Origin of the sequence: uncultured Victivallis sp. (assembly GCF_944391105.1) — a bacterium.
In the GTDB taxonomy this organism is placed as follows: domain Bacteria; phylum Verrucomicrobiota; class Lentisphaeria; order Victivallales; family Victivallaceae; genus Victivallis.
This window is the reverse complement of sequence record NZ_CALXSK010000038.1, coordinates 1-40,433: the sequence shown is the minus strand read 5'-3', so window position 1 is coordinate 40,433 and position 40,433 is coordinate 1. Positions and strand designations below refer to the sequence as shown.

At 58.3% G+C, this 40,433-nt stretch carries 33 protein-coding genes and 1 pseudogene; 22 read left to right on the top strand and 12 right to left on the bottom strand.

Going from position 1 to position 40,433, the window contains the following annotated elements; genetic code table 11:
- Window positions 1-129: 129 nt before the first annotated feature.
- Window positions 130-636 (bottom strand): hypothetical protein, encoded by a 507-nt coding sequence (locus Q0K10_RS11585; protein WP_294507179.1) that lies wholly within the window; start codon window positions 634-636, stop codon window positions 130-132.
- Between the two features lie 175 nt (window positions 637-811).
- Here Q0K10_RS11585 and Q0K10_RS11580 point away from each other — a divergent pair, with 175 nt between their 5' ends.
- The 4 genes from Q0K10_RS11580 (at window position 812) to Q0K10_RS11565 (ending at window position 4,213) form a co-directional block, all read left to right on the top strand.
- The gene (locus tag Q0K10_RS11580; protein WP_294507177.1) at window positions 812-1,516 is read left to right on the top strand and encodes a TIGR00730 family Rossman fold protein; all 705 of its coding nucleotides are present in this window, start codon (window positions 812-814) and stop codon (window positions 1,514-1,516) included.
- Between the two features lie 225 nt (window positions 1,517-1,741).
- The gene (locus tag Q0K10_RS11575) at window positions 1,742-1,987 is read left to right on the top strand and encodes a TM1266 family iron-only hydrogenase system putative regulator (RefSeq protein ID WP_294507174.1); all 246 of its coding nucleotides are present in this window, start codon (window positions 1,742-1,744) and stop codon (window positions 1,985-1,987) included.
- Between the two features lie 16 nt (window positions 1,988-2,003).
- Window positions 2,004-3,422 (top strand): [FeFe] hydrogenase H-cluster radical SAM maturase HydG, encoded by a 1,419-nt coding sequence (gene hydG, locus Q0K10_RS11570; protein WP_294507172.1) that lies wholly within the window; start codon window positions 2,004-2,006, stop codon window positions 3,420-3,422.
- A 587-nt stretch (window positions 3,423-4,009) separates the two neighbouring features.
- Complete coding sequence (locus Q0K10_RS11565) at window positions 4,010-4,213, top strand: hypothetical protein (RefSeq protein ID WP_294507170.1); 204 nt, start codon at window positions 4,010-4,012, stop codon at window positions 4,211-4,213.
- A gap of 132 nt (window positions 4,214-4,345) precedes the next feature.
- Here Q0K10_RS11565 and Q0K10_RS11560 read toward each other — a convergent pair whose 3' ends face one another.
- Complete coding sequence (locus Q0K10_RS11560; RefSeq protein ID WP_294507168.1) at window positions 4,346-5,731, bottom strand: hypothetical protein; 1,386 nt, start codon at window positions 5,729-5,731, stop codon at window positions 4,346-4,348.
- 107 nt (window positions 5,732-5,838) lie between these two features.
- Here Q0K10_RS11560 and Q0K10_RS11555 point away from each other — a divergent pair, with 107 nt between their 5' ends.
- From Q0K10_RS11555 to Q0K10_RS11540, 4 genes and pseudogenes are all read left to right on the top strand, one after another.
- Window positions 5,839-8,055, top strand: a complete 2,217-nt coding sequence (locus tag Q0K10_RS11555) for a ComEC/Rec2 family competence protein (RefSeq protein WP_294507165.1) — start codon at window positions 5,839-5,841, stop codon at window positions 8,053-8,055.
- The gene (locus Q0K10_RS11550) at window positions 8,042-9,226 is read left to right on the top strand and encodes a glycosyltransferase family 4 protein (protein WP_294507163.1); all 1,185 of its coding nucleotides are present in this window, start codon (window positions 8,042-8,044) and stop codon (window positions 9,224-9,226) included. Before Q0K10_RS11555 ends, Q0K10_RS11550 begins: the two co-directional genes overlap by 14 nt.
- Window positions 9,195-9,989 (top strand): ATP-dependent sacrificial sulfur transferase LarE, encoded by a 795-nt coding sequence (gene larE / locus Q0K10_RS11545; RefSeq protein WP_294507161.1) that lies wholly within the window; start codon window positions 9,195-9,197, stop codon window positions 9,987-9,989. Before Q0K10_RS11550 ends, larE begins: the two co-directional genes overlap by 32 nt.
- 42 nt (window positions 9,990-10,031) lie before the next feature.
- A pseudogene (locus Q0K10_RS11540) lies at window positions 10,032-11,315 on the top strand (FAD-dependent oxidoreductase); the annotation flags it as partial.
- Between the two features lie 88 nt (window positions 11,316-11,403).
- Here Q0K10_RS11540 and Q0K10_RS11535 read toward each other — a convergent pair.
- From Q0K10_RS11535 to Q0K10_RS11525, 3 genes are all read right to left on the bottom strand, one after another.
- Window positions 11,404-12,942: a hypothetical protein gene (locus tag Q0K10_RS11535; protein ID WP_294507158.1), complete on the bottom strand. Its 1,539-nt coding sequence runs from the start codon at window positions 12,940-12,942 to the stop codon at window positions 11,404-11,406.
- An 18-nt stretch (window positions 12,943-12,960) separates the two neighbouring features.
- Complete coding sequence (locus Q0K10_RS11530) at window positions 12,961-14,187, bottom strand: trehalase family glycosidase (RefSeq protein WP_294507156.1); 1,227 nt, start codon at window positions 14,185-14,187, stop codon at window positions 12,961-12,963.
- An 82-nt stretch (window positions 14,188-14,269) separates the two neighbouring features.
- A complete protein-coding gene (locus Q0K10_RS11525) occupies window positions 14,270-15,007 on the bottom strand; it encodes a helix-turn-helix domain-containing protein (protein ID WP_294507154.1) in 738 nt (245 codons plus the stop codon).
- Between the two features lie 260 nt (window positions 15,008-15,267).
- On the opposite strand from Q0K10_RS11525, the gene Q0K10_RS11520 reads away from it, so the two are divergent.
- Together Q0K10_RS11520 and Q0K10_RS11515 are read left to right on the top strand one after the other, a co-directional pair.
- Entirely contained in the window at window positions 15,268-15,987 is a 720-nt protein-coding gene (locus Q0K10_RS11520) for a type II secretion system protein (protein WP_294507152.1), read from the top strand.
- Window positions 15,988-16,019: 32 nt separating this feature from the next.
- A complete protein-coding gene (locus tag Q0K10_RS11515) occupies window positions 16,020-17,723 on the top strand; it encodes an FAD-dependent oxidoreductase (protein ID WP_294507150.1) in 1,704 nt (567 codons plus the stop codon).
- 548 nt (window positions 17,724-18,271) lie between these two features.
- On the opposite strand, the gene Q0K10_RS11510 is transcribed toward Q0K10_RS11515, so the two are convergent.
- On the bottom strand, window positions 18,272-19,189 hold the full coding sequence (locus Q0K10_RS11510) for a nucleoside hydrolase (protein ID WP_294507147.1): 918 nt from the start codon (window positions 19,187-19,189) through the stop codon (window positions 18,272-18,274).
- A gap of 122 nt (window positions 19,190-19,311) precedes the next feature.
- On the opposite strand from Q0K10_RS11510, the gene Q0K10_RS11505 reads away from it, so the two are divergent.
- On the top strand, window positions 19,312-20,082 hold the full coding sequence (locus tag Q0K10_RS11505) for an AraC family transcriptional regulator (RefSeq protein ID WP_294507145.1): 771 nt from the start codon (window positions 19,312-19,314) through the stop codon (window positions 20,080-20,082).
- Here the strand turns inward: Q0K10_RS11505 and Q0K10_RS11500 are convergent.
- From Q0K10_RS11500 to Q0K10_RS11490, 3 genes are all read right to left on the bottom strand, one after another.
- The gene (locus Q0K10_RS11500) at window positions 20,069-21,121 is read right to left on the bottom strand and encodes a hypothetical protein (RefSeq protein WP_294507143.1); all 1,053 of its coding nucleotides are present in this window, start codon (window positions 21,119-21,121) and stop codon (window positions 20,069-20,071) included. The two genes, Q0K10_RS11505 and Q0K10_RS11500, sit on opposite strands and share 14 nt — an antisense overlap.
- On the bottom strand, window positions 21,118-21,666 hold the full coding sequence (locus Q0K10_RS11495; RefSeq protein WP_294507141.1) for a GNAT family N-acetyltransferase: 549 nt from the start codon (window positions 21,664-21,666) through the stop codon (window positions 21,118-21,120). The genes Q0K10_RS11500 and Q0K10_RS11495 overlap by 4 nt, the downstream gene beginning before the upstream one ends.
- A 229-nt stretch (window positions 21,667-21,895) precedes the next feature.
- The gene (locus Q0K10_RS11490) at window positions 21,896-23,254 is read right to left on the bottom strand and encodes a dicarboxylate/amino acid:cation symporter (protein WP_294507139.1); all 1,359 of its coding nucleotides are present in this window, start codon (window positions 23,252-23,254) and stop codon (window positions 21,896-21,898) included.
- Window positions 23,255-23,444: 190 nt separating this feature from the next.
- Between Q0K10_RS11490 and Q0K10_RS11485 the strand changes: the two genes are divergently transcribed.
- The 11 genes from Q0K10_RS11485 (at window position 23,445) to Q0K10_RS11435 (ending at window position 35,442) form a co-directional block, all read left to right on the top strand.
- Window positions 23,445-24,731 carry a nucleotide sugar dehydrogenase gene (locus Q0K10_RS11485; protein ID WP_294507136.1) on the top strand — a complete coding sequence of 429 codons (1,287 nt, stop codon included), beginning with the start codon at window positions 23,445-23,447 and terminating at the stop codon, window positions 24,729-24,731.
- Between the two features lie 88 nt (window positions 24,732-24,819).
- Window positions 24,820-25,869, top strand: coding sequence for a GDP-mannose 4,6-dehydratase (gene gmd / locus Q0K10_RS11480; RefSeq protein ID WP_294507134.1), 1,050 nt, complete (start codon window positions 24,820-24,822; stop codon window positions 25,867-25,869).
- A 15-nt stretch (window positions 25,870-25,884) separates the two neighbouring features.
- Window positions 25,885-26,823 (top strand): GDP-L-fucose synthase, encoded by a 939-nt coding sequence (locus Q0K10_RS11475; RefSeq protein WP_366943003.1) that lies wholly within the window; start codon window positions 25,885-25,887, stop codon window positions 26,821-26,823.
- Window positions 26,820-27,836, top strand: a complete 1,017-nt coding sequence (locus Q0K10_RS11470) for a glycosyltransferase (RefSeq protein WP_294507129.1) — start codon at window positions 26,820-26,822, stop codon at window positions 27,834-27,836. The genes Q0K10_RS11475 and Q0K10_RS11470 overlap by 4 nt, the downstream gene beginning before the upstream one ends.
- Before the next feature lie 61 nt (window positions 27,837-27,897).
- A complete protein-coding gene (locus Q0K10_RS11465; RefSeq protein WP_294507127.1) occupies window positions 27,898-28,860 on the top strand; it encodes a UDP-glucuronic acid decarboxylase family protein in 963 nt (320 codons plus the stop codon).
- Between the two features lie 124 nt (window positions 28,861-28,984).
- Window positions 28,985-30,352, top strand: a complete 1,368-nt coding sequence (locus tag Q0K10_RS11460) for a UDP-glucose 6-dehydrogenase (protein ID WP_366943002.1) — start codon at window positions 28,985-28,987, stop codon at window positions 30,350-30,352.
- A 25-nt stretch (window positions 30,353-30,377) separates the two neighbouring features.
- On the top strand, window positions 30,378-31,739 hold the full coding sequence (locus tag Q0K10_RS11455) for an FAD-dependent oxidoreductase (protein ID WP_294507122.1): 1,362 nt from the start codon (window positions 30,378-30,380) through the stop codon (window positions 31,737-31,739).
- A gap of 121 nt (window positions 31,740-31,860) precedes the next feature.
- On the top strand, window positions 31,861-33,645 hold the full coding sequence (locus Q0K10_RS11450; RefSeq protein WP_294507120.1) for an alanine--tRNA ligase: 1,785 nt from the start codon (window positions 31,861-31,863) through the stop codon (window positions 33,643-33,645).
- A 22-nt stretch (window positions 33,646-33,667) separates the two neighbouring features.
- Window positions 33,668-34,174, top strand: a complete 507-nt coding sequence (locus tag Q0K10_RS11445; protein WP_294507119.1) for an STAS domain-containing protein — start codon at window positions 33,668-33,670, stop codon at window positions 34,172-34,174.
- Entirely contained in the window at window positions 34,174-34,770 is a 597-nt protein-coding gene (locus Q0K10_RS11440) for a hypothetical protein (RefSeq protein WP_294507116.1), read from the top strand. The genes Q0K10_RS11445 and Q0K10_RS11440 overlap by 1 nt, the downstream gene beginning before the upstream one ends.
- A 147-nt stretch (window positions 34,771-34,917) precedes the next feature.
- Window positions 34,918-35,442 carry a DUF4240 domain-containing protein gene (locus Q0K10_RS11435; protein WP_294507113.1) on the top strand — a complete coding sequence of 175 codons (525 nt, stop codon included), beginning with the start codon at window positions 34,918-34,920 and terminating at the stop codon, window positions 35,440-35,442.
- A 209-nt stretch (window positions 35,443-35,651) separates the two neighbouring features.
- Here Q0K10_RS11435 and Q0K10_RS11430 read toward each other — a convergent pair whose 3' ends face one another.
- Genes Q0K10_RS11430 through Q0K10_RS11420 form a run of 3 tightly spaced genes read right to left on the bottom strand, consistent with a single transcriptional unit; the run spans window position 35,652 to window position 40,271 of the window.
- Window positions 35,652-36,626, bottom strand: a complete 975-nt coding sequence (locus Q0K10_RS11430) for a DUF4838 domain-containing protein (RefSeq protein ID WP_294507111.1) — start codon at window positions 36,624-36,626, stop codon at window positions 35,652-35,654.
- Between the two features lie 12 nt (window positions 36,627-36,638).
- Window positions 36,639-37,478 carry a type II secretion system protein gene (locus Q0K10_RS11425; RefSeq protein ID WP_294507109.1) on the bottom strand — a complete coding sequence of 280 codons (840 nt, stop codon included), beginning with the start codon at window positions 37,476-37,478 and terminating at the stop codon, window positions 36,639-36,641.
- A 6-nt stretch (window positions 37,479-37,484) separates the two neighbouring features.
- Window positions 37,485-40,271 carry a hypothetical protein gene (locus Q0K10_RS11420; protein WP_294507107.1) on the bottom strand — a complete coding sequence of 929 codons (2,787 nt, stop codon included), beginning with the start codon at window positions 40,269-40,271 and terminating at the stop codon, window positions 37,485-37,487.
- Window positions 40,272-40,433: the final 162 nt, after the last annotated feature.

Below are 40,433 nucleotides of genomic sequence, written 5' to 3'. Positions count from 1 at the left end.
GTGCGCCGAAACGGTTTTGACGCACGAAAAAACAAGTGATTAACACGAGAGAGCCAATACTTTTGAAATTGGCTCTGCTGACAGAATTTTCCACAGTTTCATAAAAAAAACCCTCTCCCCCTAAGAATTTCAACGGCGCAGCGGATTCGGCCGCAGAAACGGAGACCGCGGCATGGAACTGCCGCTCGGACGCTCCTGGCGCGGAATCGGCGACGGGCGGCTCTCCCGCTGCGACGGCTGCGAACTTGATGATGATGAAGGATTCGGAACACTCACAATCGGCTTCGCCTTCTGCACCGGAGTGACCTGGCGAACCCGCCCTTCGCTGTCGTTCACATATTGCGGAGTCTCTCCCTTCGGCGCAGAGCGGAATGTCGACGCACCGTTTTTCTGGTAGATGACGCGGTTTCCACTCTGAATCAGCGTCTCGGATTTTCCGTTGGAACCGGGTTTGACCGTAGAGTCTCCGAGCTCGACGCCGCCGGTTTCGAGCGGCGGAGTCAGGGGAGTGCCTTCCGATTTGGACGCGGGGACGGCCGGCGGCGCGGAAGTGACCGTTTCCGGCTTTTCTTCCCCGTTCACGACTGCTGCACCAAACAGCAAAACAGCACAAAGAATTTCAAGCGGACACTTCATGGTGGGACCTCCTGTTTCTGTTAATAATATAATCTGGAAATCCGGACAATCAAGTCCCGATCGCGCAGGAGAAAACGTTTCCGTTTTTTCCGGAAACTCCGCAACGCGACTTGACATCGCGTGGAGCGGCTGTATATTCCAGCATGTAACATTGTTCCTTCAGGAGATTTGCGTTATGGAAAACCACTCGGAAAACCAGATGTGCGGCGGAAGTTTCAACAACTATGAATTCATGCCCGCGGATTCATGGAGAATCCTGCGGATCATGTCCGAATTCGTCCAGTCATTCGATGATATGAGTCAGATGCCGGATCGGCTCGCCGCGGTATTCGGCTCGGCCCGCACCCCGGAGGACGCCCCGGAATTCCAATCGGCGTACACTCTCGGCAGGCTGCTTGTGGAAAACGGATACGGCGTTATCACCGGCGGAGGACCCGGCATCATGGGAGCCGCGTCCAAAGGAGCTTTTGAAGCGGGAGGCAAGTCGATCGGTCTCAACATCGAGCTGCCCATGGAACAGCATCCGAATCAGTATCAGACCGATTCGCTCTCCTTCCGCTACTTCTTCATCCGCAAAGTCTGTTTCCTCAAATACTCGACCGCGATCATCGTCTTCCCCGGCGGATTCGGAACACTCGACGAACTCAGTGAAGTTCTGACCATGGTGCAGACCTCCAAAATCAACCGGATTCCGATCATCCTTGTGGATAAGGAGTTCTGGAGTGGAATGCTGCACTGGTTCAAAAACGTCATGGTCAAGCGGGGCACCATCGCCCCCACGGATCTCGAACTGTTTCACCTCGTCGATTCGGCCGAGGAGGCGATCGATTATCTGCTCGCCTGTCACAGGTTCGGATTCCGTACCACGGTCAAGCAATAAATTCAAGAATAATTCTTGAAAATCGGAAATTTCGCGCTATATTAATCGCAGGTCCGAAGCCGGGGGGCAACACCCGAGGCCGGGGATTGTAAAATCAGCAGTGTCATTCTGAAAGCGAGGGTTTGTCCCGGGCTGAAGAGGCAAAGTTAAGACGGTAGATCTGTGTCAGTCACATATCCTCCGTGTTTTCCTCTTTGAACCGGAAACACGGAGGATTTTTTTATTATGGAAAACCGCATTGCCTTGATCGGCATCATTGTCGAGGACACCGCCGCCAGCACCGAAATCAACCGGATTCTGCACGACTATCAGGATTATCTGGTCGGCCGGATGGGAATCCCTTACAAAAAACAGAACGTCGCAATCATCAGTGTCGTGGTGGATGCCCCCGCCGATGTCACAAGTTCGCTCTCCGGAAAGCTTGGAATGCTCCCCGGAATCAGCGTCAAGACGGTCTATTCGAAAAAATAACAGGAGAACAGCGAACATGTACGACCCGAAATCCCTCAAAGCCGAGGAGTTCATCGACGACGATGAAATCCAGGCCACCATCCGCTACGCCCGGGAAAACCGCAACAACCGGGAACTCGTCGACGCCATTCTGGAAAAGGCGAAAGCGTGCAAAGGTCTCAATCACCGCGATGCCCTTGTCCTGCTCGAATGCGAACTGCCTGACGAGAATGAGAAGATTTTCCAGCTCGCGCGCGAGATCAAGGAGAAGTTCTACGGCAACCGCATCGTGATGTTCGCCCCGCTCTATCTCTCGAACTACTGCATCAACGGCTGCACCTACTGCCCGTACCACCGGCAGAATAAGCACATCCGCCGCAAGAAGCTCACGCAGGACGAGATTCGCGCCGAGGTCATCGCGCTGCAGGACATGGGGCACAAGCGGCTCGCGCTCGAAACCGGCGAAGATCCGGTCAACAACCCGATTGAGTATGTGCTCGAAAGCATCAAGACCATCTATTCGATCAAACACAAGAACGGCGCGATCCGCCGTGTGAACGTGAACATCGCCGCGACCACCGTCGAAAACTACCGCAAACTCAAGGCCGCCGGAATCGGAACCTACATCCTCTTTCAGGAGACCTACAACAAGAAAGCGTATGAAGAGCTCCATCCGACCGGGCCGAAGCATGACTACGCCTATCACACCGAAGCGATGGACCGCGCGATGGAGGGCGGCATCGACGATGTCGGCTGCGGTGTGCTTTTCGGGTTGAACCTCTACCGCTACGACTTCGTCGGCCTGCTCATGCATGCGGAGCACCTTGAAGCGGCAAAGGGGGTCGGGCCTCATACGATCAGTGTTCCCCGCATCCGTCCGGCCGACGACATCGACGCGAAAACCTTCTCGAACGCGATTTCCGACGATATCTTCGAAAAAATCGTCGCCGTGCTGCGCATTGCAGTGCCCTACACGGGGATCATCATTTCGACGCGCGAATCCCAGAAGGCACGTGAACGGGTGTTGAAACTCGGCGTCTCGCAGATTTCCGGCGGATCACGCACGAGCGTCGGCGGCTACGTGCATGAGGAGAGCGAGGAGGAGAACTCCGCTCAGTTCGACGTCAACGACACGCGTACGCTCGACCAGGTCGTGAACTGGCTGCTCGGACTTGGATACATCCCGAGTTTCTGTACGGCCTGCTACCGGGAGGGACGCACCGGCGACCGTTTCATGTCGCTGGTCAAGAGCGGGCAGATCGCGAACTGCTGTCTGCCGAACGCATTGATGACGCTCAAAGAGTATCTGGAGGATTACGCTTCTCCGGAAACCTGCCGGAAGGGGGAAGAGGTCATCAAACGTGAACTTGAACACATCACGAATCCGAAGGTACGCGCGATTGCGGCGGATCATCTGCGCGAACTGCACGACGGCAAACGCGATTTCCGCTTCTGAAATTGATCGGACGATCCTGCAAAAGAAAAATTCCCGCTCTCACCGGCGGGAATTTTTTTTATATTGCTCAAACACAGAAAAGGAAAATGATCAAATATTTTTTTTCAGCTATTGACAAATAAATAGAACAGCGATATATTTTAGACAATATCATTTTCGATATTGGTTCATTCACAATCGGTATATTTCAGCAAACGAGTCCATCGACCTGCCAGGTTGAAAGTTTCATTCGCTTCTGTCCAAGGAGAAATTTGTCCGGAGAAATTGTGTTTCCACATCCTGCCGGTCATTTTCCGGCGTGATGGAAGCAGGCTCTTGACGGGACATATGAGACAAGGAGCCAGGAAACGACCGGCATTTTAGCTCTCTCGGAATTGTCATTCTCCTCAGGCGCGGCTTGCCCATCTTCGGGTTAAGCCGTTTTGCGTTTTATACTCCAGATGAAATCTCCGCTTTACAGCGAAGTGATCATATTTCTCTTTGAGATAAACTTTAAAACGGGAGGTGTCGAAAAGCCAGATCAACAAACAGTTCCGGAATCAAACTCAGAATCACACACGAAACGAAAACAAAAAGGAATATTCAAGATGAAAGATCTCGGTACTATTACAATTGCACTCGCAGTTCTCAGCGTTATTTGCGTATTGATTATTTGTTTTGGATTTTTGACACCGCTGCTCACCGAAGGAATGCCGATTATTGAGTGCACGGCCAAAGGGACAGTATTCACCGTAGTCGGAACACTCGCCGTCACCTTTGCGATTTTGGCGGGAGTCTTCAAAAAGAAATAACGCACACCGATTTTTTTGCGGATATTTCCGCAAAAACATTTGAGATGAAGAGGGAATAAAGAGTCCATATTATTCACGGCTCTTTATTCCCTTTATTTCAAGCATTCTCTTCAAAAGCCGGAATTGCCGAATTCAGAATCCGCTGACCCGGCCGGGCGCGCCGCCGGAACGGGCGGGAGCTGCCGGCCGAACCGGCGCGGGCGTGCCCTTCCAGGTTGCTGGACGGGCCGGAGTCGTCCGCGGTCTGACCGCGCTCCCGGACGAAGACGCCGGGCGTGCCGGGGTCGTCTTCGGAACCACCCGCCGGAATCCACCGTTCTGCTCCAGATTGTACGGACGGGACGGTCGAGAAACCGTTCCCCCGGACGGCTTCTGCGTCGAATGCGTCGAACCGCCGGCGCCAAACCCGGAAGGACGCGAACTGATCGGAGTCGTAATCGGCTTCGACGGTTTCTGGTCCGGTTTCTGGTCCGGCCTTGAATCCGGCGGCAATGGACGCGGCGGACGCGGCGGGCGCGGCGGGCGCGGACTCCACTGACCGTGATTGTTCCGGCGGGTCCACCAGACCACCGGCCAGTAACTCGGCCCGATGCAGTAGGGGTAGTCGTAGTAGATTCCGACATTGTCATAATAGCCGTTGTTCGAAACGTTTCCACCCTTGTTGTCGATTCCCGCGACCTGCTGGCCGTCAGCCTGGTCCGGCGGAGTTCCGGAAGCCTCGGCGGCCTGTTCGGCCTCGTCCACCTCCTTCTGCCCTGCGGCAAATTCGCTGTAAATATCGAGATAACGCTCCAGCAGCAGCTGAGCCTCGTCGAGCGAGTCGGAAAAAACCGGAATCCGTTCAATGTCCCGGTAACGTGCGTGCATTCCGGTCGGATAGAGGAATCCGCTCCAGCGTCCCGTCCCCTCCGACAGTTTCAACCGGTCGATCAGCACCAGTGTCGGCAGGGTCGGCAGACCACTCGAGTCATCGATCACGGCAACGACCGTACCGGAACGCACCTGCTCAACCGGAATCACCGCAACCGGACGGCGGCGCGCATAGATCGCAAACCGCAGATCAGCCGGCTTGATCTGCACCTCCTCGCCGGCGAGCCGGGCCTTGATTTCGCGCGTCACGCGCGCCATGCGTTCCGCTTCCCCCTCGGCGGCCTCCTCCAGGGTCTTTTTCTTCGCCTGTTCCAGCTGCTCCTCGAACGCCTTCGCCTTTTCCGGATCGTAATGAAACGCTTTCTGCAATTCCGGCGTCAGTTTCGACAGCGGAATTCCAACCATCGCATACGCCCCGTCTTGCCGAAGATATCCGATGTCGATCCCCGCAGGCGTAACCCGTTCAATCGTGGCATCTTTATACGTTTTTCCGTCAGTCGTCACAATGTCCATGACCGGATCGTCGTCCTCAAACTCCTCTGCCGTCTCCTCCGCGGCCGACGGCGTTTCAGGGAGGGCCTCCTCCGCCTGCACGATGGGTCCGCCCAGCAAAAACAGCCCCAGAAACAAGAATATCGTGTTTTTCATTTCAGACCTCCTAAATAAATCCACTGTTAACATATTACGGGAATGAAAAATATCAACTGTTTTTCGTTGCATTTCCGATAAAATTCATCTACATTATATCCAAAAACATGCAATATGCTCTCCATCCGGCGCGACTCCGGATTCCGGCGACGGGCGCGCTGTTCTCGGGAATTCTGGCCGGGACATTGCCGACCGTGCTTGCCGGCGGCTCATCCGCGGTTGCCGTCGCTGCCGCAGCGGCAATTTCCGCGGCGGCGTTTCTGCTGTTTGAACGCCGAACGGCCGCGGTTTTCGCGGCGGGAGCGCTGCTCGGCCTTTTCAGTCTGGCCGTCCACCAGCTCAGCATGCGATTCTCCGAAAATTACGAAACCCTGCTTCCGTCCCGCAGCTGCGGCGGAAGCGCGGTACTGCGGATCGTCGACCCGCGCATATCCGCATTGCCGGGAATCGTACCGCCGTCGCTGGTGAGGGCACAGGTGCGAGAAATCCGGCTCACGGGAGAAACGGGATTCCGAAAGGCCTCCGGCATCCTCTATCTCAAACTCCCGAAGGAGTCCGCCCCCGTGCTCCGCTGCGGCGATCTCCTGACGGCGGAAGGAGTTTTTTCGCTGCCGGCAGAAGGAGGCGCCCTTCTGCGCGAGGAGGCGGACACGTTGACCAGAGTCGAACCGATGCGAAATTTCTCCACCTACCTTGCCGGCCGCGGCGCAAGCCGGATCTTCCGCATGCGTGAAGGGACGGTGACCGGATGGAGTCCCGGACTCATCGGACGGATCTGCATCGTGCGCGATCAACTGCTGGAACGGGCGATTCGCGGAATCGAAAACGAACGGCTCCGGAATCTCGCCGCCGCACTCTTTTTCGGGACCTCCGGAGGCGTTGATCCGGCCAACCGGGCCCGGCTCATCGAATCGGGAACGATCCACCTCTTTTCCGTTTCAGGGATGCATGTCGCGATGCTCGCGGCGGTACTGCTGCTCGTTCTGCGCCCGCTGCCGTTGCGGATCCGTTATCTCTCACTGGCCGGATTTCTGCTGGTCTACACGCTCTCAACGGGAGCGAACGCCCCTGCGATGCGGGCGTTTTACATGATCGGCCTCTGGTGCGTGCTGCGGTCGCTGCTGCTCTACATGCCCGCGTTGCACACGTTGCTTCTTGCGGGTGGAATTCTGATTCTCGCGGAACCGTTCCTCATGCTGGATATGGGATTCCAGTACTCATTTGTGATTACTGCGATTCTGATCCTCGCAGGCGAACGATTCGATCAGGTTTCGGAACTGCTCGGAGAGGAGTTCCGCTGCATGCCGAACTCCCCGCTCAAACGTGTGCGGGAGAAACGACTGCGCCGGGGGTGGGCTCTGCTTTTCGCCGTCGGAGCGTGCCTTGCGGCATTCCTCGGCGGCGTCGGAATCTCGGTGTACAGTCAGGGGCTGCTGCTGCCGGGCTCGGTATTGGCCAATCTCGCGCTGATGCCGGTGGTGGGGATTCTTTTCCCGGTGCTCTTCTTCAAGCTCGCGGCAGGAATGATCTGGAGCGGATTCGACCTCCTCGGAGCGAAGATTCTCGAATGGAGCTTCCTGTTCATGGAGCAGGTAACCAGGATCGCCGGAGCCGGATTCGAACGGATTCCCGCAATCCGTCCGGCGCTGCCGGAAATCCTGCTTTTCTATGCGGCACTCTTCACACTGCTCGGAACGCATCGGTCACTCCCCGCCCGGATCGCCGGAGCGCTGCTCGTGCTGCTGCCCGCAAGCTGGATCTTCCGCGCGGAGTTCCAGCCTCCCGCGCTCCTCGTCGCCGCGGGAGGCGGAGCGGAGATGCCGGTTGTGGCTCTGCACGATCCGGCGGCCGGCTGTACCTTTGTCGTGAATGCGGACGGGTTCGAGACGACGACGGCGGCGGCGGACTTCCTGCTCAAACGCGGCGCCACCCGGATCGACCGGCTTTATTTCAGCTCGGCGCGCACGGGAAACCTCTCCGCACTTGCGCAACTTGCGCCGCGTCTGCCGGTTGAAGCGGCCGCCGTTCCCGAACTCGATCGCTATTCGCATGCGTTTCGCAGAAAATTCGAAGAGGCGCTCCCGGGCTGTCCGCTCTCGTCGTCGGCAGATGGTGGAAGTTACGGGCCGTTTGAAATATTTCCGCAAAAAAACGGATTTGAACTTGTATATTCGAATCCATGCACTACCTTTCCCATACGTCTGTCGCTCGAAACGACGGACAGCGGCTGCCTTGTCACACTGCGGCAGCCGGGGAAAAGGGAGAACACGTACAGCTTGTTGAACAGCAATGTCCCGGAGGTTTGGGAATATGAGTTCCGATAACAGGAAGATGAAAATCTGCCACATCATCACCCGCATGATCGTCGGCGGCGCTCAGGAAAATACGCTTTATACGATCCTCGGGCATCTGCGCAAGGGCCACGAGGTCACGCTCATCACCGGCCCGTCGCCCGGTCGCGAAGGGAAACTCCTGCAGAACATCGACTTTCCGCCGTTCGAAACGATCGAACTGCCGTCACTTGTTCGCGAACTGGATCCGGTCAATGACTTCAAAGCGTACCGCGCCCTGAAGAAACTGCTCGCGGAGAGGAAATTCGACGTCGTCCACACCCACAGCTCCAAAGCCGGGGTCATCGGCCGCATCGCCGCCCGCCGGGCAGGAACGCCCGTCGTCGTCCACACGGTACACGGCCAGGCGTTTCATCCCTATGAAAAGGGTTGGAAAAACGCGATTTACAAACTTTCCGAACGCATTGCGGCACGTTACTGCGACAGGATCTTCGCCGTTGCGCAGGCGATGATCGACCAGTGCGTCGAAGCCTCGATCGCACCGCGCGAAAAATACAAGGTCGTTTACAGCGGCATGGACACCTCCGCCTTCGCGAACGCCGTCCGCGAACCGGAGCTGAGAAGAGAGCTCGGCATCCCGGAAAACGCCCGGGTCGTCGCGACACTCGCGAGACTCTTCCCGATGAAGGGGTACGAGTACGTCATTCCGGCGGCCGCGGAGATCATCCGCGACTATCCCGACACCCACATGCTGTTGATCGGCGACGGGCCGATGCGGGAGGAACTCGACAGACGTACTGCGGCAATGGGATTGACGGAACACTTTCACTTCGCGGGACTTGTTCCGCCTGCGCAGGTACACCGTTATCTGGCTCAGGCCGATCTTCTCTGGCATCTCTCGCTGCGCGAGGGACTGCCGCGCTCGGTCGTGCAGGCACTCGCAACCGGAATTCCGGCAATCGGCTTCCGGCTCGACGGTACGCCGGAGGTGATTCTCGACGGCGAGACCGGATTCTGCACCGCGCCGGAGAATGTGTCGGAAGTCGTCGACGCGACCCGGAAACTCTGGCGGACCCCTGCCCTCGCCCGCAAAATGGGCGAAAACGGTCGCAAACTCGTGCTCGAACGATTCGACTGGCCGCTCATGGCCGACATCCTGGAAAGGGAATACCTTGAACTGCTGGAAACAAAAACTCGAAACTGAACTGGCCCGGTATCCCCGGCTCGCCATCGCGTTTTCCGGCGGCTGCGACAGTGCGCTGCTGGCCGCCGCGGCCCGTCGTACGCTTGGAAGCGCGAACGTGCTGCTGCTTCTGGCCGACTCGGAACTCCTGCCGCGAGAGGAATTTACGAGAGCGGAGAAAATCGCGGAGGAATCCGGGCTCCGGCTTGAAATCGTCCATCCGGATCCGCTCTCCGATCCGGACGTGCGGGCAAACGGGCCGCGTCGCTGTTATCACTGCAAAAAACGGCTGTTTTCCGCGCTGGCGGAGCGCGCCCGCGAACTCGGGTTCCCGCTTCTTGCGGACGGGGCGAACCGCGACGACCGGAACGACTACCGCCCTGGAGCGCAGGCTGCGGATGAGCTCGGGATTGTCCACCCGCTCGCGGAGCTGCCGAAATCGGCGATCCGGGAACTTGCCCGGGAGCTCGGCGTCCCGGTCTGGAACCTCCCGGCGGCGGCCTGTCTCGCGAGCCGGATCCCGACCGGAACCCCGCTTGAACAAACCGCGCTCGCCGCGGTGGAAGCCGGAGAACGCGCGATTGCGGAACTCGGTTACACCGGCTGCCGCGTCCGCCGGATCGGTCCGGAGAGCGCACGACTCGAACTCCGCCCCGGGGAGAAGGAACGTGCGAAACGGGAATTCGAAGCAATCCGTTCGCGCCTCGGCTCCTGTGGATTTTCGACAGTCGAACTTGCCGACTACCGCATAGGTTCGATGAACCGTCCCGTCGAAAAGGGTTGACGAAATCGTCACGAAGGTGTATCTTTAACACGAAAAACAGTTCACCGGGAGAAAACGGAAATGAAAAGCAAAGAGTATTTTGACGTCGTCGTCGTCGGAGCCGGTCCCGCCGGTCTCTGTGCCGCAATTCAAGCCGCGAGAGCCGGAGTGTCGACCTGCCTTGTCGAAAAGAACGGAATCGCGGGCGGAACCATCACCGCGGGAGGCATCCCCTGCCCCGGCATCTTCCATGCCTGGGGGCGGCAGGTGATCGACGGCATCGGCTGGCAGCTCGTCAAGCGCACGCGCGAAGAGAGCGGGAATCCGGTTCCCGAATTCTCCGACACCAATCTGGCGGAACACTGGAGGTACCAGATCACGATCGAGCCGATGCTGTTCGCGGCACTCTGCGACGAGGAGTTCGAAAAGGCCGGAGTCACAATCAAATATCACACCATGGTCGGCAGCGCGACGCTCGCGGACGACGGAATCGAACTTGCCCTCTGCGGCAAGGACGGACTTTATCCGGTTTTCGCGCGGCGGGTCATCGACTGCACGGGAGACGCGAACGTCGCACGGATGCTGCATGCGGAAATGCGCATTTCCGATCCCTGTCAGCCCGGCACGCTCTGTGTCTACGCGACCGGATACGACCCGGAAAAACTCGACATCGAAGCGATCCGGAAGGCTTTCGACGAAGCCGTCGCACGTGGCGAGGTCAGCTGCGAGGACACCGGATGGGCCAACAGCTTCAACGCACATTTCCTCTTCGGGCGCGGCAACAATTCGAACCACATCAGCAATATCAACGCGGCCGATTCCGAGGGACGCACGCGAATTGAAATCGCGGGACGCGCGTCTCTGCTGCGACTTTACCGGTTCCTGAAGAAACAGCCGGGACTTGAGAAGCTCGAATTCAAACTGAACGCGGCGGAGTGCGGCGTGCGCGAAACGCGCACGATCGTCGGAAAGGCAACGATCACGGCGGAGGATTATGCCGCGGGGAAACGGTATGACGACGCGGTCTGCTACGCGTTCTACCCGATTGATCTGCATGATGCGAAAGTCGGCCTCGACAAGCGCCCGCTCGCTCCCGGAGTCGTCCCGACCGTGCCGCGCGGCGCGCTCATCCCGGTGAATACGCGCCACCTGCTTGCGGCCGGACGGATTCTCTCAAGCGACCGTCTCGCCAATTCGGCGCTGCGGGTGCAGGCTCCCTGCATGGCGACCGGTCAGGCGGCGGGAGCCCTCGCTGCGCTCTCCGTTCAGCTCCAGCTCCCGGCGGAGAATGTTCCGATGGCGGAGCTGCGCAAGCTGCTCGAAGCCAACGGCGCAATTGTCCCGTAACATCTTTGCGGAGCATCAAACGGCCGGGCTGCGGATCGCTCCGTTGCCCGGCCGGCTGTTTTGAGGAAAAATCGACCCGCTTCCCGGATCATGCGAAGGGGCGAAGCACGAGTTTCCGTCCCTCGGCCGTGAGCAGAAAGGCATCGCCCTCCCCCGGAACAATCCGCCCCGCCGCGGCTTCGAATCCATAATCGTACCCTTTGTGGCGGTAACAGATCCGGCCGTCGCGGAAAAACCGCGCCGTCGGCGTGCGATACTCCAGTGCCGCAACGTTACATTCATACAACAGGGCCTCGCCCTCCTGTGGAAATTCAAATTCCATCGACTGCGGAGTAAGTCTGATCGAAATCGCATCTCCCGACTCCCGACGCCAGACGATCCGCATGACCTCCCCGGTCTCCTCCCGCACGGATTCGATCCGCCCGGGCCCGCCGGGAACGCGGAATGAACACGGCTCCCACAGCAATCCGTCCACCAGCGGAAGAGCATCATAAGCACATACGCTCGAAGGACATACCTTATCCAGATATGATTCCGCATAATCTTCGCGAAAAAGCTGCCAGTCCCGCACGGCAAGCGTTCCGTCCGATTCACGGAACAGATTGACCCTCCCGAACCGCGAAAGATACCAGATTCCGGCATGTCCTTCGCGTTTCCAGTCGTCAAGCGTCACAACCGCACTGACCGGAGTCACCGGAAATTTCGCGCGGAACCACCGCCCGGTCTCACCAAGCGTCGTTGCCCGGATTTTCCCGGCATCCCGCAACCGCGCGATCTCCTGATACTGGTACGGCAGCGTCTTCTTCATCAGATCCCAGCCGAACGGGTTCTCCTGCCCCGCCTGGGCGTAGGCCATCGCAAAATGCGGGTGACTGAAATTCTCCCGGAAGAACCAGTCGATCCACTCCCGGCTGCCGCCACCGGAGTCCTTGTAAACCGGTTCGAGCGTGATGACCGGCTGCCCGTTCCCCGCGACTCCGGCCGAGTACTGGTAGAGCGGATCGCTGCCGAGCATCCGGAACACCGGGACAGGGATCTGCGCATCTTCGTTCTGCGCAGGAAGGTAGGCGTTCTTCACGGCCGGATAGTAGCCGTTCGCCCAGTAGCCGCCCCAGAGCGTGTACCCGTCGGTTCCATACTGATCCTTGCAGTTGCAGGCCGCTTCGATTCCATATCGTTCATGCAGATAACGCAGCAAATGCGCGTCGAACAGCCAGCTGCCCATCGAAACCGGGCGGCGTCCGAACTTCTCCTCGAATTTCGCAATGAACGCATCCGCGAGCAGCTCGCGTTCGCGCGGCGTGTATCCGACCGAAAATCCGACATCCGTGTGCCAGTCCCACGACCAGCGGCCCCGCCACGGAATTCCTGCGGCGTCCGCATTCTGCTCCACGACCTCGAACCAGATGCCGATTTCGTGATTCTCCGGCATTTCACGCTTCAGGAACTCGACAAACGGCCCCTGCACCAGAGCGTCATACTGCAAAAGCCAGGTGGTCGGCAACCCGTACTGCTTCGCCAGAGCCATTTGTTCCCGAACGGGTTCAAACAGGTCCTTCTGCTCGCGATGGCGCGGCTCCACCGCCCGGATGAAATTGATGATGTTGATGAAGTTCGACTCGTCCATACCCTGCATTCCTCAGCTTCAGGCGTTGTGTCGGTTCAGGTAATCGGCGGCGGCCACAAAAGCGCCCGCCGTGCCCGCCGGCATCAGCGGTCCGGCTGTGCCGCCCGGCATACCGGTCACGACGTTGTACCATTCGTACAACGCACCGTTCCGATCGAAATTTTCCGTAACCGTATCGACGAATTTCCGGGCGATGCGAATCGCCGATCCGGTGAATCCGTAACGTTCCAACGCTTCCATCGCCACGAGCTGCAGTTGCGGGAAACCGTTCGGATAATCCCAGCGGTAATCGCGACCGGAACAACCCGGCTCACAAGCGGCGAGCCCGTGTTCGCATTCGAGCCGGCTCTCAATCGCGCGCAACGTCGACGCCGCCTGCTCCTCCGAAGCGATCCCGCACCAGAGCGGCAGCAGCGATGCGCACGAAAAGACCTTCGAATGGCGTTTCTCCGCAAAGTTGAAGTCCAGGAACAGCTCTCTCCGCTCATTCCAGCAGTAACAACGGATCAGCTCCGCCCGGATCTCCGCCGCGTGAAACCACTCATCCGACCGTTCGAGATCCCCGAGATCCCGGTAGAGTTCCCCCAGCACATTGCGACTGTGCACCAGCAGCGAATTCAAGTCGACCGCGGCAAATTCCGGACAGCGCCGCTCGAACCGCGGCGTGAACCCCCACCCGGACTCCGATTCAGCCATCGCCTCGCGCGCAGCAGTGCGAATCTGTTCGAGCGTCGTTTGTTCCGGATATCCGAGCCGTTCAACGCAAACGGGATAGAACGCCTCAAGCTCCTCTTCAACCGCATCGGTTCCGTAGTGATGCATCCCGCATTCGCCGCGGCGGCGGAACTTCCAGAACTGCGTCTCAACCTCCAGCGCCCGCGCCGCACGCCGCAGCAGATCCCGATCCTCGGAACAGACCCGGCAGGTCAGCTCAATCATCGCCCCGAGAAACGGCGGCTGCGAACGATTGAGAGCGTCGGCGCGATTCGCCGCAGGCACAAATCCGTACTCGTTCACCTCGCTGATCAGATTTTCACAGTTGTCACGGACCAGTTCGGCATGTCCCTGCAACGCCAGTCCCCGGCAGGCGAAATAGGTTTCCAGATAACGGAATTCCCGTCTTCCATCTCCTGCGCCCGATACCGTGTAAGGATGCGGCAGCCCGATCAGCGCCCCCTCGGAAACCGGCTGAAACTGCGTGATCTGCTTCCAGTTTTCAGCGATGTACTCCAACACCTTCTGCATTGTTCCGAACCCCCTGAAAATTAGTGGCTGCAACTAATATAACCGGTCCGGCATGCTTTGCAAACGATTTTCCGCAAGATTCTCAGGAAGCGCGCGCCAGCGCCGAATGAAGCCGGGAAGCGAGCAAAGAACACTCGAAAAGCAGCCGGTCAAAATTGCGCTCCTCCGCCCGGTCGCCATAGAACGAAACCCCGTAAAAGCCGCCGTTGTACTCAACCGGAAATGTGATGTTCCAGCGCTCACGGCCTTCGCGCCGGAACAAGTAGCCGTTTTTCCGGACATGCTCGACAAGCGCGCGAATCTCCTCGAGATCAGCCTTCGCCTCCCCTTCGGCTCGATTGCGGTGGATCGACTCCTCGAAAAGCGCAAGAACCTCTTCGCTGCTGCGGCTCTGCGTCAGAATGGCAATCGCGATGTTCGACCGGTAGAGCGGAACCCGGCACGGCATGCCGTACTCGCGTTCGGAAGCATATGCGTCGCTGCGATAGAGATAGACCACCTGATTGTTGTCGATCCCGGCAAACGCCCCCTGCACTCCGAGTTTCTCCACGTGCTCCTTCACCATCGGATTGATCACCCGCGGCAGGTGCGAGCTGTACGCGGCGTTCTGCCCGAGCCGGATCATCCCGAGCGCCGGCTCGAAACTGCGGTAATCCGCCTTGAACACGTACCCCGCCTCCACCAGATCCGCCGTGATCCGCGAAAGCGTGCTCGTATTGATCGCGAGCTTTCGCCCGAGCTCCTTGAGCGTCACCGGTCCGTCCGACGCCGAAATCGCCTCAAGCACCTGAAAAGTCTTTTCCAGCAGCTTGTTTTTCATCGTTGTCCCTTTTTTCTTTTTCTGCAATTTCCGCGTTATTTATGAAAGATAAATGAAAAAATATCCTTTTCAAGTTGTTTTTTATCCATTCCGGAGAATTTTAAGTTTTTATCAAAAATATTTCACATTGTGATAATTTAAAATCTTCATCTCATTATTTCATAATTCTATCTTGCTTTTGTAAAATTTTCTGGTATAATTTTATCAAAACATCAGACAAGAACTCACACAACCTGGTGAAACGAAAGGAAATCAACAAAATGAGAGGGAAAAACCATTTTACCTTGATCGAGCTCCTGGTCGTGATTGCGATCATCGCGATCCTGGCCGGGATGCTGCTCCCCGCGTTGAATCAGGCGCGTGCCCGCGCCCGCGACATCAAATGCACGAGCAATCTGAAACAGCTCGGCACCTATATGAGCATGTACGTCGATCAGAACCGAGGAATACTGCCCTCCGCCTATCAGAATTACGGGAAAGAATCAGGAACCTGGCAGGATGTTCTTTTTGTGATGAACAACGGCGCAGTCACGCAGGAAAACCACTGCTATCTCAACGAAGAAAAAAAGATGCCGCAGGATGTCTTCGCCTGCCCGTCCAGCAATACCAACACCACCGAAACCGCCGCGGTGAAGCGCCACTACGGAATTAACCGGCGCGGAACCCCGGACTGCAAAAGCGATAACAAACTTGCCCATGTACTGAGCAAGATTCAGAATCCTTCCGGTCGCGCAATGCTGTTCGACATTTTTCTCACGGATGTAAAACCGGTCACTCCGAGTGCCCAGAACCGGAAGGAGATGAACGACACGAACGATCCGGACGGCTGGCGGCACAGAGGCGGCAAAGGCGCGAATTTCACCTTCGTCGACGGACATGTCGAAGCGAAACTCTACGACGAAATCCCCTACAACCGACTCAACTCCGAACCGAAATCATTGAACAACGGCGCCTTCTGGTGCAATAACAACGGCAACTGAACAAAATTTTCAATCAAGGGAAAACAGGGAAAATGACGATCACCAGACGTACTCTTTCGGCGGATTTTGTCGTGGTCGGCGGCGGACTTGCCGGGCTCTGCGCAGCGGTCGCGGCCGCACGCAACGGCGCGAAAACCGTCATCATCCAGGATCGGCCGATGTTCGGCGGCAACGCTTCGAGCGAGATCCGCATGTGGGTTTGCGGCGCGCACGGCGAAAACCGCAAGGAAACCGGACTTCTGGAGGAACTTCAGCTCGACAACTACTATTACAATCCCACGATGAAGTATACGATCTGGGATGACGTGATGTACGGCTTCGCAAAACAGGAGAAGAATCTCACGATTCTCTTGAACACCTCGGTCGAAAAAGCCGAGACCGAAAACGGCCGCATCGTCTCCGTCACCGGCTGGAACCTCATCGAATACTGCCGCTACAAGGTCGAAGGCAAACTCTTCGCCGACTGCTCCGGCGACGGCATTCTGCGCATCACCGGCGCGAAGTACCGGGTCGGCCGGGAGGCTCGCGATGAATTCGATGAACCCCATGCCCCCGAAAAGGCCGATGCCAAAACCATGGGCAATTCCATCCTCTTCCAGCTGCGCCGCACGAACCGGCACATTCCGTTCCGCGCGCCGGAATGGGCCTACCACTACACCGAGGAGACGCTCCCGAAACGCAACTTCATGCCCGAAGGCAACAACTTCTGGTGGATGGAGTTCGGCGGCGTGAAAGACACCATCGGCGACGCCGAGGAGATCCGCGACGAACTCTACCGCATCGCCTACGGCTGCTGGGAGTACATCAAGAATCACCCCGACGGGCGCGGACATAACTGGGAACTCGACTGGATCGGGAGTCTCCCCGGCAAGCGCGAGAGCGTCCGCTTTGTCGGCGACCACATCCTCTGTCAGAAAGAGGTCGAGGCCGAGGGAAAGTTCGAGGATGCCGTCGCCTACGGCGGCTGGACGATGGACGATCACCACCCGGAGGCGATCTACTATCCCGGCGCCCCGACGATCTTCCATCCCGCGCCGTCGCCGTTCGGAATTCCGTACCGTTCGCTCTACTCGGTCAACATCGACAACCTCTTCTTCGCGGGACGCCAGATTTCGACCACGCATATGGCTCTGAGTTCGACCAGGGTCATGGCAACCACCGCAATGCTCGGACAGGCGGTCGGAACCGCCGCCGCGCTCGCAACCCGTTACAACGAGACCCCGCGCGGCATCTACGAACGCCATCTCGATGAGCTTCAGCAGACGTTGCTCGATCAGGACCAGTTCATCCCGAACATCCCGCGCCGCGTGTCGGCTCTCTCTCTGAAGGGGACAATCAGCCACGAACTGCTGCGCAGCGGCCGCGACCGCGACTGGGACGACGGCAAGCAGGGTGTGGAGTTTTCCGCCGGAACCGGCGCGTCCTACTCCTTCAAGAAACCCGAAAAAGTCGCGGGAGTCCGCCTCGTATTCGACAGCGACCTCTCGGATCTGAAGCGGCAGCTCAATGTCGAGGATACAGATGTGTTCCGCGCGATGCCGGCCCAGCTGCCACGCGTCTTCCGGATCGAAGCGGTCGTGAACGGCGAAACCCGCCAGCTCGCCCGCGTCACGGAGAACCACCATCGCCTCGTCAAGCTCGCCTTCGAGCCGGTCGAATGCACGGAAGTCAAACTCGTCCTCGAAGAGGGCTGGAGCGACAAACCGATGCGCGTCTTTGACTTCGAAGTGTGCTGAGAACCCGGCAAAGGGAGTCCGGAGCCTGCCGCGGCCGATGCTTCGGCGGGCTCCTTCGGATTTTCCGCACAGAAAAATGGGGCCGCGCTACCCTATCACAGTTTGCGCGACCCCGGTGTTGGGGTTTTCTCTGTGCCTCGATAAGGCCTGACTTCAGTGGATAGTCTCCTCCCTCGTTTACGCCTTGTGAATCTGGAACAAACCCAATCCGCATCAGCCCTGCGGCTGTCGAATTCCAACAGATTCGGCGTCGGACAATCCGGTCGACTCGAACCGTCTTCCGCCAGGTTCCGGAACCGGAAAAACTCCTCCGATTTCTCCTCTTCGTTTTTCCAGTATATACCGAAACTGACATTAATCAACCGTTCCCGCCCGGCGAAAGCCCCTTTTTTAAAAAAAAATTTGTTTTTACGCCCTTTTTATCAATTACAGCACAAAAACATATTCGTTTTTAAGATCACCAGGTTTGACCTTCTGAAGCGACCGGCATCGTTTCATCAGCAATCGCGCCGGACCATCCGCATCAGGACGACCGGTACGGCGCATCGTCATCTGCGGCAGTGGTTGCGCAGCCGCGTGTAGATGTCCTCAAACAGCGCCTCACGATTGATCTCTCTTGCAATCAGCATCTTGCGACCATCATCAGCAGGAGGAAGCCATGTGCTGTCATCCCCGAGCCTTTCACGCGGAACAATCTCCCATTTCGTCGATTCCGGGCTCGTCAGGAAAGAAACCGCCGAAATATCCCAGATTACCTTGTTCACGCATTTGTGCTCCTCGACGAAATCGCGGAAGATCGTGAAAAGATAGCGTCCGGGTTCTCCGCAGTCGGAGAGTTCGCGCCCGAGCTCTTCGATCGAATTCGTAAGCGCACTCGCGACGTGGCAGCAGGGAATCCGCACATAAGCCGCATCGGAATCAATCACAATCTGCGCGGCCGGGATGTCTTCGTAAAGATTGAATTCATGGTTGATTTCCTGCTCATAATCATGTCCGCCCAGCCAGATGATGACGATGTCCCGGGCGATTTCCGGCGCGACGAGCAGTGCCGAAGCGACGTTCGTAATCGCGCCGATCGCCGCGACGAACAGCTTTTCCCCCCGTTCATGCGCCCGCTTCGCTTCCGCAACGATGAAATCGACCGCTTCGGAGTGGACCGGCGTCTTCCGATCCGGCAGAAACGAGGTCGCACCGCGGAAAGCGGGAACGCTCCCCGCGAATCCCATGAGTTCGATGATCCGCACGATCTCCTGAAAGCTCTTCTCCATGCCGTCCGCCGGCGAAGTCGAACGGCTGTTCAGAAAAGGTGCCGCCGTCACGCCGCGCAGATCCACCCGCTCCGGCGTCAGAAGCGCGTAAACCACCGCGAACTGATCGTCGATCTCATTGTAGGTGTCGGTATCCAGAATCATCGGAACCGGATAGGCGGACTCTGAAATCGTGTAGCTTTTCTCATCGAAATTCATGGTTCAATCCCCCTGTTTCGTTGCTGTTGATAGCATACACCACACTCTTTCCTGATCCAAGACTTGCAAATGGCAATCTTCGATGGTATTATAGCACAAAACAACTTTTTCAGGGAAAAACCATGCGTCCGGAGATTCTTTACAGCGGAAATTATGCGGGCAGCCGCAACACGGCGCTGCACCGCCACGACGGAGCCGAACTTGTTCTGGTCACGTCGGGAAGGTGCGGCAACGTCGTTCCGGGCGGTTCGCTCACGGCGGCGACCGGCGGAATTTTCGTCATCCCGCCGGAATTGCCGCATCGCCAGATCGATTTCGGAGAAGTGACGACCGCTTTCATCGTTTTCGAACCGCCGGCCGGCGGCAGGGAGTTCGACCTTTCGTTCCGCGTGATCGATGCCGCCTCCGATCTGTTCGTTCCGGTCTGGATCAGGCAGATCGACTCGCTCTACCGTCGAAAGTCAGTCGAAGAGTGCAATCAACTGCTCGCACTGCTGCTCTTCCGGCTCCGCAGGATGGAACTTGCCCTGGCCGAGGCCCCTCCCCCTCCGGAACCCGTCGGCGCTGCACTCGCTCACCTGGCCGGACACTTTGCAGAACCGTTCTCCGTCACGGAATCGGCAAAAAAATATTCGCTCAGCGTCAGTTACTTCAGCGCCCTCTTCCGAAAACATGTCGGGCAGAGTCCGGCTGAGTATGTGCGCAAACAAAGACTCGCCCATGCACGACGGCTGCTCCTGGGCAGCCGCCTCTCCATTGCGGAAGTGGGGGAATTGTGCGGATATCCGAACACAAACTACTTTGTCCGGCTCTTCCGGCAGCGCCACGGCTGCACACCGGGGGAATACCGCGCCGGAGCCGGAGCGAAGGCGGACAACCTTACAGATCGCTGACCGCCGCAAGCATCCGATCGATATCCTCCAAATGGAGGTCACCCATCGCGGCGATTTCAAACAGGTGCCGTTCCTCAAGATAACGGGGACGGTAATAGACGTCAACCCCGGCCGCATCCCACGCCGCAAGCATCCTGCTCCAGCGCAGCTCCGGCGGACGGCGGAACGCCGTCACCATGCGGCTGTTGCTGCCCGGCAGCGGTTCGATGCCGATCCGGCGCAACCCCTCTACCGTCCGCTCCTTGAGCGCGGCGATGCGCGCGGAATACTCCACACAGTCGCCGATCGAGCGCAAACTCGACTCCAATGCCATCAGCTGCATGGAGCTGAGCGTATTGCGCACCATGCCGGATGAGGATTCCGCCGCGATGATCTTCGCAAGATCAAGCGCCTCGGGGCGGTTTTCAAGCGCGGCGGGCTTCACGCTTTCATCGAGCAGAACAATGGAGATCCCCGGCAGTCCGGCGAGCGCCTTGCCGCTCGAAGCGGTCACGACATGAACGTGCTCGTTGCCGAAAAGTTCCGGAGCAAGCCCCACGGCACTCACGCCGTCGAGAGCGATGCGGATTCCGCGCGGAGCGGCGATTTCATCGAGAAGTGCGATGTTGTTCGCACGGCCGCAACTTGTCTCGGTCGCAACTCCGAAGATCCAGTCGACCTCCGGATGCGCGGCCAGACACGATTCGATCTTCTCCCGGTCGATCGGTTCGCCCCACTCGAATTTCAGAGCAATGGTATCCGGGTTGCAGTTCCGGCACTGCTTCAGCAGCCGGTCGCCGAACTCCCCGTTCGAGATGACCAGCACCCGGCGGGCGCCGGGCACGATGTTCCAGACCATGAGCTCGTTCGCCCAGGTGCCGGTTCCCGCGGCGATGACCGGGTGGAACCTCCCCCCGCTGATCGTTCGCAAACTCTCCGCCGCCGAGCGGAAAAGCGCGCTGAAGCGTTCACTGCGATGGGAAAACAACGGCTCCCGGATCGCCTCCTGCGTGGCCGGGAACAGATGCGGTACGGTAGGAACCAGTTCAAGACGTCTCATTTGGTGCACCTCGCAACGGCCAGTGCGCAACGGCGCAGAATCGGCGGCAGATCCGCCACCATCGGGTAGAACAGCGCCTCCCCGTCCTGCACCGGGTCGCCCACAGCCCGGAAACCGATATGTTCGTAAAAATCCTTCTGCTCCGAAATTCCGGAGATAATCAGCAGCCGATAGCCCATTTCGTCGAGCTTCTTGAAGATCGTCGCGCCGAGACGCGGCGCAAGCGGAGTCTTGCGGTATTCCGGACGGATCGCAAAAAGCCGCAGCTCGGCCGTGTGCCCCGGAATCATCTCCCGCCGGATCACCTCGCCGAACCGCTCAACCGCGGAAAACGGCTCCTTCCAGTGCGCGCAGATCATGCCGACCGCCTCGCCGTGATCCCAGCCGGCGTAGTAGAGGTTCTTGGCGTGAAACTTATCGATGAGAAGCCCGTCCTGATGGATTTCATGCTGGTGCAGTTCCTCGGAGAATACTGCATGGTTCAACTGCCAGAGCTGCCGCATTTCCGCCTCGTCGCGAGGTGGACGAATCTCAACTTCCGCCATTTTTGTTCCTTGTAAAAATTACATTCGGCCCGCAGCTCTCCCGAGACCTGCCCGGAAAAGACGGACATCTCCCTGTCACATCCCGATTTTCATCCGGCGCGCACACCGGAAAAAACGCCGGGGTCTGAAAAAATCACAGCAACCCGACGTCTCCTAGTTTCCCGATGTATAGTGTACATCCGATTCCATCAGATTTCAACCGTCATCCAGCGAAAAAATAAGAAAACTCTCACAATCCGGAAATATCCTGCTCCTGCTGCCGGCAAACGGCCGGCGACGGATGCGTTTCTCCGATCATGCCGTTGCGGCGTGCGATCACATAGTTGCCGATGTTGTCGCCCGCGACGTTGCAGGCGGTCTCGAACATGTCCAGCAGCGGATTGATGCCGATCGCGAGCGCGACCACCATCGCGGTCTGCTCCGGCGCCAGCCCCATGTTCTCCAGCACCATGAAGAGCAGGAAAATGCTCCCGCCCGGAATTCCCCCCGTCCCAATCGAAGCGAACACCACCGAAAGAATCAGCACCATGATCTCTCCGAGCCCGAGCGGAATGTCAAAGAGGTTCGCTGCGAGAATCGCGAACACCGGCAAATGGATGCAGACCCCGTCCATGTTGATCGTCGCCCCGAGCGGCAGCGCGAAACCCGAAAGCTCGCTGCGAATCCGCAAATCCTCCTGCGCGACCCGCATCGAAACCGGCAGCGCCGCCGCGCTCGAACGGGTCAGGAACGCCGTCAACACCGGCTCGCGAATCGCACGCAACAGCCGGAACGGATTCTCCCGGCAGGCAATCAGAACCATGAGCGGATAGATCACCAGCAGCATCAGAATCACTCCCACAATCACGCAACCGGCAATGCGCAGATAAGGGCCGAAAAGCTCCACCCCGTACTGCGCGAAATTCACCGCGCTCAACGCGAACACCCCGATCGGGAAATACTCCATGATCCAGTCGATCATCCGGAAACACGCCTTGAGCGCAGCCTGTGAGAGGTCGAGCAGAGATTCGAGCGTCGCCCGGAGTTTTCCATCGGAGGACTCCTCGATCACCGTACGGACCGCGATGCCGAAGAGAATCGAAAAGACGATAATCGAAAGGAACTTCCCCTCCGCCAGCGCCTGGAAGGGATTCATGAACAGATCTGCAATGAGCTGCGAAAGCGCACCGCCGCCGCTGCCGCCACCGCCCATGCGCAGATGATCGACCTGTCCGAGCAGCCGCGCGCTCGGCGCAGCAGCGCCCTCCATGCGCGGATTCAGAAAAAGCGCAAGCCCCGTACCGAACACGCTCGCAAAGAGCGAGGTCGCCAGATACCAGACGATCACCCACGCGCCGAGCCGCCCGAACTTCCGCAGCGGAAGGCTCGCCGCCCCCGTCACCAGCGAAAGGAAGATGATCGGAATCACCACCATTTTCAGCATCGCAATGAGCACTGTCCCGAACGGCGCAAGAACTGCCGTAACCCGGAAAAAAAGCTCCTCGCTCGCATAACGGCATCCGATCCCGGCAGCCGTACCGAGCAGAAACGCCGCTACGATCCGCCAGACCAGCGGAACCGAAAAATAAAGACGGAACACTCTTTTCATAAATACCTGCATTTCAATTTTTGAAGATCCATATAATATACTGTTTCCGGAAAACGTTTGCAAGAATCGTTCCGAGTTTCCCGGGAAAAACATCCCGCCGGGCAAAATTGAAAAATCGGCGAATACGGTGTAATTTAAAACGACGAAATTTTCCATACGGCCTGCCACGTGCAGGATAACGAGGTGTTTTATGCTTGGTAGAATTGCGGACGGGAGCGCGAAAGTCGCGCTGATCGGTCTCGGATATGTCGGTCTGCCCCTGGCGGTCGCCTTCGGCAGAAAATTCGACACCGTCGGTTTCGACGTGAAAACCACACGGATCGAAGAGTTGAAAAACGGACGCGACGGCACGCTGGAAACCTCTCCGGAAGAGCTCGCCTCAGCTGAAAAACTGCATTTGAGCAACTCTCCGGAAGATCTGCGCGGGCGCGACTTCTACATCGTCGCGGTCCCGACTCCGGTGGACCGATTCAACACGCCGGACCTCACACCGCTCTACCGCGCGAGCGAAACCGTTGGAAAAGTCATCGCTCCCGGCGCGGTCGTGATCTTCGAAAGCACGGTCTACCCCGGCTGCACCGAGGAACAATGCGTACCGGTCATCGAGCGCGAGAGCGGTCTGGTTTTCAACCGCGACTTCTTCTGCGGATACAGTCCCGAACGGATCAATCCCGGCGACAGGGAGCACACGCTTGAGCGGATCGTGAAGATCACCTCCGGGTCGACGCCCGAGACCGCCGACGCGGTCGATGCGCTCTACCGCTCGGTCGTCAAAGCGGGAACCTTCCGAGCGAGCTCGCTCAAGGTGGCGGAGGCCGCGAAAGTCATCGAAAACTCCCAGCGCGATCTGAACATCGCCTTCGTGAACGAACTTGCCAAAATCTTCCGGCTGATCGGAATCGATACTCGCGAGGTGCTTGAAGCAGCCGGTACGAAGTGGAATTTTCTGAAGTTCCAGCCCGGACTCGTCGGCGGTCACTGCATCGGCGTCGACCCCTATTATCTGACCCACAAGGCGACCGAACTCGGATACCATCCGGAAGTGATTCTCGCGGGACGGCGGATCAACGACAGCATGGGGCGTTACGCCGCGACCGAAACGATCAAACTCATGATCCGCAACGGCGGCAGGATCCTCGGAGCGCGGGTGCTGCAGCTCGGAATCACCTTCAAGGAGAACTGTCCGGACATCCGCAACTCCCGCGCGGCCGATGTGGCGAAAACCCTCGCCGAATTCGGCTGCAAAGTCGACGTCTGCGACCCATGGGCCGATCCGGATGAGGTAAAACGCAATTACGAACTCAGCTCGTTCCGTTCACTCGAAGCGGAGGATCCTGCACAATACGAGGCGGTCGTGCTCGCTGTCGCCCACGACGAGTTCCGCCGGATCGATCCGCGGACGTTCCGGAAAAATTCGTGCGTCATCTACGACATCAAGGGGTTGTGGCCCCGCGAACTGGTGGACGGACGGTTATGAGCGGCCGGTATCCAGCCGGTCCGCGGGCCGGAAAATGCGCCGGCCCGGCAGAATGGATGATTCAGAAAAGCAAGAAAGGGAGCCTTTCATGAAACGCGCGCTCATCACCGGAATCACGGGGCAGGACGGCTCCTACCTCGCGGAACTGCTGCTCGAAAAGGGGTACGAGGTGCACGGCATCATCCGCCGCGCAAGCACCTTCAACACCGCCCGGATCGACCATCTGTACAGGGATCTCCACGAAAAGGACGTGCGGCTGATCCTCCACTACGGAGACCTCACGGATACGAGCAATTTGAACCGGCTGCTCGAAAAAATTCAGCCGCAGGAGATCTACAACCTCGGCGCTCAGTCGCACGTGCGCGTCTCGTTTGAAGTGCCGGAATACACGGCCGACGTCGACGCGGTCGGAACGATCCGGCTGCTCGATGCGATCCGGGAGACCGGGATTCCGGCCCGTTTCTACCAGGCCTCCACGAGCGAACTTTACGGCGACGCCGCTACTCCGCAGAACGAGGAGACCCCGTTCCGTCCACGCAGTCCCTACGCCGTCGCAAAACTCTACGGCTACTGGATTACCCGGAACTACCGTGAAGCCTACGGGCTGCACGCGAGCAACGGAATTCTCTTCAACCACGAGTCGCCGCGACGGGGCGAGACCTTCGTGACCCGCAAAATCACGATGGCGGTCGCCCGCATCCTGCGCGGCACGCAGGAGTCTCTCTACATGGGCAACCTCGACGCGAAACGCGACTGGGGATATGCACCCGACTATGTGAAGATGATGTATCTCATGCTTCAGCAGGAAAAACCCGACGACTACGTCGCCGCAACCGGGGAGTCGCATACCGTGCGCGAATTCATCGAGGAGTCGTTCCGGCTCGTCGGCCGTCCCGTCGAATGGAAGGGGACCGGCCTGGAGGAGACCGGGATCGACACCGTGACCGGGAAAACCGTCGTGCGGATCGATCCGCGTTACTTCCGGCCCGCCGAGGTCGATTTCCTGCTCGGCGACGCATCCAAGGCAAAGCGGCAGCTGAACTGGGAACCGACGGTGCGTTTCCACGAACTGGTTCGCATCATGACCGAGGGCGACCTGCGGCTGCTCGACAATCCGAACTACGAAACGGGGTTTTGAGTTATGAGCACATCCATGAACCGGGACTCCCGGATCTTCGTCGCGGGGCACCGCGGCATGGTCGGTTCAGCGGTCGTGCGGCTGCTCGTCGCGGAGGGGTATCGGAATCTGCTGATGCGCACGCACGCCGAACTCGACCTCACGGACCGCCGGGCGGTCGACGCCTTTTTCGAAACCGAACGGCCCGAATATGTCGTCCTCGCGGCGGCGAAGGTCGGAGGAATCAAGGCGAACATGCTCGACAAGGCGGGATTTCTCTTCACCAATCTCGAAATCCAGAACAACGTGATCTCCGCGGCATGGCGGAACGGCTGCCGGAAACTCTGTTTTCTAGGAAGCAGCTGCATCTATCCGTGCGAAGCGCCGCAGCCGATCCGCGAGGAGGCTCTGCTCTCCGGACCGCTCGAACCGACGAACGAAGGGTACGCGCTCGCGAAGATCGCCGGGTATAAACTCTGTTATTATCTCTCGAAGGAGAAAGGATTTCCGACCGTTTCTCTGATGCCGTGCAATCTCTACGGAACGAACGACAACTACGATCCCGAACACTCGCACGTATTCCCGGCGCTCGTGCGGAGATTCGTGGAAGCGGCCGAGGCGGGAGCACCGGAAGTCACGCTCTGGGGGACCGGAACCGTGCTGCGGGAATTCCTGCATGTCGACGATGTCGCTCGCGCTGTGCTCTTCTTTCTGCGCGAGCGGAATGACCCCGAGATCGTGAACATCGGCGCCGGATATGATCTGACGATCCGCGAACTCGCCGGCAAGATCGCCGAATTTGCCGGATTCCGGGGAAAAATCTGCTTCGATCCCAACGCCGCCCCCGACGGAATGCGCCGGAAACTGCTCGACGTGTCACGCGCCCATGCGCTCGGCTGGCGGCCGACCATCACGCTCGACGAAGGGATTCGGCGCACGATCGCTGAGTATCGTGAACTCCGGAAACAACCATGAACGTTTCCCCCATCCGGCTCGCGGTCGCCGATTCGCCGCGCGCCGCGCTCGATGAACGGATTCTGCGGCGGCTCGAACAACGCGGTCTGGTGAGACCGTATCTCATCCGCGAACCGGATTTCTCCGGAATTGCGGCGGCAGATTTCGACGCTCTTTTTGTGCCGGAGCTCCGTACGCCCTCCCTGCGGCGGCTCGCGCGCCGCGTTCACCCGGAGATGCCGATCCTGCTCGGGAGCGCTCCCCTCCCCCGGCTTCGTCGGCGGCTTCTCCGCTGCGTCGATCTCCTCTTTTACGCGAGCGACGCGGCCCGGACGGAACGACTTCGGTGCGGAATCGAACCGAAGCGGCTCTTTTTCCTGCCGCCTCACGTGATCGATCCGGCCTCCCTGGAGGAACAACGGATCCGGGAACGGCGCGCAGGGGAACTCCGCGCCTCGCTCGGAATTCCGGATGAGGAGCGTGTCCTTCTTTTCGCCGGGGAGTTCGTCGAGGAAAACGCCCCCGGCATTCTGCTCGAATCGTTTCTGTTCCGCCTGCGGGAACGTGAACTCCCGAACTGGACGCTCGCACTGGCCGGGAGCGGCCCGCTCGAAAAAGAGCTCCGTGAACTCGCGGGAACGTCGCCGCACGTCTGTTTTCTCCCGCCCGGGGAGGAGCCCGCGGTACTCCGGCGCCTGGGGGAGCTCGTCGTCCTTCCTTCGAAAACGGAACGCACGGGAATACGCGCCGCCGCCGTGACGGAAGCGATGGCGGCCTCGCGCCCCGTGCTTGTAACGGAGAATGCCGGAGCGGCGCTCTCCCTGATCCGTCCCGGGGAGAACGGCTGGAGCGTCGACTCGGCTCACCCGGAACTCTGGTTCGACTACATCCGGACGGTTTCGGGAGAACAGCTGCACCGCATGGGAAAAGCCGCATACCGCGCCGCATCAGCCTGGAATTCCGACGCGGCGGCCGCCTCAATCGAGCTGGCGCTGAAGGCAAATCCGGACTTTTTTCCGGAAAACGGTGGATAAATCCGGATTGTGCGTTTATTGTATAAGATAAAAGCATTCACGATTTTTTCCGGAAAAAACAATGAAAAGCAAAACCATTCTGGTCACCGGTGGCGGTGGATTTCTCGGCTCTCACCTCTGCGAGCGGCTGTTGGAGCTCGGGAATGATGTAATTTGTGTGGACAACTTCTACACCGGCAGTAAGCGAAACATCCGGCATCTGCTTGAAAACCATAGATTTGAACTGATCCGGCACGATGTGACCCTTCCGCTCGTGGTCGAAGTGGACGAGATCTACAATCTCGCCTGTCCCGCTTCGCCGATTCACTATCAGCGCGATCCTGCCCAGACGATCAAGACCTGCGTGCACGGTGCAATCAACATGCTCGGACTGGCCAAGCGGACCGGAGCGAAGGTGCTTCAGGCTTCGACCAGCGAAGTGTACGGCGACCCGACCGTTCATCCGCAGGTCGAAGAGTACTGGGGGAACGTGAATCCGGTCGGTCTGCGCTCGTGTTACGACGAGGGGAAACGGTGCGCGGAGACACTCTTCTTCGCCTACAATCTGCAGTGCGGCGTGCCGGTCAAGATCGTCCGGATCTTCAACACCTACGGGCCGCGCATGCATCCGAACGACGGTCGTGTGGTCAGCAACTTCATCCTCCAGGCGCTGAAAAACGAGAACATCACGATCTACGGGAGCGGCGAACAGACCCGCAGCTTCTGCTATCGCGACGATCTCATCGAGGCGATGATCCGGATGATGGCGACTCCGCCGGAGATCACCGGACCGATCAACATCGGCAACCCGGCCGAATTCACAATCCTCGAGCTGGCCGAAATGGTGATCGAACTGACCGGATCGAAGTCGAAGATCGTCCGTGAGCCGCTGCCGTCGGACGATCCGAGACAGCGCCGGCCGGATACGACCAAAGCCGCCAAGATCCTGAACTGGCAGGCGACCACGCCGCTGCGCGAGGGACTTGCGAAGACGATCGAATACTTTGATCAGCTGCTCAAGGAAGATCCGGAGTTTTGTCGCTGAAATGAGAAGAATCAACCAGACCGCAACCCGCTGCCGGAACGGTCTGCCGGAACGCCATGAAACGTTTTCACGCACCATGGCGTTTTTTTCCGTTGGAATCCATGAAATTGCCATGAGGTGAATGATGAAACATATTCTGTGCATTGGAGCCGGTTACGTGGGCGGCCCGACCATGGCGGTCATCGCCGACCGCTGTCCCGACTGCAAAGTTACCGTCGTCGACATCAACGCCGACCGGATCGCGGCCTGGAACTCCGGAACGCTGCCGATCTACGAACCGGGCCTGGAAGAGGTCGTGAACCGCTGCCGCGGACGCAACCTCTTCTATTCGACCGACATCCCGAAGGGAATCCGCGAGGCGGACATCATCTTCGTGAGCGTGAATACGCCGACCAAGACCTTCGGTGCGGGAGCCGGACGCGCGGCGGACCTGCAGTTTCTGGAAAAAACCGCGCGCAGCATCGTCGAATATGCCGAAAACGACAAGATCGTCGTAGAGAAGAGCACGCTCCCGGTCCGCACGGCTCAGGCGATGAGCCGGATCCTTCACTCGAACACGAAAAATCTGAAGTTCCAGATCATCTCGAATCCGGAGTTTCTCGCGGAGGGGACCGCGATCCGTGATCTGGAGAATCCCGACCGCGTCCTCATCGGCGGAATGGAGACCCCTGAGGGGGAACGCGCGGTCGAGGAGATCGCCGCGATCTACGCGCACTGGGTTCCGCGTGAACGGATCATCACGACGAATCTCTGGTCGAGCGAATTGACGAAACTCGTCTCGAATGCGCTTCTGGCGCAGCGGGTCTCATCGGTCAACAGCATTTCGGCGCTCTGCGAAAAGACCGAAGCGAACATCGATGAAGTGACCGCGGCGGCCGGGCGCGACAGCCGCATCGGACCGAAGTTCCTCAAGGCGAGCATCGGCTTCGGCGGGTCCTGCTTCAAAAAAGACATCCTGAATCTCGTCTATCTCTGCGGCCACTACGGACTGCCGGAGGTGGCGGAATACTGGGAACAGGTCGTCCGGATGAATGATTTTCAGGCGCGCCGCTTCGTCGGGAACATGCTCGATGCGATGTTCAACACCGTCGCGGACAAGAAGATCGCGATCTTCGGCTTCGCGTTCAAGGCGGACACCGGCGACACCCGGGAATCCCCCGCCCGCGCCGTCTGCGTGCAGCTGCTCGAAGAACGTGCCAGATTGAGCATTCATGATCCGAAGGCACTCGGCAACGCGAAGATCGATCTCGCAGACGCGGGGGGCGATATCAGCTACGTGGACGATCCCTACGAAGCCGCCAGAGGCGCTCATGCGATCGCGGTCATGACCGAGTGGAACTGCTTCAAGGAGCTCGACTACAAGCGGATCTTCGACTCGATGGAGAAGCCGGCTTTCATTTTCGACGGACGGAACATCCTCGACCATGAGGCTCTCTACGAAATCGGGTTCAACGTCTATCCGATCGGCAAAAAGAAACGGACTCACTTCTGAGCGGGATCACCCGGGGAGGATCATCATGAAGCAAATCACGATTCCGGCAGAGACGATTCCCGTCCTCGAAGAGGCCGACATCTGCGTCATCGGCGGAAGCTGCACGGGACTTTTCGCGGCCGTCCGGGCGGCGCGTCTCGGCGCGAAAGTCGTCCTCATCGAAAAGCACAACTGCTTCGGCGGAGCCGCAACCGCGGGGCTCGTCTGCATGTGGCATTCGATCTTCGACATCACCGGAAAAAAGCAGATCATCGGCGGGCTGACCTTCGAGATGATGGAGCGGCTCGAAAAACGCGGCGCGATCGGAGAATTCCGCAAGGGAGGCCCGCACGTTCCGCGTATTCCATTCAACAGCAGCGAGTTGACGCTGGAGCTCGATGCGCTGGCGCAGGAACATTTGGGGATCCGGACCTTCTTTCACACCTTTTTCTCGCGTCCGGTCATGGCCGGGGACGGAACCATCTCCGCCGTCATCGCCGAAAACAAGTCCGGCCGATTCGCCGTTGCGGCAAAATTCTTCATCGACGCCTCGGGGGACGGCCTGCTCTGCCGGGCGGCGGGATTCCCGATGCGGCGCGCGGAACATCCGCAGCCGCCCACGGCCTGCGCACTCCTCGAAAATTTCCGCAAGACCGGGGATGTCGATCTCAAGGCGCTCATCGAGCGGAACCGGCAGCGTTACCCGGATCTGCCGTGCGGCTACTCCTGGGGGACTGCCGTTCCGGGCAGCGAGGACGTCTACATGCTTTCGGCGACTCGGGTGCTGAACTGCGACTGCATGGAGGCCGATGCGATCACGCGGGCCGAATTCGAGTCGCGCCGCCAGATCCGCGCGCTGACCTCCCTGCTCCGGGAAACCGTGCCCGACGCGCATGTCACACTTCTGGGACTCCCCGCCGAAATCGGCGTCCGGGAGAGCTGTCACATCATCTCGGAAGGGACGCTCCGCGGGAAGGAGATGCTCGCCGGAAACTGTTACCATGACACGATCGGCGCCGGAACCTATCCGGTTGACATCCACGGCAATGCGGACGACTCGATCTCGTTCCTGCACCTGACCGGCAGCAGGCAGCTCTTCCGTTCCCGCACGCTTGTCCGGGAGGAGCGGTGGCTGCCGGAAGGGGAGTTCCTGCCGTTCTACCGGATTCCGCTCTCGTGCCTCGTTCCGCGCGGAGCGAAGAATCTGATCGCCGCAGGGAGAATGCTCGACGCCGACGGCGACTCATTCGGAGCCGTGCGCGTGATGGTCAATTTGAACCAGTGCGGAGAAGCCGCCGGCGTCGCCGCCTGCTGCGCCTTGAACAGCGGGAAAGCGATCACCGAAGTCGACGGCGCGGAGGTCCGGAAAACACTCAACCGCGGCGGTTCCCTGGTCCCGGATGTGTGAAACGCCCCCCGGGTTGCGCGAAAATCGCAAACCGGTACTTGAAAAATACGGACAAATCCGATACATTATATGGATTGAGATTCAAACAGACAACTTATTACAAGAAGATACCGGAATCATCATGAAAGCAGCAGAAATCCGCCGCAGATACATCGATTTTTTCAAGAAACGCAATCACGTCGAAATCAAAAGTGCACCGCTGATCCCCGAAAACGATCCGACCTGCCTCTTCACGACGGCGGGGATGCACCCGCTCGTGCCCTATCTGCTCGGGGCGAAGCATCCGGCCGGAAAACGGCTGACCGATTATCAGAAGTGCATCCGCACCGGCGACATCGACGAGGTCGGAGACGCGGTGCATCTGACCTTCTTTGAAATGCTCGGAAACTGGTCGCTCGGCGATTATTTCAAGAAGGAGATGATCGGTATGAGCTTCGAGTTTCTGACCGGGAAAGAGAATCTGAACATCCCGGTTGAAATGCTCGCCGTGACCGTATTTGCGGGCGATGACGACTGCCCGTTCGACGAGGAGGCGTTCAACGAATGGCGTTCCCACGGGATTCCCGAGGAGCGGATCGCGAAACTCGGCAAAAAGGACAACTGGTGGGGACCGGCCGGAACCACCGGCCCGTGCGGACCCGACACGGAAATGTTCTACTGGACCGGCCCGCTGCCCGCGCCGAAGGTGTTCGACCCGGCCGACAAGCGGTGGGTCGAGATCTGGAATGACGTGTTCATGCAGTACAACAAAACCGCCGACGGCAAGTTCGAACCGCTCGCGCAGCGCAACGTCGACACCGGCATGGGGCTCGAACGCGTCACCGCGATCCTGCAGGGCAAGACGAGTTGCTACGAAACGGAAATCTTCGCCCCGATCTTCGCAAAACTCGACGAGATCCGCGGAATCACCACCGCACCGGAGGTGCGTACGAGTTCGGAGCGGATCATCGCGGACCATCTGCGCGCCGCGACGTTCATCCTCGCGGATGGAATCACGCCGGGCAAGGTCGATCAGCCTTACGTGCTGCGGAGGTTGATCCGCCGTGCGATCCGCGAAGGACGCAAGCTCGGAATCACCGACCCCTTCACCGCAAAGATCGCCGACGCGGTCATCGAGGAGTTCGGCGACGTCTACCCGGAACTGCGTGAGAAGGCCGACATCATCCGCGAAGAGCTGACCCGGGAGGAGAAGCAGTTCGCCGTGACGCTTGAAAAGGGCACGCACGAGTTCCAGAAACTCATCGACCGCGTTCCGGCGCACATCGAGAAGAAGATCATCTCCGGCAAGAATGCGTTCAACCTCTACGAGACCTACGGTTTCCCGATCGAGCTGACCGAGGAGATGGCCCGGGAAAAGGGGTTCCAGGTTGACCGTGCCGGATACGACGCCGCGTTTGCGAAGCATCAGGAGATGAGCCGCGCGGGCGCCGAACAGAAATTCAAAGGCGGTCTCGCCGACAGTTCCGAAGCGACCGCGGCGCTGCACAGCGCGACCCACCTGCTGCAGGCGGCGTTGCGCAAGGTGCTCGGCACGCACGTCGAACAGCGGGGATCGAACATCACGGCCGAGCGGCTCCGCTTCGACTTCTCGCACGAGGAGAAGCTCACGCCGGAACAGCTCAAGCAGGTTGAAGATCTCGTGAACGACGCAATCCGGCGCGACCTGCCGATCGTCTGCGAGGAGATGGATCTTGAGAGCGCGAAAAAATCCGGTGCGATGGGACTCTTCGAGAACAAATACGATACGAAGGTGAAGGTGAAGGTTTACACGATGGGCGACGTCAGCAAGGAGATCTGCGGCGGACCGCATGCGAACCGCACCGGCGAACTTGGCGTGTTCAAGATCAAGAAGGAGGAGAGCTCCAGCCGCGGCGTGCGCCGCATCAAGGCAGTGCTCGAACGCTAACGAATCGGAAAGGGACCAACAAATGAAAGAATCCGATTTGCTGATTTCGCACCGGGACGATGTTTATTTCATCAAGGTTTCGGGGCGGGCAAATTTTGAGTATGCGGTTCCGCTGCGGGAACTGGCCCGGACGCTGGAGAATTTCCGCTGCGTGCGGATGGATATGAGCGAATGTCTCGCGATGGACAGCACCTTCATGGGGGTGCTGTCGATGATCGGGCTCAAGGCGAAACGCTCGGGAGCGCAGGTCGAGCTGGTGAACGCCTCGGAGTTCCTGACCAAACTTCTGCGCGATCTCGGTGTGACGAAACTCTTCACATTTGTGACGGAGACGGAGGGGACCGCCCCGGAATACGATTCGGCTGCGAAAAAAGCCGATCTGCTGACCACGGCCGAAACCGTCACCGAGGCGCACGAATCGCTTGTCGAAGCGGATCAGGCGAACGCCGCGAAGTTCGACCAGGTCATCGCTTTCTCGAAGCAGGATGTGGAACGGCTGAAAAAAGAGCGGGACGACTCACAGAAGTAATGCGTTCAAACGACTTACGCGGGGGAATCCGGAAGCGGACGGCTCTGCTTTTTCTGGGCGGAGCCGGTTCGGTGGTCGTGAGTGCGCTCGTTTCGCTGGTGGTCGTTTTGATCTGTCTCTTTGCGAGAATCCGCGGTTTGCCCGGCAGTTCCGGGAGCGGGGAATGGCTGTGGTATCGGTTTCTGATCGCCTGCGGGTTGCTGGCGGCGGCGTTCCTCATTTACGGGGCAATGAACTTCAGAAAATTCCTTCTTCCGCACGGGGATGAAGATGGTCTTTTCTTCCGCGAGGATGAGAGCAATTCGGATTACTCTCAATTTCCGGTCGAGCGCATTGTGTTTTTTTCGCCCTACATGTTTTTTCTCGGGCTGCGTCTCTGCGGCCAGGGATTGTTCCTGCTCATCACGCCGGTCGACGAGTCGGAACGGCTGCTCCGGACACTCGGGGCGCTCGGCAGAACCGATGTGGGAACGCTTGCGGAACAAAGCGGCATTTCCCGGAAACGGGTTCTGACACTGCTCACAGTGCTCGATGCGACGATCCACACGAAGAACCGCGAAGTCGCATTGACCACGGCCTGGTCTGAACTGCTCTGACCCTTGCGGAAATCCCGAAGAACGTCGTTCCGGGGAAATCCGCAGAATCCGGCGCTCCCGGACCGTCGGACGAAGTAGCCGGGCCTGCCAATATCGGAACTGAAACGATGACTGATGCACCCACACAGGAATGAAAGGAATCGTTGAATGACGGAACAGCAATTCTGGGAAATGCTGGAGCAGCTCGACTGGACACACGAGGGAGACGACGGGCGGGTGGTGCAACCGGTAGTGCAGACTCTCGCCAGACTGCCGGATGAGGAGATTTTTGAATTCGACAATATTCTTGCCCGCAAACTCCATGAGCTCGACAGCCGGGAACTGGTGCAGAAACATTACGAAAAACGGGAGAAATTTTCCGAAGACCGATTCCTCTACAACCGCTGTGTCGCAGTCGTAAACGGGCGCGAATACTATGAAGCGATTCTGGCTCGACGCGAAAAGCTCGATCCCGACCTGGGATTCGAGGCGATACTCTATGTTGCCGAGGATGCCTGGGATCAGAAGCATCCGGACAAAGCGGGAGAGTATCCGCATGTTCCGGAGCCCGATTACGAGAGCGGCAGCAACACCGCACTCCGGGAATCAGTCAAACAGAATTCCACCGTACCTTCCCTTACCGTCTTTCTGCGCCGCCTGTTCCGTCGCGGGGATAACAAACGGAAGAAATAGCCGGGATGAAGTGGCGTTTTCCTGAAAGCGGCGACGAGTTGCCTGCATTCATCGAAACCGTCGAACGGCATCATGGTGCCTTCATCCAGGCGTTCAGAGTTCCCATTGATTCCTCCGCGACAATGAACTCCCTCCGAAGCGAAGTCACGTGAGACATCATCCGTGCCTGGAAACGTCGTCCTCTCCTGAACCGGAGCGACTTAGCCGTTTCACCCGGGAATCGTTCCGGAAAAGATTCTGCTTTCGGCATACGGAACGCCGGCGGCACCCGGGAGGAGAAGTCTGGCGTAATCCCGCAAAACACCATCTCCATATCGTCTGAAATACTCCTGATCCATACCGACGGCGAAGGTCGTAAAATTGCGAATTCCAAGTGCCCGATAAGCGGCGATGTCGGCTTCGACGACCTCCGAGACATAAGGCAGCGGAGCAACGAGTTTCCCTCCGGCCTCCCGCTTCTGAATCGATACGTCGAGCCAGTATTCCAGAACCTGCGCCGTCCCGGCCGGAAACACGGCAAGCAGTCGGCGCAACTTTTCAAACAGGAGACGGTTCACCGAACAGCCCGGGTCGGCGATCGAATGGCGGGGGCAGCGGGGATAAAAATACCAGGGCGCAAATTCAAGAAATACATTCGCGCGCGGCTTGATCCGCACAGGAGCATCAAGCATTTCGCAATAAGCCAGATAAGCAACCTGCGCCATGGGATCGACCTGTTCCAGAGCCTCGGCAATCCGGTTGGCGACGAGCAACTGCAGATCCGACATCGAATAACTCGCACACTTGCGGCAGTGACACCAGGGCTTGCCGTCGTCTCCCCAGAAAAAATAGCGATGGGCCGAGTTGGGGTGGCGTCTCATCAGCGAGACGGCGTTCAGCTTCACGATCTCCATTCCTTCCGCGGAACTCGGGCAGAAATTGTACGCGCCGGTTCGTCCGGAACGCAACCATTGTGGAAAATACTCCTGATGCGTCGAAAACAGCGCCCGGTCCAAAAGCGCGGAACCGGAATGAATCTCATATTCGAACGAGATTTTCCGCCGCTCGAGTTTCTCCCGGAATCCGGGGGGAGGATCCAGCAACGAGTGCATTCCCAACGTGTTCAATCCCAAGCTGTACAGCAATTCCGGCCAGTCCACCCCGACAAGGTCATCCCCGGACAGAACAATTCCCAGATGATTCATGGCGTTCTTCTCTCACTCTGCGGTCAAAGTCAGAACAGTCGAATCAAATCCCGGATAATAGCGGGTGATTCCATACCGTCCCAGCGTCTGTGCGGCGACAGCCGCAGCGTGTCCATCAACGAATGTAACATTGGCGAACCCCGAATGCGCCCCCACGGCCTGGGGAACGTTGGCAACCGTGGAACAGGAATAGAACACCGCGCCTCCCGTCTTCCCATTGTAGTTGTCTATCAGCAGAATGCTCGAACTCGGATTGATCGACCGGGCCGCATAAAAAACCGTATAGGCGTCAAGAACCCCGCTGCAGGAAGGCGCGTAACGGACAAAGGCAAGTCCACGGTCATATTTCGACTTTCCATAATTGGCATTGTCGATGGAATTGGCTGCACGCATGCCGATACTGGTATAATACAAATTGACATGGTCGACATTCGTGTCTTCCGGGCAGAACAGCAGATCCGTATCGGAAATATATGGCGTGGAAACAAAGTACTTGTGCGTCAAACGATACCCCCACGGCAACCCGTCATTTCCAGAAGCATTCGCCCTGGCCAGAAAAGCGCCTTTGTAGTCATCGGCATAAATCGTGATGGCCGCGGCAATCTGTCTCTGCTGATTGAGGCAGTTCGTGGCTTTGGCACGACGGCTGCGAGCCTTGTTGAGCGCCGGCAGCAGCATCGACGCCAATATCGCAATGATTGCAATCACAATAAGGAGCTCGATCAAGGTAAACGCCGCTTTGACCGTTGCCGGGTCGTTGGAGATTTCGGGTGTGTCCGCGGCCCCCCGCACCCGTTGCGTCCGGCCGCCGAATACGGAAACGAAATCGTTGTTTGTGGAAAATTCAGTCATCACAATTCACCTCCGATTTTGGGATGTCAACGAATACTGGTTCATACGCAACTCCTTGAGCTCACATCGACCAGAGATCGCGGAAGAGTTGTCGCCAAACGTGATTTTTGCAGGAACAGCGGGAATTCCGTAACCGGAAATCCGAATCAGCGGCTCATCGGCTCCATTGATGTAAAGTTCGCCGCAGTCCCGCGTTCCGTCAACCAGGATACGGATCCGGTAAAATCCATCCGGGTCCGGAGGAGGCAGAGCCACCGGCGCTCCGTCGAGAAACGAAACGGTGTTTTTCCCGAAACGCCACCCCCAGATCCGGGAACTGTCATGATTCGGAACCGGCAGACTCGTCACGAACTGAATCTGAGGCGAAGCGATGTCGTCCAGACAACGGAATGTCGCGACCGTCTCATAAATCACATGGGCTTTCCCGGACTCAAGCGGCAGGTCGAACCAGCAGCCGCTCCTGCGGTTGTCAAAAAGCAATACTCCGTTCCCCGCGGACACGGCCTCAGGGTGTCCGACGCTCAAAGGCGCGGTGGGGAATGAATTGTTTTGCATATTGAGCTCATGAATCACCGTTTTCATCTCCCGGTTCACTGTTGCGGAAAGCGGTTCGGGGTCACAGTAAATCTGAACTTCCGGCTCCAGGCGATCATGCAGGGCGAGCAGAGCCGCATCGCGAAGAGTTCCGGAACTGCTTCGAAGCACCAGATTTTTCCAGACGGAACAGCCCGTCTCCCCGGGGGAAAGCGAGCCGATCAGCAGACTGCCCGACTCCAGAAAATCGACCTTCTGCGCCGCTTTTTCCAGCAGGGAGCGATCCCGGTCGCAGGGAGTGGAGAGCACGGTTTCCAGCAGCAGAGCATCATCGGCGAAAAGCCGGAGTTTCTTCCCCTCAAACATCAATTTATAGCGATGTGTCCGGCGAGTGTCGAACGGCGTGCTTTTCCGGGCATGTTTCAGCTCCACCCGATCAAGACGAAAGCGGATCGTTTCGGAAAAACGCCCGTTGGCAACTCGCAGCACCACAGAATCCGGAACAGGAGAATCCAGCACGGTCAACTCAAACGAGAGTTCGGCTTTCCCGTCCGGATCAACGTTCAGAGGATGCGCCAGATTGCATAACGCTCCACTCAACCGATATCCTTCTGCCACAATGCGTTCCGCTTCCGGCCCGGCATTTCCCTCAAAAAGCCGACGCCAGAGTCCCTGATTCCTTCCATAGACAAACAACTCCCTCCCCGTCATCAGCACCGTCTCTGCAGCATGAGACGCCGTGGAAATCAACACGGAATTTTGTCCCGATTTCAACAAAGAGGCCGGAACCGGATAAATGAGAAGCCCCTTCCACAAGGTCCCGTCGGAAAGAGAAGAGCCGTTGAACCGAACCCTCATTGTCTCCGGCGCAGCTCCCGGACTCCAGAGCAGCAGGCGGAAATCACCGTGCTCCTCTTCTTCGCCGAGGTAAAGAGGAAGTTCCACACCACGGCCGCCCGGGATGGTCAGCGGATTGGCCGGAGTCAAAATCGGCAACAAAGCGAATTTCATCCCGTCCTTGACGAAACGGCCCGGAGTATCGTAGGAAGCGGTGAAAAAATAAAGTTTGTTTCTGCTGCGCATGGCATCCCGGTCCTCCACTTCGGAAAGGTAACGGGCATTGATCGTTCCCGGCCAGTATTCGTTGTAGGAATAAATTCCGTCGACCCCCTCCGCAAACGCCGCGGCGATCTGTCCGCGAAAATGGAGCACGGAACGATTCCGGGTCAGGAGCGGATGCTGATCTCCCGGAATCCACGGATCGGTTGTATTGGCATAAAACTTCACTCCGTATTTCTGTGCGAGCCGGGCATTCACGTGCCACGGCTCCAGATGCATTTTCGTTCCACCGATCAAAATGTCGACGAAACCCTCCTGGAGCCACCGTTCCAGATCGATGCCGATCCTGCGACAATATCCGGCACTGTCCGGGACCCGGATCGCTATCCGGATCGGACGGTTGCGCCTCTGTCCCGCAAGCCGGGTTTCCTGCCGGATGGTCCGCATCATTCCGGTAAGATCATTCACCGCCTCAGGGGTTGGCTCCCGCCCTTCGCACACGGAGCGGAAAAGAACCGGATCCCGGCCGAAATCAAGTTCAATGCCGTCGACCTCATAATTCCGGGCCACTTCCCGGATAAAGGAGATGCACAAATTCCGGATCTCCGGTTGTTCATAATTGACCGCACTCCAGATTCCGTAGGGAGGCTGCCGATCCCAGCTGCCGCACAGCCACTGCGGATGCTCCTTCTTGAGCAGCGGAAAAAGTTCCACTTCCGGATATTGCCGGATGGATCGATCCGGACGGTAAACCTGATCGTGACGCGAGTCGTTCATGCGCATAGACCAGAACACCTCCTGATTCGCGGCATGAGCGGAACGAATCACCTCCCGCAGCGGATCGGAGTTCTCCTCCCTCATTTTCCGCAATGTATATCCGAAGGAAGGCGAATCAAGGAGTGAGCAACCCGATTCCGACCGGTGGGAGAAAAGGCCGAAACCGGCACTGATCGTGCAATAGGAAACCACGCCGACATCGCTTTTGCGCAGAGGAGTGTTCCGGTAAGCGAGAAACTTTTCCACCGAATAAGGGTTCTTCTCGGAAAAATAGCGGATATCGCAACCGTCATTATTGAAAATCACCAGGCGGCTTTTCTTCGTCCCGTCCTCCGTTCCGTTCGGTGACTCCGCGCCGAAAACCATTGCCGCCGACAGAAAGAAATACACAGCGCCTCCCCGGCCGAACAGTTTCACTTTCATATATAATATTCCTTTCCGTATGATTTGTATTTTTCAACGTCTACACTTATATTATAGCAAATTAGAGATGGAAAGACCATATATAAGAGCCAATTTCAAAAGTATTGGCTCTCTCGTGTTAATCACTTGTTTTTTCGTGCGTCAAAACCGTTTCGGCGCACT

What these genes read in the sequence shown, in the direction of transcription:
- Q0K10_RS11585 (WP_294507179.1), bottom strand. Translation starts at nt 636, where the DNA reads ATGAAGTGTCCGCTTGAAATTCTTTGTGCTGTTTTGCTGTTTGGTGCA.
- Q0K10_RS11580 (WP_294507177.1), top strand. Translation starts at nt 812, where the DNA reads ATGGAAAACCACTCGGAAAACCAGATGTGCGGCGGAAGTTTCAACAAC.
- Q0K10_RS11575 (WP_294507174.1), top strand. Translation starts at nt 1,742, where the DNA reads ATGGAAAACCGCATTGCCTTGATCGGCATCATTGTCGAGGACACCGCC.
- hydG (WP_294507172.1), top strand. Translation starts at nt 2,004, where the DNA reads ATGTACGACCCGAAATCCCTCAAAGCCGAGGAGTTCATCGACGACGAT.
- Q0K10_RS11565 (WP_294507170.1), top strand. Translation starts at nt 4,010, where the DNA reads ATGAAAGATCTCGGTACTATTACAATTGCACTCGCAGTTCTCAGCGTT.
- Q0K10_RS11560 (WP_294507168.1), bottom strand. Translation starts at nt 5,731, where the DNA reads ATGAAAAACACGATATTCTTGTTTCTGGGGCTGTTTTTGCTGGGCGGA.
- Q0K10_RS11555 (WP_294507165.1), top strand. Translation starts at nt 5,839, where the DNA reads ATGCAATATGCTCTCCATCCGGCGCGACTCCGGATTCCGGCGACGGGC.
- Q0K10_RS11550 (WP_294507163.1), top strand. Translation starts at nt 8,042, where the DNA reads ATGAGTTCCGATAACAGGAAGATGAAAATCTGCCACATCATCACCCGC.
- Q0K10_RS11535 (WP_294507158.1), bottom strand. Translation starts at nt 12,942, where the DNA reads ATGGACGAGTCGAACTTCATCAACATCATCAATTTCATCCGGGCGGTG.
- Q0K10_RS11530 (WP_294507156.1), bottom strand. Translation starts at nt 14,187, where the DNA reads ATGCAGAAGGTGTTGGAGTACATCGCTGAAAACTGGAAGCAGATCACG.
- Q0K10_RS11525 (WP_294507154.1), bottom strand. Translation starts at nt 15,007, where the DNA reads ATGAAAAACAAGCTGCTGGAAAAGACTTTTCAGGTGCTTGAGGCGATT.
- Q0K10_RS11520 (WP_294507152.1), top strand. Translation starts at nt 15,268, where the DNA reads ATGAGAGGGAAAAACCATTTTACCTTGATCGAGCTCCTGGTCGTGATT.
- Q0K10_RS11515 (WP_294507150.1), top strand. Translation starts at nt 16,020, where the DNA reads ATGACGATCACCAGACGTACTCTTTCGGCGGATTTTGTCGTGGTCGGC.
- Q0K10_RS11510 (WP_294507147.1), bottom strand. Translation starts at nt 19,189, where the DNA reads ATGAATTTCGATGAGAAAAGCTACACGATTTCAGAGTCCGCCTATCCG.
- Q0K10_RS11505 (WP_294507145.1), top strand. Translation starts at nt 19,312, where the DNA reads ATGCGTCCGGAGATTCTTTACAGCGGAAATTATGCGGGCAGCCGCAAC.
- Q0K10_RS11500 (WP_294507143.1), bottom strand. Translation starts at nt 21,121, where the DNA reads ATGAGACGTCTTGAACTGGTTCCTACCGTACCGCATCTGTTCCCGGCC.
- Q0K10_RS11495 (WP_294507141.1), bottom strand. Translation starts at nt 21,666, where the DNA reads ATGGCGGAAGTTGAGATTCGTCCACCTCGCGACGAGGCGGAAATGCGG.
- Q0K10_RS11490 (WP_294507139.1), bottom strand. Translation starts at nt 23,254, where the DNA reads ATGAAAAGAGTGTTCCGTCTTTATTTTTCGGTTCCGCTGGTCTGGCGG.
- Q0K10_RS11485 (WP_294507136.1), top strand. Translation starts at nt 23,445, where the DNA reads ATGCTTGGTAGAATTGCGGACGGGAGCGCGAAAGTCGCGCTGATCGGT.
- gmd (WP_294507134.1), top strand. Translation starts at nt 24,820, where the DNA reads ATGAAACGCGCGCTCATCACCGGAATCACGGGGCAGGACGGCTCCTAC.
- Q0K10_RS11475 (WP_366943003.1), top strand. Translation starts at nt 25,885, where the DNA reads ATGAACCGGGACTCCCGGATCTTCGTCGCGGGGCACCGCGGCATGGTC.
- Q0K10_RS11470 (WP_294507129.1), top strand. Translation starts at nt 26,820, where the DNA reads ATGAACGTTTCCCCCATCCGGCTCGCGGTCGCCGATTCGCCGCGCGCC.
- Q0K10_RS11465 (WP_294507127.1), top strand. Translation starts at nt 27,898, where the DNA reads ATGAAAAGCAAAACCATTCTGGTCACCGGTGGCGGTGGATTTCTCGGC.
- Q0K10_RS11460 (WP_366943002.1), top strand. Translation starts at nt 28,985, where the DNA reads ATGAAACATATTCTGTGCATTGGAGCCGGTTACGTGGGCGGCCCGACC.
- Q0K10_RS11455 (WP_294507122.1), top strand. Translation starts at nt 30,378, where the DNA reads ATGAAGCAAATCACGATTCCGGCAGAGACGATTCCCGTCCTCGAAGAG.
- Q0K10_RS11450 (WP_294507120.1), top strand. Translation starts at nt 31,861, where the DNA reads ATGAAAGCAGCAGAAATCCGCCGCAGATACATCGATTTTTTCAAGAAA.
- Q0K10_RS11445 (WP_294507119.1), top strand. Translation starts at nt 33,668, where the DNA reads ATGAAAGAATCCGATTTGCTGATTTCGCACCGGGACGATGTTTATTTC.
- Q0K10_RS11440 (WP_294507116.1), top strand. Translation starts at nt 34,174, where the DNA reads ATGCGTTCAAACGACTTACGCGGGGGAATCCGGAAGCGGACGGCTCTG.
- Q0K10_RS11435 (WP_294507113.1), top strand. Translation starts at nt 34,918, where the DNA reads ATGACGGAACAGCAATTCTGGGAAATGCTGGAGCAGCTCGACTGGACA.
- Q0K10_RS11430 (WP_294507111.1), bottom strand. Translation starts at nt 36,626, where the DNA reads ATGAATCATCTGGGAATTGTTCTGTCCGGGGATGACCTTGTCGGGGTG.
- Q0K10_RS11425 (WP_294507109.1), bottom strand. Translation starts at nt 37,478, where the DNA reads ATGACTGAATTTTCCACAAACAACGATTTCGTTTCCGTATTCGGCGGC.
- Q0K10_RS11420 (WP_294507107.1), bottom strand. Translation starts at nt 40,271, where the DNA reads ATGAAAGTGAAACTGTTCGGCCGGGGAGGCGCTGTGTATTTCTTTCTG.